Genomic DNA, 57,108 nt, shown 5'->3' on the forward strand with positions numbered 1-57,108 from the left:
ACCGACATCAACGACGAACCCATCGCTGCGGATGGCCTATACCGTTTGCAGGTGGATGCCGGGCTCGAACGGGTCTACCTGCTGCAACCCGGACTGTTCAACGGCACCGAACTGCTGGCCATGGCCGAAGCCGACTGGTCGGCACCGGGCGCGCTGTCCGCCGCCAAGCGCTTGATGCGCCAGGCATTGGCCGTGCATCTGGGCGGTCGTCCCCTCGTCAGTCGCGAGCTGTTTCGCAAGCCCTGATCTCGCCGTATGCTGTGCGCCGAATCTTTCCACTCAGGAGCGCATCCGTGACCACCAGCAATCGCATTCTTCTTGGCGTGAACATCGACCACGTCGCCACCCTGCGTCAGGCCCGTGGCACGCGCTATCCGGATCCGGTCAAGGCAGCGCTGGACGCGGAAGAGGCGGGCGCTGACGGCATCACCGTGCACCTGCGCGAAGACCGTCGGCACATTCAGGAGCGCGACGTGCTGCTGCTCAAGGACGTGCTGCAAACCCGCATGAACTTCGAAATGGGCGTCACCGAAGAAATGATGGCGTTCGCCGAGCGTATTCGTCCGGCGCACATCTGTCTTGTGCCGGAAACCCGTCAGGAATTGACCACCGAAGGCGGTCTGGATGTGGCGGGGCAGGAGGAGCGGATCCGGGCGGCGGTCGAGCGTCTGTCGAAGATCGGCAGCGAGGTATCGCTGTTCATCGACGCCGACGAGCGGCAGATCGCTGCGTCGAAGCGCGTCGGCGCACCGGCCATCGAGCTGCACACCGGACGTTACGCCGATGCCGAAACGCCTGCCGAAGTGGCTGAAGAACTCAAGCGTGTCGCGGACGGCGTGGCCTTCGGTCTGGCCCAGGGCCTGATCGTCAATGCCGGCCATGGCCTGCACTATCACAACGTCGAGGCGGTTGCCGCAATCAAGGGCATCAACGAGCTGAACATCGGTCACGCGCTGGTGGCGCACGCGTTGTTCGTAGGCTTCAAGTCTGCTGTCTCTGAAATGAAAGCGCTGATCCTGGCCGCCGCCAAGCACTAAGCCTCGACAAAGAAGCTGTGGGAGCGAGCCTGCTCGCGAAAGCGGTGTATCAGTCAACGATGATGTCGGCTGACACGACGCCTTCGCGAGCAGGCTCGCTCCCACATTTGTTTTGGGGTGTTTGTTACAACGGGGCGGGCTCTTGAGCCGGTTTCGATTTGTCGATCCCCGGCACATGCAGGTTGCCCTCGGCCACCTGATCGCCTTCAAGCTGCGGCTGGGTCACCCAGGTGAGGATGTCGTAGTAGCGACGGATGTTCGCCACGAAATGCACCGGTTCGCCGCCCCGGGCGTAGCCGTAGCGGGTCTTGCTGTACCACTGCTTCTGCGACAGGCGCGGCAGGATCTTTTTCACATCCAGCCACTTGTCCGGGTTCAACCCTTCCTTGGCCGCCAGTTTGCGTGCGTCATCCAGATGACCGCTGCCGACGTTGTAGGCCGCAAGAGCAAACCAGGTGCGATCCGGTTCCTGGATCGATTCGTCTAGCTGATCCTTCATGTAGGCCAGGTACTTGGCGCCACCCATGATGCTCTGCTTCGGATCGAGGCGGTTGGACACGCCCATGGCCTGGGCGGTGTTCTGGGTCAGCATCATCAGCCCGCGCACGCCGGTCTTCGACGTGACCGCCGGTTGCCACAGCGATTCCTGATAACCGATCGCCGCCAGCAGGCGCCAGTCGACTTTCTCTTTCTTGGCGTAGGCCTTGAAGTGCTGTTCGTATTTGGGCAGCCGCTGCTGCAAATGCTGGGCGAAGGTGGTGGCGCCCATGTAGCCGAGGACGTCGACGTGGCCGTAATAACGGTCTTTCAGACGTTGCAGGGTGCCGTTCTTCTGCACCTTGTCCAGATAACTGTTGATCTCGTTTAGCAGGCTGTTGTCTTCGCCGGCCGCCACGGCCCAGCTCTGGCTGCGCGCGTCGCCGAGGTCGAAGGCCACGCGGATATTGGTGAAGTACACCTGGTTCATCGCCACTTCGTTGGAATCGACCAGGGTCAGGTCGATCTGACCTTCATCGACCATACGCAGCAGGTCGACCACTTCAACGGCGTCGGACTCTTCGTATTGAATGCCAGGATATTTCTGTTTCAGCTCCGCCAGTTGTTCGGCGTGGGTGCTGCCCTTGAGCACCATGATCTTCTTGCCCACCAGATCGCCGGCGTCGGTGGGGCGTGACTGGCCGTTGCGATAGATGATCTGCGGGGTGACTTCGAGGTAGGAGCGGGAGAAGCGCACCTGCTTCTTGCGCTGTTCGCTGCTGACCAGGCCGGCGGCCGCCAGTACCGGGCCGTTCGGCTTGCCGACCTGATTGAACAGGTCGTCGAGGTTGTCGGCGGTCTCGATCTTCAGCTCGACCCCCAAATCGTCGGCGAAGCGCTTCACCAGCTCGTATTCGAAGCCGGTTTCACCGCTGCGATCCTGAAAGTAGGTGGCGGGGCTGTTTCGGGTGACCACCCGCAGCACGCCATCCTCCTTTACGCGCTCGAGTGTGTTGGGTTTATCAACACAGCCACTGAGCATCAGGAAGAGTCCGGTAGCGATCAGCCATTTGGCGTATCGCGGACGCAAAGCCGTTGGGGAAAACATGTGCGCAGTATACGCAAAGGACAACGGGCGCCATATCTCGACAGTCGAGGGGTTGTCTGCTAGGCATCACAAAACCGCGCGAAACCCCGCAGAAACGGGCCCGAAAGGCATTTTGTGACAGAAAAAATAACCCGCCTTGCAACACCCCATAAATTTGACCCTCAAGGCAGGAACACCACTCGACATCCGGGTGCAACCGTGCGTAGCGTTTCGGGTGATGTTGAGGGCGGTTTAGGCTAGAATGCACGGCCTCAAAGCACACCCCTTCCCGAGGCTGTCCCGAAGATGTTGATCCTGCGCGGCGCTCCTGCCCTTTCTGCCTTTCGCCACAGCAAACTCCTTGAGCAACTGAGCCAGAAGGTTCCAGCTGTCAGTGGCCTGTATGCTGAATTCGCTCACTTCGCCGAAGTCACCGGCGTCCTGACCGGCGACGAACAGCAGGTGCTTGCGCGCCTTCTGAAGTACGGTCCAAGCGTTCCGGTTCAAGAGCCGACCGGTCGTCTGTTCCTGGTGTTGCCACGTTTCGGCACCATCTCGCCATGGTCGAGCAAGGCCAGCGACATCGCCCGCAACTGCGGCCTGAGCAAGATCCAGCGTCTGGAGCGCGGTATCGCGTTCTATGTGGCCGGTCAGTTCAGCGAAACCGAAGCGCAGCAGATTGCCGATGTACTGCATGACCGCATGACGCAGATCGTTCTGGCCAACCTCGAGCAGGCCGCCGGTCTGTTCAGCCACGCCGAACCGAAGCCGCTGACCGCCATCGACATCCTCGGCGGCGGTCGCGCCGCGCTGGAAAAAGCCAACGTCGAATTGGGCCTGGCCCTGGCCGAAGACGAGATCGACTACCTGGTCAACGCCTTCAACGGTCTCAAGCGCAACCCGCATGACATCGAACTGATGATGTTCGCCCAGGCCAACTCCGAGCACTGCCGCCACAAGATCTTCAACGCCAGTTGGGATATTGACGGCGAGAGCCAGGAAAAAAGCCTGTTCGGCATGATCAAGAACACCTATCAGATGCACAGCGAAGGCGTGCTGTCCGCTTACAAGGACAACGCTTCGGTGATCGTCGGCAACGTCGCCGGCCGCTTCTTCCCGGATCCGGAAACCCGCCAGTACGGCGCGGTGCAGGAGCCGGTGCACATCCTGATGAAGGTCGAAACCCACAACCACCCGACCGCGATCGCTCCGTTCCCGGGCGCGTCCACCGGTTCCGGTGGCGAGATCCGCGACGAAGGTGCAACCGGTCGTGGCGCCAAACCGAAAGCCGGCCTGACCGGTTTCACCGTGTCGAACCTGCAGATCCCGGGCTTCGAACAGCCGTGGGAAGTGCCGTACGGCAAGCCTGAGCGCATCGTCAACGCGCTGGACATCATGATCGAAGGCCCGCTGGGCGGCGCCGCGTTCAACAACGAATTCGGCCGTCCGGCCCTGACCGGTTACTTCCGTACCTTCGAACAATCGATCACCACCCCGCACGGTGATGAAGTTCGCGGTTACCACAAGCCGATCATGCTCGCTGGCGGCATGGGCAACATCCGTGAAGAACACGTCAAGAAAGGCGAGATCGTTGTCGGCTCCAAGCTGATCGTGCTCGGCGGCCCGGCGATGTTGATCGGCCTGGGCGGCGGCGCTGCTTCCTCCATGGCCACCGGCACCAGCTCGGCGGATCTGGACTTCGCTTCCGTTCAGCGTGAAAACCCTGAAATGGAACGTCGCTGCCAGGAAGTCATCGACCGTTGCTGGCAGCTGGGCGACAAGAACCCGATCAGCTTCATCCACGACGTGGGTGCGGGCGGTCTGTCCAACGCCTTCCCGGAACTGGTCAACGACGGCGACCGCGGTGGCCGTTTCGAACTGCGCAACATTCCAAACGACGAGCCGGGCATGGCCCCGCACGAAATCTGGTCCAACGAATCCCAGGAACGTTACGTTCTGGCGGTCGGCCCGGCCGACTTCGAGCGCTTCAAGGCGATCTGCGAACGTGAGCGTTGCCCGTTCGCCGTTGTCGGTGAAGCCACCGCCGAGCCGCAACTGACCGTGACCGACAGCCACTTCGGCAACAACCCGGTGGACATGCCACTGGAAGTGTTGCTGGGCAAGGCACCGCGCATGCACCGTTCGGTGGTTCGCGAAGCCGAGCTGGGCGATGACTTCGATCCGTCGAACCTCGACATCGGCGAAAGCATCGAGCGCGTTCTGCATCACCCGGCCGTGGCGAGCAAAAGCTTCCTGATCACCATCGGCGACCGCACCATCACCGGCCTCGTGGCCCGTGACCAGATGGTCGGCCCTTGGCAGGTTCCAGTGGCCGACGTGGCCGTCACCGCCACCAGCTTCGACGTCTACACCGGTGAAGCGATGGCGATGGGCGAGCGCACTCCGCTGGCACTGCTGGATGCTCCGGCGTCGGGCCGCATGGCCATCGGCGAAACCCTGACCAACATTGCCGCTTCGCGCATCAACAAGCTCTCCGACATCAAACTGTCGGCGAACTGGATGTCCGCTGCCGGCCACCCGGGCGAAGACGCGCGTCTGTACGACACCGTGAAAGCGGTCGGCATGGAACTGTGCCCTGAGCTGGGCCTGACCATTCCGGTTGGCAAGGACTCGATGTCCATGGCCACCCGCTGGAACGACAACGGCGAAGACAAGACCGTCACCTCGCCGATGTCCCTGATCGTGACCGGTTTCGCGCCAGTGGCTGACATCCGTCAGACCCTGACTCCGGAACTGCGCATGGACAAGGGCACCACCGACCTGATCCTGATCGACCTCGGTCGCGGTCAGAACCGTATGGGCGCCTCGATCCTCGCCCAGGTTCACGGCAAGCTCGGCAAGCAGGCTCCGGACGTCGACGACGCCGAAGACCTGAAAGCGTTATTCGCCGTGATCCAGGGCCTCAACGCCGACGGTCATCTGCTGGCTTACCACGACCGTTCCGACGGTGGTCTGCTGACCACCGTGGTGGAAATGGCCTTTGCCGGTCACTGTGGCCTGAGCCTGAACCTGGACAGCGTTGCCGAAAGCTCCGCTGAAATCGCCGCCATCCTGTTCAACGAAGAACTGGGTGCCGTGATCCAGGTTCGCCAGGACGCCACCCCGGACATCCTCGCCCAATTCAGCGCGGCTGGTCTGGGCGACTGCGTCTCCGTGATCGGTCAGCCGATCAACAATGGCCAGATCAACATCACCTTCAACGGTGACACCGTGTTCGAAGGCCAGCGTCGTCTGCTGCAACGTCAGTGGGCCGAGACCAGCTACCAGATCCAGCGTCTGCGCGACAACGCCGACTGCGCCGAGCAAGAGTTCGATGCGCTGCTGGAAGAAGACAACCCGGGCCTGAGCGTCAAGCTGAGCTACGACGTCAACCAGGACATCGCCGCGCCTTACATCAAGAAAGGCATCCGCCCACAGGTTGCCGTGCTGCGTGAGCAGGGCGTCAACGGTCAGGTGGAAATGGCGGCTGCGTTCGACCGCGCCGGTTTCAACGCGATCGACGTGCACATGAGCGACATTCTGGCCGGCCGTGTCGACCTGAACGAGTTCAAGGGTCTGGTGGCCTGCGGTGGTTTCTCCTACGGCGACGTACTCGGCGCCGGTGAAGGCTGGGCCAAGTCCGCACTGTTCAACAGCCGTGCCCGCGATGCGTTCCAGGGCTTCTTCGAACGTAACGACAGCTTCACCCTCGGCGTGTGCAACGGTTGCCAGATGATGTCCAACCTGCACGAGCTGATCCCGGGCAGCGAGTTCTGGCCGCACTTCGTGCGCAACCGCTCCGAGCAGTTCGAAGCGCGCGTGGCGATGGTTCAGGTTCAGGAGTCGAACTCGATCTTCCTGCAGGGCATGGCCGGTTCGCGCATGCCGATCGCCATCGCTCACGGTGAAGGCCATGCCGAATTCGAAAGCGAAGAGGCACTGCTCGAAGCCGATCTGTCGGGTTGCGTGGCGATGCGTTTCGTCGACAACCACGGCAAGGTCACCGAAGCCTACCCGGCCAACCCGAACGGTTCGCCGCGCGGGATCACCGGCCTCACCAGCCGCGACGGTCGCGTGACGATCATGATGCCGCACCCGGAGCGTGTGTTCCGTGCCGTGCAGAACTCGTGGCGTTCGGAAGACTGGAACGAAGACGCACCTTGGATGCGTATGTTCCGTAATGCTCGTGTGTGGGTGAACTAAGCGTCGTGTACAAGCTCGGGTTTTTTGTTCCTGACAGTCATGTCGAGGTGGTCAAGGACGCTGTGTTCGCTGCCGGTGGTGGGCGGATCGGTGACTATGACCACTGTGCTTGGCAGGTGCTTGGCTCTGGTCAGTTTCGGCCTCTGGACGGGAGTCAGCCGTTCATTGGTCAGGCTGGGCAGGTCGAGCGGGTCGAGGAGTGGAAGGTTGAGCTTGTCGTTTGCGATGAGTTGATTCGCTCGGTAGTGGCGGCTCTTAAGTTGAGCCATCCCTACGAGACACCGGCTTATGAAGTTTGGCGGTTGGAGGATTTTTGATCTTCTGATCGCAGTTATGGAAAATCCGCTGAGAGTGATTTCAGCGGGTTTTTTGTTGTTTGGGGTTTGGGTTGGGTGAATATCCGTTTCTTCGGGTGCGGCGGCTTATGGTTCCGCCCTTACGGCGGGTCACTTTGGCAAACGCCCCAAAGTAACCAAAGGTCTGGTCCCCTGCGTTCGGCACCTCGCCTAGGCTCGGTGTTCCTTCGTTCCGGGATTCATCCGGGGGCATCGCCTACGGTTTGCTTCGCTGCACCTCCTCTCGATGCATGCGGCTGCGCCGCACGGTCGCTGCGCTCCCACCCCCGGATAAATCCCTCCACTCAGCCTTCCGATGGGGCCGGTACGTCAAAAGCCTTACTCGAGCTAACGCTCATCGTGTTGAGTGGTGGGGAGCGAAAGCTGAAGCAGGAGCAGGAGCAGGAGCAGAAGAAGGGGAGGAAGCAAAGGAAGCAAAGGAAGCAAAGGAAATAGAGGAAATAGAGGAAGCACGATTCGAGTTGCATGCATTTTATAACCCGAGTTCACCTCGGTATGTCACGTCGGCGTACCTCTCCCAAACAACGCGGTCAGTCCCCTCTCCCTCCGGGAGAGGGTTAGGGTGAGGGGAATTCTGCGACCGTACAAAGATGCATCGAATCCCCCCACCCATCGATTCAGAGGTCGCCCTAAACCTTGGCACTCACCTCACTCCGATTGACCAACCCCTCCAACGCCGCACTCAGACTCTGCGCCCGCTCACCTACCAGCAAGTGCCATACGCCATCCTCCAGCGCGCTCACACCCAGACATCCAAGTTCTTTCAATCGGCTTTCCGACAGCGCTTTGCCATCGGCCAGTTGCAGGCGGATGCGGCTCATGGCGATGCAGTCGAGTTGCAGCACGTTGTCGCTGCCGCCCAGGGCGCTCAGCCATTGCTGGGCTTGCGGTGCGGCTATAGCAACGGGCTCGTTGGTTTCGACGACTGTGACAGGAGCAGCCACTACGACTCGGCCCAATGCGGGCATCGCCAGGCGGATTTCGTCGGCAATGCTGTCGGCCATCGGCCCGACGACCACCTGCAGGCTGCCGCCCTTGCCCGGACGTACCACGGCCATTGCACCCAGTGCTTTCAAATCGGCATCGGAGGCTTTGTTGCGATCGACCATTTCCAGTCGCAGCCGCGTGGTGCACGCGCCGACGGTGACCAGATTCTCGGCACCTCCCAAGGCTTTGATGTACGCAGCGGCGCGCTCGTTTTCTGTCAGCACGGATTTCTCGGCAGCGGCCACGTCTTCACGTCCCGGGGTTTTCAGATTGAAACGGCGGATACAGAAGTCGAACACCGCGTAATAGATGACGGCATAAACCAGTCCCACCGGCACCACCAGCCAGCCGTTGGTGGAGCGTCCCCAGCCCAGCACCATGTCGATGAAACCACCGGAGAAGGTGAAGCCCAGATGAATGTTCAGCGCATTGGTGATCGCCATCGACAACCCGGTCAGCAACGCATGCACCAGATACAGCAGCGGCGCCAGAAACATGAAGGCAAATTCGATGGGCTCGGTCACCCCGGTCAAGAATGAGGTCAGGGCCATCGACAGGAAGATCCCGCCCATGACCTTACGGCGTTCCGGCAGGGCGTTGCGGTACATCGCCAGACACGCGGCCGGCAGGCCGAAGATCATCATCGGGAACATGCCGGTCATGAACTGGCCGCCCTTGGGATCGCCGGCGAAGTAGCGCGACAGATCTCCAGTGACCAGAGCGCCGGTGGTCGGGTCGGTGAAGTTGCCGAACACGAACCACGCCATGTTGTTGAGGATATGGTGCAGGCCGGTGACGATCAGCAGGCGGTTGAACACGCCAAACACGAAGGCGCCAAGGCTGCCGCTTTCCATCATCAAGGCGCCGAAGCTGTTGATGCCGTGCTGGATCGGCGGCCAGATGTAGCCGAACACCACGCCCAGACCGACCGCCGCGAACCCGGTGACGATCGGCACAAAACGCCGGCCACCGAAAAAGGCGAGGTACTCCGGCAGCTTGATGTCCTTGAAGCGGTTGTACAGCGCGCCGGCCATCAGGCCGCTGACGATCCCGGCGAGCATGCCCATGTTGATGCTGGCGTCGAGCACCTTGAGGGTGGAGATCATCACCAGATAACCGATCACCCCGGCGAGGCCGGCGGTGCCGTTGTTGTCACGGGCAAAACCGACGGCGATGCCGATGGCGAAGATCATCGCGAGGTTGGCGAAGATTACCTGACCGGCGTCGTGGATGATCGCGATGTTCAGCAGGTCAGTGTCGCCCAGGCGCAGCAGCAGGCCGGCGATCGGCAGGATCGCGATCGGCAGCATCAGCGCGCGGCCGAGGCGTTGCAGGCCTTCGATGAAGAGTTGGTACATGGCGTTTGTCCTTGTTGTTTTTGTTAGCGCAGAGGCCAATGTTGATGGCAGGCATGACGCACCGCGGCGGCGCTGCTCAGCTTGAGCAAGTCCCGGGCGAGGCGTTGGCATTCGGCTTCGTGCAGCTGGCGCACGCGGTCCTTGATTTCGCCGATCTGTACCGGGCTCACCGACAGTTCGGTCACGCCCAGGCCGATCAACACCGGCGTCGCCAGCGGATCCGAGGCGAGGGCGCCGCACACGCCGACCCAGCGTTTATGCACCGCCGCGCCTTCGCAGGTCATGGCGATCAGGCGCAGCAGCGCCGGGTGCAAGGCATCGACCCGCGCGGCAAGGCCGGCGTGGTCGCGGTCCATGGCCAGGGTGTATTGCGACAGGTCGTTGGTGCCGATGGACAGGAAGTCGGCGTGTTCGGCCAGTTGCTCGGCCTGCAACGCGGCGGCCGGGACTTCGATCATCACGCCGATTTCCGGACGTTGGTTGATGCCCAGTTCCAGACACAGCGCATCGATCCGTTGGCGGATGTGCAGCAGTTCGTCGACCTCGGTGACCATCGGCAGCAGGATCCGGCAACGCTGCAACGGGCTGACTTGCAGCAGCGCACGCAGTTGCTGATCGAGGATTTCCGGGCGGGCCTGGGCCAAGCGAATTCCGCGCAGGCCGAGCACCGGGTTGGCCTCCACCGGCAGCGGCAGGTAATCGAGTTGCTTGTCGCCACCGACGTCGATGGTGCGGATGATCACCGACTTGTCGCCCATGGCATCAATCACGGCTTGATAGGCAGCGCGTTGCTCTTCGACGTCCGGCGCAGTCTGGCGGTCGACGAACAGAAATTCGGTGCGCAACAGGCCGACGCCATCGGCGCCATTGGCAAACGCATCGGCCGCTTCATGGCTGGAGGCGACGTTGGCGACCACTTCGATGGATACGCCGTTGCGGGTTTCGGCCGGCAGATGGGCCTGGGCTTGCTGGGCGTCGCGCCGTTGTTGACGGTCGATTTGCGCCTGCTGCACTTCGGCCAGACGCTCGGCATTCGGCGTCAGCTCGAGGCGACCGCCGTCGGCGTCGAGGACCACCGACAGGCCTTGCGCTTGATCGAGCAGCGCCGAGCCCAGTGCGACCATGCACGGCAGGCCTTTGCCCCGAGCCAGAATCGCCACGTGGGAAGTCGCGCCACCTTCGGCCATGCACAAACCGGCGACGCCTTGCGCGCTCAGTTGCAGCAGGTCCGACGGCGTCAGTTCGTGGGCGGCGACGATGGCGCCGGCCGGTACGTCGTAATGCCAGGCTTCACCGAGCAGGGCACGCAGCACGCGTTGCTTGAGGTCACGCAGATCGTTGGCGCGCTCGGCCAGCAGCGGGCTGCCAGTGTTTTGCAGCACTTGGCATTGCGCGTCGATGGACTGGCTCCAGGCGTGGGTCGCCGCCGTGCCGGTTTCAATCGATTGCTGGGCGGCGTCGAGCAAGGCCGGGTCTTCCAGCAAGGCCAGGTGCGCGGCGAAGATCGCTTCTTCGTCGGCATTGCGCTGTTTTTTCGCCTGGACGAGGGTGCCGTCGATTTCGCTGCGAACCTGATTCAGCGCGGTGTCGAGAATCTGTAGTTGATGCTCGGGGTGATGATTGCCGGTGTCGGCCGGCAGGCTGATCGCGTTCAGACGAAACAGCGGCCCGCCCACCAGTCCCGGCGCGGCGCACACACCGTGCAACACGCCAGCCTCGGCCGAGCGATTGCGTGGAGCGGCGGCAACCGGTGCGGCAGCGTGATGGTCTTCGGGCAGTGCGGTGGCCAGCGCAGTGAGCAAGGCTTGCAGCGCAGCCTGTGCGTCCGGGCCCTGGCAACTGACCTGCACTTCGTCCTGCTCGCCAATCGCCAGGCCCATCAAGCCGATGAGGCTGTTGCACGATGCCGACTTGCCGGCGAAATGCAGCTGGGACTGGCTCTTGAACCCTTGCGCGGTCTGGCGGATCAACGCCGCCGGGCGCGCATGCAGACCGCCGCGATGGGCAACCTGCACGTGACCGAGAACTTCCGGGCCGCCGAGTTCTTCTGCATTCGCCGCTGTGCTGTGACGAGCGATGATGTGCAGCAGCGGCTCGCCGACCTTCACCGTTTTCAGGGTGATGGGGCGCGCCTGGAAATCCTGGCTGTTGGTCAGGATCAGCAGGCTGACCAGGCTTTTGCACTGGCGGCCGACCTTGTCCAGGTCATAGCGCAGCAGCGGCTGGCCATTGCTGACCCGCGCGCCTTCCTTGACCAGCATCGAGAAGCCTTCACCCTGCAACTCCACCGTGTCCAGACCGAGGTGCAGCAACAGCTCGGCGCCGTTGTCGGCGCGCACGGTCAGCGCATGGCCGGTGCGGGCGACGTGGATCACCACGCCGGCGCAGGGCGAATACAGGGTGTCGTTCAGCGGATCGATGGCAATGCCGTCGCCCATCGCGCCGCTGGCGAACACCGCGTCCGGAACGTTGGCGAGCGTGAGCACCGGGCCGCTGAGCGGGGCGCTTAAAGTCAGCTCTTTATTGTTGTTGTGCATGGCTCGGTCTCATCAGGAAAACGTTCGGTTCGGACTCAGTGCGTACGGGTGACTTTGCTCAGGTGTCGCGGCTGATCCGGGTCCATGCCACGGGCCACGGACAGACCGGCCGCCATCACGTAGAAACTCTGAATCGCGAGGATCGGATCGAGGGCCGGGTGCTCCGCACGGCTGAGGGTCAGGTCGCGCTCGCTGACGTCATCCGGTGCGGCCAGCAGCACGCGGGCGCCGCGCTGACGCATCTCGGCTGCCAGGCTCAGCAGACCGGCCTGTTCGGCGCCGCGCGGGGCGAACACCAGCAATGGGTAGTGTTCGTCGATCAGGGCCATCGGGCCGTGACGGACTTCGGCGCTGCTGAAGGCTTCGGCCTGGATCGCCGAGGTTTCCTTGAATTTCAGCGCGGCTTCCTGGGCGATGGCGAAACCGGCGCCACGGCCGATCACCATCAACCGCTCGCAATCGCGCAGGGCGTCGATGGCCAGGCTCCAGTCCTGTTGCGCGGCTTCGCGCAGGCCTTCGGGCAGGGCGTTGTGCGCCTCCAGCAATTCGGCGTCTTCTTTCCAGTGCGCGATCAGACGGGCGCTGGCGCTGAGGGTGGCGATGAAACTCTTGGTCGCGGCGACACTGCTTTCGGTGCCGGCCAGCAATGGCAGGCTGAATTCGCACGCAGCCTCCAGCGGCGAATCGGTGGCGTTGACCATCGACACACTGAGCGCGCCACGCTTGCGCAACAGGCGCAGGCTGTTGACCAGATCCGGGCTCTGGCCCGACTGGGAAAACGCGAACGCAACCTGACCGCTGACCTTCAAAGGCGCCTGTTGCATGGTCACCACCGACATCGGCAACGACGCCACCGGAACCCCCAGTTGCTGCATGGTCAGGTAGGCGAAGTAGCTCGCCGCATGGTCGGAGCTGCCACGGGCAACGGTCATCGCCACTTGCGGCGGTTGACGACGCAGGCGCCCGGCGATCTCGATCATTGGCGAGTCGAGCTGTTGCAGTTGGGCTTGCACGGCCTCGAATGAGGACAGCGCCTCCTCAAGCATTTTTGAAGTCAATGTCTTCTCCTTCGACCATGACGGCGGTCAGTGTGAGTGAGCGATCCAGCCGCACGCAGTCGGCCCAGGCGCCAGGTGCAAGGCGCCCGCGTTCGGTGATGCCGAGGTAGTCGGCGGGGAATTGCGAAAGACGTTGCGAGGCCTCGGCGATCGGCAGACCGATCTTCACCAGATTGCGCAGGGCCTGATCCATGGTCAGGGTGCTGCCCGCCAGGGTGCCATCGGGCAGGCGCACGCCGCCCAGGCATTTGGTGACGGTGTGGCTGCCGAGCTTGTACTCGCCATCGGGCATGCCGGCGGCGGCGGTCGAATCGGTGACGCAGTACAGGCACGGAATCGAGCGCAGAGCCACGCGGATCGCGCCGGGGTGCACGTGCAGCAAATCCGGAATCAGCTCGGCGAATGTGGCGTGGGCGAGGGCGGCGCCGACGATGCCCGGTTCGCGGTGATGCAGCGGACTCATGGCGTTGTACAAGTGGGTGAAACTGGTGGCGCCAGCCTCAAGGGCGGCGACGCCTTCTTCGTAACTGCCGAGGGTGTGGCCGATCTGCATGCGGATGCCACGGCTGCTGAGTTCACGAATCAAACCGTCATGGCCGGCGATTTCCGGGGCGATGGTGATCACCCGAATCGGCGCCAGTGCCAGATAGTCTTCGACCTCGGCCATCAACGCGGTGTGGGCAAAGTTCGGTTGTGCGCCGAGTTTGCCGGGATTGATGTAGGGGCCTTCGAGGTGAACGCCGAGAACCCGGGCGGCACCTTTCGGGCGCTGTTCACAGAACTCGCCGACTTCCTTGAGCACGCTGGAAATCTCGGCACTCGGCGCGGTCATCGTGGTGGCCAGCAGCGAGGTGGTGCCGAAGCGCACGTGGGTCTTGGTGATGGTCTCGAAGGCGCTGGCGCCCTCCATGATGTCCTTGCCGCCACCGCCGTGGACGTGCAGGTCGATGAAACCCGGCAGCAGATACGGCAAGTCATTGGTCGCCGGATCGCAAGGCTCGCCTTCGATCGACACGACTCTGCCGTGTTCGTGGATCAGCCGGCCGCGAATCCAGCCGTCAGCGGTGAGGATGTTGTCTTCAGACATTTCGCTTCTCTCGTTTGGCCTGGCTGCTGATCAGCGGCGCAGCTCTGCAACAAAGTCGTAGTAGTCGTTGCGGCAATAGGTGTCGGTGACTTCGATCGGCGTGTTGTCTTCCAGATAGCCGACCCGGGTCATCAGCAGCATCGCGGTGCCGGGGGCGATGCCGACCAGTGCGGCGAACTCGTCCGAGGCATTGATGGCCTGGATGTGCTGCAAGGCGCGCACGATCGGCTTGCCGATGCTGTCGAGGTGTTCGTAGAGGGAATCGCCCACCACCTGTGGCTTGGGCATGATCGAGGCGGGCAGGGTGCTCATCTCGATGGCCATCACGGTGTCGTCGGCCTTGCGCAGGCGTTTCATGCGCGCGACCTTGTCGTTCGGCGACAGGCCGAGGCGGATCAATTCTTCGTGGGTCGGCAGGGTGATTTCCCGCTCCAGCCATTGCGAGCTGGGCACGAAGCCCTTGAGGCGCAGCATCTCGCTGAAACCCGACAGACGCGACAGCGGTTGTTCAAGGCGTGGGGTGATGAAAGTGCCGGAACCTTGCAAGCGGCGGATCAAACCTTGATCGAGCAGGACTTCCAGCGCCTTGCGCGCGGTGACCCGGGAAATCCCCAGCATTTCGCTGAGACTGCGCTCCGACGGCATCGCCTGTTCGGCTTTCCACTGGCCGGCATGGATCGCCGCTTCCAGATTGCGTGCCAGTTGCAGGTACAGCGGCGTCGGCTGGGAGTCGTCGGGACGTAGGGCGTGGAGGTCGTTCATGTAAGGCTTTTCCGGCGCTGATATAGGATTGTTGTCGCTCGGTTGTCGGGCGAAAACTAATACCACTTGCATACCATGTCAACGCGTCGGAAATGCCTGTAGGCCTATGGGGTCGAGGGTTTCAAGGTGGGTGGTTTCAAGTGGTATTAGAGGTGGACTGTAAAACGCAAAAAATCGCAGTCTGCGGCCGTTCTGGCGGGTGAAAGTGGTATCACCGTTCAGGCCTGGCCGCAGGCTGCGATCTTTTGAATTTATTTTTTACGGGCGACCAATGGTCAGGAGAAAGGGCCGCTTCGCGGCCCGGAGGGAACAGGTGCCCTGGCTACGGAATCAGGGGCGGATTTCGATCATCGTGCCATCCGGCACCAGGTTCCAGACTTCGCGCATGTCGACGTTGCGCATGGCAATGCAGCCGTCGGTCCAGTCCAGGGTGTGGAACAGTTGTTCGGGATTGTCCTCGGAGTCCGGCGTGCCGTGGATCATGATCATTCCGCCAGGCTCGACGCCTTCGCGGCGGGCGCGGGCGGAGTCGCTGATGTTCGGGTAGGAGATGTGCATCGACAGGTTGAATTTGTCGCTGGTCTTGCGCCAGTCGATCCAATAGAAACCTTCCGGCGTGCGTTTGTCGCCTTCAATCAGTTTCGGGCCTTTTTTCGCGCCTTTGCCCAAGGAAATGCGATAGCTCTTGAGGGGCTTGCCGTCGGCGATCAACTGCAGTTGATGAGCCGATTTGAGCACCAGTACTTTTTCGATGAGCGGGGTGTTCGATGGCGTCACAGTGGTCACGAATGACGCTTGGGAGACGGTGACGAACGACAGGCAGAACAGGGCAAGCAACCAGCGCATTGAAACGATTCCCCAGAAATGAAGCAGATACTTTATTTATAGATAGTGTGCAGGCGCTGTCGCGGGCTGCGTAAGCCGGTTATCGGCCGGCCATCATCGAAATCAAGTGATGGCTGGTTGAGTGAGCGGCGGGATCGATTCGGAACGAACCGGATAGACCTCGACGCGCCGGTCAGCGAAGAAACATTCCAGGGTACGGCCCACCGTGCGGAAAGCCAGCTCGTCCCAGGGAATGTCGGCTTCGTCGAACAGTTGTACTTCCAGGCTTTCGGGGCCGGCGGCGAAGTCCAGATCTGCCAGCTCGGCGCGGAAAAACACATGCACCTGGCTGATGTGCGGCACGTCGATCAGGGTGTAGATGCTCAGGTTGCGTACCCGGGCGCAGGCTTCCTCGGCGGTTTCGCGGATGGCGGCCTGTTCGATGGTCTCGCCGTTCTCCATGAACCCGGCGGGCAGCGTCCAGTAACCGAGGCGTGGCTCGATGGCGCGGCGGCACAGCAGGACCTTGGTGCCCCAGGTCGGTACACAACCGGCCACGATATTGGGGTTCTGGTAGTGAATCGTCTGACAGCTGTCGCAGACGAATCGCAGCCGCGAGTCGCCTTCGGGAATGCGCTGGGTCACCGGGTTGCCGCACTGGCTGCAAAATTTCATGCTGGGGTTCCTGAATGCTGCGCCTATCTTGGCGTGCAGCGGTGTCAGTCGGCAAGTTGTCGTTTCGCGACATGACCCCCGTTCGGGGGGTTGGGCGGTCGCAATGATTGGTGCATGATGCAGGGTAAGGCACCGATCGAGAACACTTATGCTGGACGAGCTACTGCACCGGGTAAGCAATCACACGCCGCGCACGCTGGAGACCGACACGCGTTTCCCCGAGGCCGCTGTCCTGGTGCCGATTACTCGCAGTGACGAACCCGAACTTGTCCTCACCCTGCGGGCCAGCGGGCTTTCGACCCACGGCGGCGAAGTCGCCTTCCCGGGCGGGCGTCGGGATCCGGAAGACCCGGACCTGGTGTTTACCGCTCTGCGTGAAGCCGAAGAGGAAATCGGCCTGCCGCCGGGACTGGTTGAAGTGATCGGTCCGCTCAGCCCGCTGATTTCCCTGCATGGCATCAAGGTCACTCCGTATGTCGGGGTGATTCCCGATTTTGTCGAATACCAGGCCAATGATGCCGAGATCGCTGCGGTGTTCAGTGTGCCGCTGGAGTTCTTCCGCAAGGATCCGCGCGAGCACACCCACCGCATCGACTATCAGGGTCGCAGTTGGTACGTGCCGAGCTATCGTTACGGCGAATACAAGATCTGGGGACTGACGGCAATCATGATCGTCGAGTTGATCAACCTGCTCTATGACGCCAGAATCAGCCTGCATCAACCGCCCAAAAGCTTCATCAATACCTGAAGCCATCGTTCGAATGGCCAGCCACCGTGAGCCCTGAGGAAAACAAGATGAAATACCGCCTGGGCGACGCCCGTGTCGACACCCATCCGCAGAGCTGGGTCGCCCCCAACGCCGTGCTGGTGGGCAAGGTCAGACTGGAAGAGGGCGCCAACGTCTGGTTCAACGCCGTGTTGCGCGGTGACAACGAACTGATCCTGATCGGCAAGAACAGCAATGTGCAGGACGGCACCGTGATGCACACCGACATGGGCTATCCGCTGACCATCGGCACCGGCGTGACCATCGGCCACAACGCCATGCTCCACGGCTGCACGGTCGGCGACTACAGCCTGATCGGCATCAACGCGGTCATCCTCAACGGCGCGAAGATCGGCAAGAACTGCATCATCGGCGCCAATTCGCTGATCGGCGAAGGCAAGGAAATTCCTGACGGCTCGCTGGTGATGGGCTCGCCGGGCAAGGTGGTGCGCGAACTGACCGAGCCGCAGAAGAAGATGCTCGAAGCCAGTGCCGCGCACTATGTGCATAACTCCCAGCGCTATGCGCGCGATCTGGTCGAGCAGGAAGAATGACAACCCCGGAAAGACCTGTCGCCTCGCCGTGCGTGAGCATTTGCGCGCTGGACGAAGACGATATTTGCACCGGTTGCCAGCGCACGGTCGAGGAGATCACTCGCTGGAGCCGCATGACCAATGATGAACGCCGGGTTGTACTCGGGCTCTGCCATGAGCGGGCCAAGGCCAGTGGCCTGGTCTGGATGATCGGCAAAACGCCGGGGCAATAGCCGATTTGATTGGCGCCATCGAAGGGCTGAAGTAACCTGTGCGCCAAATTGACAGGTCACGCCCATGATTTTCCTCATCGCTTACATCAGCAGCGTCGTGCTGATCAACTTCGCCTTTTCCACTGCGCCGCACCTGGACATCATCTGGTCGGCCTGGGGCGGGCTGGTGTTCGTGCTGCGCGACATGGTGCAGACCCGTTTCGGTCATGGCGCGATCGTGGCGATGCTGGCGGCGCTGGTGCTGTCTTATGTCACGTCCGATCCGTCGATTGCGCTGGCCAGCGCCACGGCATTCGCGGTCTCGGAGTGCATCGACTGGCTGGTATTCACCATCACCAAGCGCCCGTTGCGCGACCGCTTGTGGATCAGTTCGGCGCTGAGCATTCCCCTCGATACTTTCATCTTCTTTGGCATGATCGACCTGCTGACGCCGCCGGTGCTCATCACCGCGCTGGCCTCGAAGTTCGCCGGTGTCACCGCCGTCTGGCTGATCATGGCCTGGCGCGAACGCAAACAGGCTATCGCCGGCTGAAGCCAAACCCTCAGGTTCATGTAAAATGCCGCGCTTTCTCCCCATGGAAAGCGCGTCTGGCGTTGCTTTCCTCGATGATCCGCTTCTTTGAGGACCTGAGATGACCCGTATCGGAACTCCATTGTCGCCGACCGCGACCCGCGTATTGCTGTGTGGCTGTGGTGAGTTGGGCAAGGAAGTGGTAATCGAGCTGCAGCGCCTGGGCGTTGAAGTGATCGCCGTTGACCGTTACGCCAATGCGCCGGCCATGCAGGTTGCCCATCGCAGCCACGTGATCAACATGCTCGACGGCGCCGCCCTGCGTGCCGTGATCGAAGCCGAGAAGCCGCACTTCATCGTGCCGGAAATCGAAGCCATCGCCACCGCCACTCTGGTCGAACTGGAAGCCGAAGGCTTCACCGTGATCCCGACCGCTCGCGCCGCGCAACTGACCATGAACCGCGAAGGCATCCGTCGTCTGGCTGCCGAAGAGCTGGACCTGCCGACTTCGCCGTACCACTTCGCCGACACCTTCGAGGATTACAGCAAGGCCGTTCAGGACCTCGGCTTTCCGTGCGTCGTAAAACCGGTGATGAGTTCGTCGGGCAAGGGCCAGAGCCTGCTGCGCAGCGCCGATGACGTGCAGAAAGCCTGGGATTACGCGCAAGAGGGTGGTCGCGCCGGCAAAGGTCGGGTGATCATCGAAGGCTTCATCGATTTCGACTACGAAATCACTCTGCTGACCGTGCGTCATGTCGGCGGCACGACTTTCTGTGCGCCAGTTGGCCACCGTCAGGAGAAGGGCGATTACCAGGAATCCTGGCAGCCACAGGCCATGAGCCCGGTGGCGCTGGCTGAATCCGAGCGCGTAGCCAAAGCCGTGACCGAAGCGTTGGGCGGTCGTGGCCTGTTCGGCGTCGAGCTGTTCATCAAAGGCGATCAGGTGTGGTTCAGCGAAGTGTCGCCGCGCCCGCACGACACCGGTCTGGTGACCCTGATTTCCCAGGACCTGTCGCAGTTCGCCCTGCACGCCCGGGCGATCCTCGGCCTGCCGGTGCCGCTGATCCGTCAGTTCGGCCCATCGGCTTCGGCGGTGATTCTGGTGGAAGGCCAGTCGACCCAGACCGCATTCGCCAACCTCGGCGCTGCACTGAGCGAGCCGGATACCGCGCTGCGTCTGTTTGGCAAGCCCGAAGTCAACGGCCAGCGCCGCATGGGTGTTGCACTGGCCCGTGACGAGTCGATTGAAGCTGCTCGTGCCAAAGCGACCCGTGCTTCCCAGGCTGTTGTTGTAGAGCTGTAATCACGCCATCTGATCGCTCCCGCCCGCGCGGGAGCGATCTTTGCGCTTACACCACCTGATTCAGGTCGTTATTGCGCGTCTCCTTCAGGCACAGCACAGCGATCAAGCTGAGCACCGCGGCCGCCGACACATACCCGCCGACGTAACTCAAACCGCCCATCGCCACCAGTTTCTGCGCGAAGAACGGCGCCGCCGAGGCCCCGACAATCCCGCCGAGGTTGTAGGCCGCCGATGCGCCGGTATACCGCACGTGCGTCGGGAACAGTTCCGGTAGCAGAGCGCCCATCGGGGCGAATGTCACGCCCATCAGGAACAGCTCGATGCACAGGAACAGGGCCACGCCCCAGGTCGATCCCTGAGTCAGCAACGGCTCCATCAGAAATCCGGAAAGAATCGCCAGCACACCGCCGACGATCAGCACCGGTTTGCGTCCGTAACGATCACTGGCCCATGCCGACAGCGGCGTCGCGGCCGCCATGAACAGCACCGCGAAGCACAGCAGTCCGAGGAAAGTCTCGCGGCTGTAACCCAATGTGGATACGCCATAGCTCAGGGAAAACACGGTCGAGATGTAGAACAGCGCGTAACACACCACCATGGCGGCGGCGCCCAGCAGCGTCGGTGCCCAGTATTGGCTGAACAGCTCGACCAGCGGCACTTTCACTCGTTCCTGGCGGGCAATGGCATTGGCGAACACCGGGGTTTCGTGAAGCTTGAGGCGCACGTACAGCCCGACCATCACCAGCACGGCACTGAGCAGGAACGGAATCCGCCAGCCCCAGCTGCGGAATTGATCGTCGCTCAGGCTCATGGCCAACGTCAGGAACAGACCGTTGGCAGCCAGAAAACCAATCGACGGGCCGAGTTGCGGGAACATGCCGAACCACGCCCGTTTGCCTTTCGGGGCGTTTTCGGTCGCCAGCAGCGCCGCACCACCCCACTCGCCCCCCAATCCCAGGCCCTGGCCGAAGCGCAGCACGCAGAGCAGGATCGGTGCCCAGGCGCCGATACTGTCATAACCCGGCAGCACGCCGATCAGCGTGGTGCAGACACCCATCAGCAGCAGTGAGGCCACCAGCGTGGATTTACGGCCGATGCGGTCGCCGAAGTGGCCGAACAGCGCCGAGCCCAGCGGTCGTGCGAGGAAGGCGATGCCGAAGGTCAGGAAGGCGGAGAGCATCTGCGCCGTGCCGGAGGTCTGCGGGAAGAACACCGGCCCGATCACCAGCGCGGCAGCGGTGGCGTAGACGTAGAAATCGTAGAACTCGATGGCCGTGCCGATGAAACTCGCCGTGGCCACGCGGGTGGCGGAGTTGGTCGGTTGGGCGGGCGAGGTGTCGCTGTAAGCGGTACTGGTCGTCATGCGGTGATCCCTGACAGTCATGAGCTCCGTTGGAGCGAATTATTATGGTCGAACACCCAGGGATGTGGGATGAGGCGCGATCGCTGCTTCAGGTAGGAACAGTCGTCGGTGTGATGCGGATATTGCCGATGAACCGGCCGGAACCAGTCGGGTGCGGGGTAAGCACGCGGTTCGGCGGGGCTTGGGTAAGCACCGCGATTATAGGAAGGTGGCTAACGATTGAACAAGGGGCTGCCTAGCGGACAGGGGCGAGCGCAGGGGCCGAGGAGGTGTGCCAGATCAGCACCTTGCTCACCCGGTTCTCTTCGGTCTCGAGAATCTCCAGCCGGTAGCGGCCGATCTTCAGGCAGACCGCGCTTTCCGGGATGGTTTCCAGCGCTTCGGTCACCAGGCCGTTGAGGGTCCGGGGGCCGTCGCTGGGCAGGTGCCAGCCCAGGCATTTGTTCAGTTCGCGGATCGACGCGGCGCCGTCGATCACCATGCGGCCATCGGCTTGTGGGTGGATGTGCGGGTTGTCGAGGCTGTGCTCGCTTTCGAATTCGCCGACGATCTCTTCGAGAATGTCTTCCAGGGTGACAATCCCCAGCACTTCGCCGTACTCGTCCACCACCATGCCCAGCCGCCGCTGCTGCTTGTGGAAGTTCAGCAGCTGCAGTTGCAGCGGGGTGCTTTCGGGAACGAAGTAGGGCTCGTAACTGGCCGCCAGCAAGGCTTCGCGGGTCAGGTTGCCATTGTCCAGCAAATGGCGGACCTGCCGGGTGTTGAGCACCGCCTCGACCTGATTGATATCGCTGTGAAACAGCGGCAGACGAGTACGACGGTTGTGGCGCAGTTGCTCGGTGATTTCTTCGATCGGATCGTCGAGGTTGATGCCGTCGACATCGCTGCGCGGCACCAGAATGTCGTTGACCGTGATGTTATCCAGCGCATGGATGCCCGAAACCGGGTGCGGGCGCACTGGATGATCGGGGTCATCATGACGCTCCGCCGGCACATCGTCTTCGCTCTGTTGCACCACCTGGGCCTTGCGGATGAACGGGCGCATCAGCAAACCACTGACGCGGCTGAGCAGCCAGGCAAGCGGGTAAACGACCTTCAGCGGTACCGCCAGCAGCGTATTGCCGAACGACAACACCGCATCCGGATAACGCTGGGCGAGGGCGCGGGGGAAATAGTCGGCAAAAACCAGCAGCAGGGCGCCGGCGCCAAGGCAAGCCGCCCAGGGGCCGTTTTCTTCACAGAGAAAGATTGCCAGCAGCGTGGCCAGAATAACGGCGAGGGCGCGGCACAGGGTATTGCAGAGGATCAGGCTGTCGAGCGGGAAGCTGAGCTTGGCCAGGGGCTTGTCGCTGGCGCGGGATGCGGTGCGTTGCGCGAGCAGGTGCTGTTGCGCCGCTTCGACGGCGGTAAACAGCCCTGACCAGAGAATCAGCAGGACAAATACCGCGAGCATCGGCCCTATGGGCAAACCGTCCATTTATGCCGCCCGTCAGATGTGCAGGATGTATTCACGGACCAGTTTGCTGCCGAAATACGCGAGCATCAGCAGGCAGAAACCGGCGAGGGTCCAGCGGATTGCCTTGTGTCCGCGCCAGCCGAGGCGGTTACGGCCCCACAGCAGGACGCTGAACACGATCCAGGCCAGGCAGGCCAGCAGGGTTTTATGCACCAGGTGCTGGGCAAACAGGTTCTCGACGAACAGCCAGCCGGAGATCAACGACAGCGACAGCAGCGTCCAGCCAGCCCAGAGGAAGCCGAACAGCAGGCTTTCCATGGTTTGCAGTGGCGGGAAGTTCTTGATCAGCCCGGACGGGTGCTTGTGCTTGAGCTGATGATCCTGCACCAGCAGCAACAAGGCCTGGAACACCGCGATGGTGAACATGCCGTAGGCGAGGATCGACAACAGGATGTGCGCGAGGATGCCCGGTTCTTCATCGATGATCTGCACCGTACCGGCCGGCGCGAACTGCGCCAGCAGCACCGTGATCGCACCCAGCGGGAACAGCAGCACCAGCAGGTTTTCCACCGGAATCCGCGAGCAGGCGAGCAGGGTCAGGGCAATGACCGCCGCAGCGATCAGGCTCGAAGCGCTGAAGAAATCCAGGCCCAGACCGATCGGCGTCAATAAATGCGTAAGCAGGCTGGCGCTGTGGGCCAGCACGGCGAGAACGCCGAGCGAGACCAGCAGGCGCTTGTTGGCCTTGGCGCCAGTGGCCAGGCGGGTGCCCTGATAGAGGGTCGCAGCGGCGTAGAGAAGGGCGGCGGCGAGGGTGGTCAGCAAACTCGGTGACAAGGGGAGCATAAATCCTGTTAGGCAAGCCCGAAAGGGGCTGAGTTTGGCATAGAACCGCCGTTGCACGAAAGACCGGCAAGCTGACAGCGAGGTGTCCGCCAGCCGCAGTCTTCGCTATAATCCGCGACCTGCCCACGCCGCAGGCTCGCCGAGCACATGTTGATTCCGGTCTGGGCCGCCATTATCCCGGTCTACACAGGGCCTGAAAGGATCGCGCAATGTTTGAAAACTTAACCGACCGTCTCTCGCAGACGCTGCGCCATGTCACCGGCAAGGCGAAGCTGACCGAGGACAATATCAAAGACACCCTGCGCGAAGTGCGCATGGCGTTGCTCGAGGCCGACGTCGCCCTGCCGGTGGTCAAGGACTTCGTCAATTCGGTCAAGGAGCGCGCTGTCGGCACCGAGGTGTCGCGCAGCCTGACGCCGGGCCAGGCGTTTGTGAAGATCGTCCAGGCCGAACTCGAAAGCCTGATGGGCGCGGCCAACGAAGACCTGAACCTGAGCGCCGTGCCGCCCGCCGTCATTCTGATGGCCGGTCTGCAGGGCGCGGGTAAAACCACCACCGCCGGCAAGCTGGCGCGCTTCCTTAAGGAGCGCAAGAAAAAGTCGGTCATGGTCGTGTCGGCGGACATCTACCGTCCTGCTGCTATTAAACAGCTGGAAACCCTGGCCAACGACATCGGCGTGACGTTCTTCCCGTCCGACCTGAGCCAGAAACCGGTCGACATCGCCAACGCAGCTATTAAAGAAGCAAAACTGAAATTCATCGACGTGGTCATCGTCGACACCGCCGGTCGTCTGCACATCGATGAAGAAATGATGGGCGAGATCAAGGCGCTGCATGCCGCGATCAATCCGGTTGAAACCCTGTTCGTGGTCGACGCCATGACCGGTCAGGACGCGGCCAACACGGCCAAGGCCTTCGGTGATGCGCTGCCGCTGACCGGTGTGATCCTGACCAAGGTCGACGGTGATGCCCGTGGCGGTGCCGCGCTGTCCGTTCGCGCGATCACCGGCAAGCCGATCAAGTTCATCGGTATGGGCGAGAAGAGCGAAGCGCTCGATCCGTTCCACCCTGAGCGTATCGCCTCGCGAATCCTCGGCATGGGCGACGTGCTCAGCCTGATCGAACAGGCTGAAGCGACCCTCGACAAGGACAAGGCCGACAAGCTTGCCAAGAAGCTGAAGAAGGGCAAGGGCTTCGACCTCGAAGACTTCCGTGATCAGCTGCAACAGATGAAGAACATGGGCGGCCTCGGCGGGCTCATGGACAAGCTGCCGAGCATCGGCGGTGTCAATCTCTCGCAAATGGGCAATGCCCAGAGCGCCGCAGAGAAGCAGTTCAAACAGATGGAAGCCATCATCAATTCCATGACCCCGGCCGAGCGCCGCGACCCTGAGCTGATCAGCGGTTCGCGCAAGCGTCGGATCGCCATGGGTTCCGGCACCCAGGTGCAGGACATCGGTCGCTTGATCAAGCAGCACAAGCAGATGCAGAAGATGATGAAGAAATTCTCCGCCAAGGGCGGAATGGCGAAAATGATGCGCGGCATGGGCGGTATGTTGCCCGGCGGCGGCATGCCAAAAATGTAAAGACTTCGCCGGTCGTCGCACCGGCGCAGACCCTGCAAGGACGCAGGATCAACAGCAAACCCGCACTCGGCGGGAGCTGACTGGCCGTTTTGAACGACGGCCCCATATGCAAATCTGCACGGCATGCCACGGGCGCCGGAAAAAGTCATTTGCAAAAGTCCGGATATTCCTTAGAATATGCGGCCTTTCGGGCACCCATGCCCGCTGTGCATTTAGATTTGCAGCACCGACTACAGGAACGATGTTCACATGCTAACAATCCGTCTTGCCCTTGGCGGCTCCAAAAAGCGCCCGTTTTACCACCTGACCGTAACCGACTCCCGCAACCCGCGTGACGGTTCCCACAAAGAACAGGTTGGCTTCTTCAACCCTGTTGCCCGTGGTCAGGAAATCCGTCTGTCCGTGAACCAAGAGCGCGTTGCCTACTGGCTGAGCGTTGGTGCACAGCCTTCTGAGCGTGTTGCTCAGTTGCTGAAGGAATCTGCCAAGGCTGCAGCCTGAGCAGTATGAGCGCGACGCCAGAAAAAGCTGATGACCTGATCGTTGTCGGCAAGATTTTTTCGGTTCACGGCGTTCGCGGCGAGGTGAAGGTCTTTTCCTTTACCGATCCGATTGAAAACCTGTTGGGCTATCGCAACTGGACGCTTCGGCGCGAAGGCATAGTGAAACAGGTCGAGCTGGTCAGCGGCCGATCCACTCAAAAGGATCTGGTTGTGAAGCTCAAAGGCCTCGACGATCGCGATGAAGCCCGTCTTCTGAGCGGTTACGAGATTTGCATCCCGCGAAGCCTTTTGCCCGACCTGACCGCCGACGAGTACTACTGGTACCAGTTGGAAGGTCTGAGCGTCATCAACCAGGACGAACAATTGTTCGGCAAGGTTGATCACCTGTTGGAGACCGGCGCGAACGATGTATTGGTGGTCAAGCCCTGCGTTGGCAGCCTGGATGATCGCGAGCGGTTGTTGCCCTATACGGAGCAATGCGTGCTGGCAATCGACCTGGAAGCAGGCGTGATGAGGGTGGAATGGGACGCGGACTTCTAAGCAATGGCCAGCCTGCGCGTAGACGTCATTACGCTGTTCCCCGAGATGTTCTCGGCCATCAGTGAGTACGGCATTACCAGTCGTGCGGTCAAACAGGGGCTCTTGCAGCTGACCTGTTGGAATCCGCGGGATTACACGACGGATCGACATCACACTGTGGACGATCGCCCGTTTGGCGGTGGTCCGGGCATGGTGATGAAGATCAAGCCCCTGGAAGATGCTCTGGTTCAGGCCAAGGCAGCAGCCGGGGAGGCGGCGAAGGTGATTTACCTGTCCCCCCAAGGCCGTCAACTGACTCAGTCGGCGGTACGCGAACTGGCGAAATCGGATGCATTGATCCTGATTGCCGGTCGCTATGAAGGCATTGACGAGCGCTTTATTGAGGCTCATGTCGATGAAGAGTGGTCGATTGGTGACTATGTGTTGTCTGGCGGCGAGCTGCCGGCCATGGTCATGATCGATGCGGTTACACGACTGCTGCCCGGAGCTTTAGGGCATGCGGATTCCGCTGAGGAAGATTCCTTTACGGATGGTCTGCTGGATTGCCCGCACTACACCCGACCTGAGGTGTATGCGGATCAGCGTGTTCCCGACGTGTTGCTGAGTGGCAATCACGCGCATATCCGGCGTTGGCGTTTACAGCAGTCCCTTGGTAGGACCTATGAACGACGCGCCGATCTTCTGGAAAGCCGCTCGCTTTCTGGAGAAGAGAAGAAGCTGCTCGAGGAATACATCCGCGAGCGGGACGATAGTTAACAACGTATCGATGGTAGATCAGACGATTTACCTTAGGAGCACAGCATGACCAACAAAATCATCCTTGCACTCGAAGCAGAGCAGATGACCAAAGAAATCCCTACCTTTGCCCCAGGCGACACCATCGTCGTTCAGGTGAAAGTGAAGGAAGGCGATCGTTCCCGTCTGCAAGCGTTCGAAGGCGTTGTCATCGCCAAGCGTAACCGCGGCGTGAACAGTGCGTTCACCGTTCGTAAAATCTCCAACGGTGTTGGCGTAGAACGTACTTTCCAGACCTACTCCCCGCAAATCGACAGCATGGCTGTCAAGCGTCGCGGTGACGTACGTAAAGCCAAGCTGTACTACCTGCGCGACCTGTCGGGTAAAGCAGCTCGCATCAAGGAAAAACTGGCTTAAGTCCAGCTTCCGATGCAGAAAAAAGCAGCCTACGGGCTGCTTTTTTGTTGCCCGCAATTTATCCACCGCATTTCTGTTTCAGGCCTGACCCATGACCCCTCGCGAGCAAGAAATCGAACGCCGCACCGAACTCTCGGTGACCCGCGTGACCAAGGCGGTGTTCCCGCCGACCACCAACCACCACAACACCCTGTTCGGCGGCACTGCGTTGGCCTGGATGGACGAAGTGTCGTTCATCACCGCCACCCGGTTTTGCCGTTTGCCGCTGGTGACAGTGTCGACCGATCGCATCGACTTCAATCACGCGATCCCGGCAGGTTCCATCGTCGAACTGGTTGGGCGGGTGATCAAGGTTGGCAACACCAGTCTCAAGGTCGAGGTGGAAGTGTTCGTTGAAAGCATGAGCTGTGACGGCCGTGAGAAAGCCATTCACGGGCAATTCAGCTTTGTTGCCATCGATGATGACAAGCGTCCGGTGCCGGTGCTGCCGGGTTTCGCGGCCTGATCCAGCACCGAGCCGCGGCATTCGCGGGCAAGCCCGCTCCCACGCGTTTTGTGTTGTACGCTGATGATGTGTTCGACATGGACACTGTGGGAGCGGGCTTGCCCGCGATTCGGTCTGTCAGGCGCTGACGCTCTCCGGCTGAATCAGCGCCACCAGCGTCCACCCCGGCCCCGGCTTTAGCACGGTTTCCGGCGTCACGACATGTACCCAGCCGCTGTCATCGCGCATGAACAGTAGCGTCGCGCGATTGCCATGCAGCGCACGGTAATTGTCCCAGCCAAACCCGCCCGTCAGCGTCGTGCTGTAAAGATCGGCACCTTGCCCCAGTTGACTGGCGAGTCTTGCGTAAGTCAGCGCCTCGCTCCCCAGTTGGTTGCCGCGATGTTCGAGGCTGGCACGGTGCTTGTCGCTGCGCCGGCTTTCCTGACCGCTGGCCAGCCCGAACAACCGCTGATGGCCAAAGTCATGACGAAAGCGCATGGCCGCCAGCGTATTGAGTTCGCCCGACGGTGACAGCGCCAGCAAATGCCCCAGTCCGACCAGGTCCAGATGCGCATCGGCGTGCTGCGAGGCCGGATTGCCAAAGTAGGTCGGCAAGCCATCCATGCGCGCCGCCCGGATGTTTTCCCAACTTGAATCTGTCAGCAGCACCCGGCTACCCAGCTGTTGCAGCGACTTGCCGAGCAGGCGCGCAGGCCCGTTCGCCCCGACGATAAGGAAGCCACTGGGCGCAGGCTCCGCCACCTTCAACAAACGCGCCAGTGGCCGGGCGGTTGCACTTTGCAGCACGACGGTGCCGATGATCACCGCGAAGGTCAGTGGCACCAGCAACAGCGCGCCTTCATGGCCCGCTTCATCCAGGCGAATCGCAAAGATCGCCGAGACCGCCGCCGCGACGATTCCGCGCGGGGCAATCCAGCACAATAGTGCACGCTCACGCCAGCTCAGACTCGAACCAGCGGTACTCAGCACCACGTTCAGCGGTCGGGCGATCAGTTGAATCACCAGCAACAGAATCAGCACCAGCGGCCCGAGACCGATCAACGCGTTCAGATCCAGTCGTGCCGCCAGCAGAATGAACAGCCCGGAAATCAGCAACACGCTGAGGTTTTCCTTGAAGTGCAGGATGTGCCGCACATCCACACCCTTCATGTTCGCCAGCCACATGCCCATCAGTGTCACCGCCAACAGCCCTGATTCGTGCATGGTCTGGTTGGCAGCGATGAATATCCCCAGCACCGCGGCGAGCGATGCCAGATTGTGCAAATACTCCGGCAGCCATTGGCGCCGGATGATCGTGCCGAGCAGCCAGCCACCGGCGATGCCAAACCCGCTGCCGCAGACAATCACCCCGCCGAAGGTCAGCAGGCTCTGTTCCAGGCCGTGGCCTTCGGCCCGGGCGATGATGAAGCTGTAGACCACCACCGCGAGCAGTGCGCCGATCGGGTCGATCACAATCCCTTCCCAGCGCAGGATATTGGCGATCGAAGCCTTCGGCCGCACCACGCGCAGCATCGGCACGATCACGGTCGGCCCGGTAACCAGGGTCAGGCTGCCGAACAGGATCGCCAACAGCCAGTCGAAACCCAGCAGCCAGTGCGTCGCGACCGCAATCACTACCCATGTCGAGAGCGCACCGATTGTGACCAGTCGATGCACGACGCTGCCGATCTCGCGCCATTCCGACAGGTGCAGGGTCAGGCTGCCTTCAAACAGAATCAGTGCCACCGCCAGCGACACCAATGGCATCAGCAACGGGCCGAACATTTCCTGTGGGTCGAGCCAGCCCAGCACGGGGCCCGCCAGAATGCCGGTCAGCAGCAGAAACAGAATCGCCGGCAGCTTCAGGCGCCAGGCGAGCCATTGGCAGCCCAGTGCGGCAGCGCCGATACCACCGAAAGCCAACAGAATTTGCTGCTCGTTCATTGAAGCTCCCTGTTCCTTGAAATAGCGGGCTATGAAAGACTAGCGGCCATTTCAACCGTTCACTCTTTATTTGCGCGCAGTGCCAAACCTGCGTGTCTTGAGCGCCCATGCCTGCCATCGACCACCCACTGATCGACCAGTTTCTCGACGCCCTCTGGCTGGAAAAAGGTCTCTCCGACAACACTCGCGACGCCTACCGCAGTGATCTCGCGCTGTTCAACGGCTGGTTGCAGGACAAAGGTCTCGAACTGGTCAATGCCGGTCGAGAACTGATCCTCGATCACCTGGCCTGGCGTCTGGAACAGAACTACAAACCTCGCTCTACGGCGCGATTTCTCTCCGGTGTGCGTGGCTTTTATCGCTATCTGCTGCGGGAAAAACTGATTTCGGTTGATCCGACTTTGCGCGTGGATATGCCGCAACTCGGTCGGCCGCTGCCCAAATCCCTGTCGGAAGCCGACGTCGAAGCGCTGCTGAAGGCGCCGGACTTGAGCGAAGCCATCGGCCAGCGCGATCGCGCCATGCTCGAAGTCTTGTATGCCTGCGGCCTGCGTGTCACCGAGCTGATCAGCCTGACGCTGGAACAGGTCAACCTGCGTCAGGGCGTGTTGCGGGTGATGGGCAAGGGCAGCAAGGAGCGGCTGGTGCCGATGGGCGAGGAGGCGATTGTCTGGGTCGAGCGCTACCTGCGTGACGGTCGCGGCGAGCTGCTCGGCGGTCGCCCGAGCGATGTGCTGTTTCCCAGTCAGCGCGGCGAGCAGATGACTCGCCAGACCTTCTGGCATCGAATCAAGCATCAGGCCAAGGTCGCCGGGATCGGCAAGTCACTGTCGCCGCACACCTTGCGTCACGCGTTTGCCACCCACCTGCTCAACCATGGCGCCGACTTGCGGGTGGTGCAGATGCTGTTGGGCCACAGCGACCTGTCGACCACGCAGATCTACACTCACGTCGCCCGGGCACGTTTGCAGGATCTGCATGCCAAACATCACCCGCGCGGCTGAGCGCCGTTTGTCTTGCGACAGGCGCATTCGGCCACGGGAGCCTTATGTGGTAGGCTTTGCCGGTTTGCACGATGGGCGGTTATGACCCGGTGTTCCGGCACGGGCGTTCTGATCGTTCCATTTGTCCGCCTTCAGGAGTTCTCATGCGTCTGACCCAGATTTTCGCCGCCGCAGCCATTGCGTTGGTCAGCACCTTTGCCGTCGCCGATGACGCGGCCGACAAAGCGATTCGCCAAAGCCTGGAAAACCTCCAGCTCGACGTGCCGGTCGATACCATCACCGCCAGTCCGCTGCCAGGCCTGTACGAAGTCAAGCTCAAGGGCAGTCGCGTGCTCTACGCCAGCGCCGACGGCCAGTACATCGTTCAGGGCTACATGTTCCAGCTCAAGGACGGCAAACCGGTCAACCTGACCGAGAAGACCGAGCGCCTGGGCATTTCCAAACTGATCAATGCGATCCCGGTAGCCGAGACCGTGGTTTACCCGGCCGTGGGTGAAACCAAGTCGCACATCACCGTTTTCACCGACACCACTTGCCCGTACTGCCACAAGCTGCACGCTGAAGTGCCCGAGCTGAACAAGCGCGGCATCGAAGTGCGTTACGTCGCGTTCCCGCGTCAGGGTCTGAATTCGCCGGGTGACGAACAGCTGCAAGCGGTGTGGTGCTCGAAAGACAAGAAAGCGGCCATGGACAAAATGGTCGATGGCAAGGAAATCAAGGCCGCCAAGTGCGATAACCCGGTTTCCAAACAGTTCGCCCTCGGTCAGTCGATCGGCGTGAATGGTACACCGGCCATCGTTTTGGCCGACGGACAAGTCATTCCGGGCTACCAGCCTGCGCCACAAGTCGCCAAACTGGCGCTGGGCGCGAAGTAATTCGCATCGTCACGCTCAGGCGTTGACGAGCGTGGTCCGGCGGCAGGATTGCCGGGCCATCAACAGAGAGCCGCGAACCTGCGGTTGTTTTCACGGCCGGCCTCGTGTCGGCCGTTTTATGGGGAGTTCACAGTGAAACCGGTCAAAGTAGGCATCTGTGGGTTAGGGACCGTCGGTGGCGGAACCTTCAACGTACTTCAGCGCAACGCCGAGGAAATTGCTCGTCGTGCCGGGCGTGGAATCGAAGTGGCACAAATTGCCATGCGCACGCCAAAGCCTCAGTTCCAGACGACCGGTATTGCGATTACCAACGATGTCTTCGAAGTGGCCACGAACCCTGAGATCGACATCGTCATAGAGCTGATGGGCGGCTACACCGTTGCCCGCGAGCTGGTACTCAAGGCCATCGAGAATGGCAAGCATGTGGTCACCGCGAACAAGGCTCTGATTGCCGTTCACGGTAATGAAATTTTCGCCAAGGCACGCGAGAAAGGCGTGATCGTGGCATTTGAAGCGGCGGTAGCCGGCGGCATTCCGGTGATCAAGGCGATCCGTGAAGGCCTGTCCGCCAACCGTATCAACTGGGTCGCCGGGATCATCAACGGCACCGGCAACTTCATCCTCACCGAAATGCGCGAGAAGGGGCGCACCTTCGAAGACGTGCTGGCCGAGGCGCAAGCGCTGGGTTACGCCGAAGCTGATCCGACTTTCGACGTCGAAGGCATCGACGCGGCGCACAAGCTGACGATCCTGGCGTCGATCGCATTCGGTGTTCCGCTGCAGTTCGACAAGGCTTACACCGAAGGCATCACCAAGCTGACCACCGCCGACGTGAATTACGCCGAAGCGCTGGGCTACCGCATCAAGCATCTGGGCGTGGCACGCAGCACCGCCGCCGGTATCGAGCTGCGCGTACACCCGACGCTGATACCGGCCGATCGCCTGATAGCCAACGTCAACGGTGTGATGAACGCGGTGATGGTCAACGGTGACGCTGCCGGTTCGACCCTGTTCTACGGCGCCGGCGCCGGCATGGAGCCGACCGCTTCGTCGGTGATCGCGGATCTGGTGGACGTGGTTCGCGCCATGACGTCCGACCCGGAAAACCGCGTGCCGCACCTGGCCTTCCAGCCCGACTCGCTGTCGGCCCATCCGATCCTGCCGATCGAAGCCTGCGAAAGCGCCTACTACCTGCGCATTCAGGCCAAGGACCATCCGGGCGTACTCGCTCAGGTGGCGAGCATCCTCTCGGAGCGCGGCATCAACATCGAGTCGATCATGCAGAAGGAAGTCGAGGAACACGACGGCCTGGTGCCGATGATCCTGCTGACCCACCGCGTGCTGGAACAGCACATCAACGACGCTATCGCCGCGCTCGAAGCGCTCGCGGGCGTGGTCGGTCCGGTTGTGCGGATCCGCGTCGAGCACTTGAACTAAGCCGATCTCCTTCACCGGTCCCGCCAGCGGGGCCGGTGTCGTGAACACTGTCCATTGGAGTCAGTCATGCGTTACATCAGTACCCGCGGCCAGGCACCGGCCCTGAATTTCGAAGACGTCCTGCTGGCCGGTCTCGCCACCGACGGCGGTCTGTACGTCCCGGAAAACCTGCCACGTTTCACCCAGGAAGAAATCGCTTCCTGGGCCGGCCTGCCGTATCACGAGCTGGCCTTCCGCGTCATGCGCCCGTTCGTCACCGGCAGCATTCCGGACGCCGATTTCAAAAAGATTCTTGAAGAAACCTACGGTGTGTTCGCCCACAACGCCGTTGCGCCGCTGCGTCAGCTGAACGGCAACGAATGGGTGCTGGAGCTGTTCCACGGCCCGACCCTGGCGTTCAAGGACTTCGCCCTGCAACTGCTCGGTCGCTTGCTCGACTACGTGCTGGAAAAGCGCGGCGAGCGCGTGGTGATCGTCGGCGCCACCTCCGGTGACACCGGTTCGGCCGCCATCGAAGGCTGCAAGCACTGCGAAAACGTCGACATCTTCATTCTGCACCCGCACAACCGCGTGTCCGAAGTGCAGCGTCGGCAGATGACCACCATCCTCGGTGAGAACATCCACAACATCGCCATCGAAGGCAACTTCGATGACTGCCAGGAAATGGTCAAGGCCAGCTTCGCCGACCAGAGCTTCCTCAAGGGCACCCGCTTGGTTGCAGTGAACTCGATCAACTGGGCGCGGATCATGGCTCAGATCGTTTACTACTTCCACGCGGCCCTGCAATTGGGCGGCCCGGCGCGTTCGGTGTCGTTCTCGGTGCCGACCGGCAACTTTGGCGACATCTTCGCCGGCTATCTGGCGCGCAACATGGGACTGCCGATCAACCAGCTGATCGTCGCCACCAACCGCAACGACATCCTGCACCGCTTCATGAGTGGCAACCAGTACGTCAAGGAAACCCTGCACGCCACGCTGTCGCCGTCGATGGACATCATGGTCTCGTCGAACTTCGAACGCCTGCTATTCGACCTGCACGGTCGCAACGGCGCGGCAATTGCCGGGCTGATGGATTCGTTCAAGCAGGGCGGCGGTTTCAGCGTCGAACAGGAACGCTGGACCGAAGCACGCAAACTGTTCGACTCGCTGGCCGTGGACGATGCGCAAACCTGCGAAACCATCGCCGAAGTCTACGAGCAGACCGGTGAAGTGCTGGATCCGCACACCGCCATTGGCGTGAAAGCCGCGCGCGAATGCCGTCGCAGCCTGGACATCCCGATGGTGATTCTGGGCACGGCGCATCCGGTCAAGTTCCCGGACGCGGTGGAGAAAGCCGGTGTAGGAAAAGCTCTCGAACTACCTGCACATCTTTCTGATTTGTTTGAGAGAGAAGAGCGCTGCACAGTGCTGCCGAATGAGCTGAAAGCCGTGCAAGCCTTTGTCAGTCAGCATGGCAACCGAGGCAAGCCCCTCTAAGCCCGCAAAGCTGTCACATTTTGAAGCCCGTCTCCTGACGGGCTTTCTTGTTTATGCATGCCACACTGCCCGGGTTTCACCCACGAAGGACGGGTGAGTCGATGACGAAGGATGTGGCAATGCGGTTTTTTTCAGGATTGAAACCGGCGCTGTGCTGGTTGTGTGTGTGGGCGATGTTCGGGGTGTCGCAGTGGACCGAAGCGGCCCATCTGGCGAGGCATTCCGATGGGGTGACAACCGTTCAGCCTATCGAGCTGGATGAGCATGAGCGACAGTGGATTCGAGATAACCCCAGAGTGACGGTCGCCTCGGTGCAGTACCCGTTGTATCTGTTTCAGGATGAACATGGTCATTGGAGCGGCTTGAACAACGATGTGCTCACGCATATCAGCGCCATGACCGGATTGCAGTTCGTCCATCAGGAGTCGTTTTCCACCGATCACATGCTGGAACGGCTTCAGAGTGGCGTGGCCGATATCAGCACGACCCTGGCGATGAACGACGAGCGCAAGGCATTCCTGGACTTCAGTCACGCGTTCGGCGGTGCTGGCTGGGTATTCGTCGGTCATTCGGGCGAACCGGCGATACAGTCGTTCGAAGCGCTGGCAAAGCGGGTATTGGTCCTGCCGGCCCGGCATGCGCTGGAGGACAGCATTCGACGTGACTACCCGTCGATCCAGATCCGCTCGGTGAAAACGTATGCCGAGGCGCGAGCGCTGGTCGAGAGTGGCGAGGCCTACGCCACCATCGAGAACGAGATCGGGGCTCAGCTGTTTCCCTCGGGCCTGCTCAAGGTCGGCGGTCTGGTGGAGGGCAAATGGGAGGCGGATCATCTGGCGGTACGCAAAGGGCTGCCTGAGCTTGTAAGCATCCTCAACAAGGCATTGGGCGCTTTCTCGGCGGCCGAACTGCGTGCCATGCGCCTGAAATGGCTGGATGGCATTGCTCCCGCTCCGGTTCCCTCGATCGGCTCGCTCCTGATCAAGTGGGGGTGTTGGGCGATGGGGGCGCTTGGGGTGTTCGGGCTATTGCCCTTGCTGTGGAACCGCCGTTTGGCGGCCGAGGTAAAGCAGCGACGGGCGGCTGAAAAGGATCTAAGTGATCAACTGGCTTTCCAACATGCATTGATCGATGCGATGCCCGATCCCGTATTCGTTCGCGATTTGCAGGGGCGGTTGATCATGTGCAATCGCAGTTATGAAGATGCGCTGTCGGTTCGGCTGGAACAGGTACAGGGCCGGATGCTGTTCGAGATCGATGCACTTCCGCAGGCCACGGCACTGATGCTGCACGAAGAATTCATGGCGCAGCTGGGCACTCGTAAAACACGTTTCAGCAAACGGCAGCTGGTGTTCAAGAGCGGCCCCCGTCAGATCTACCAATGGACGGTGCCGTTTTACAGTGCGGATGGAAAACTGCGTGGCCTGCTGGGTGGCTGGACGGACATCACCGAGCGGAGGAAGGAGAGCGGGTGTCAATGTCTGCATTAAAGATGGGAAAAGTCCTATAAACCGCGATTCCTTTTCTGATGGGAGGCTTAGGACGACTGCCCTAGAGTGACAGGCCACTGCGGCGTGAATCCGCGATTGCCGCTCCAGAGGTCGTCCCATGCGCTCGCTCAAGATCCTGATTCTAGAACCCAATCCGTTCCAGCTGATGGCGTTGCACCAGATGCTCAACGCCATCGGTATCTATGATGTGCTGACCGCGCCGTCGCTGGGTTCGGCAAAGCGGTCACTGGAACGTCGCGGAGCGGTCGACATTACCCTGTGCAATCCACAATTACAGAACGGGGACGGGGTGGCGCTGATCCGGCATCTGGCCGACCGGCAGGACGCGCGGGCGATGATTCTGCTGGGGGCCGTGGCACCCAGCCTGCTGCAAGAGCTGGAAACCTTGCTCGGCGAACACGGGATCACCTTGCTGGGCCGCCTGCACACGCCAGTGTCGGCGGTGTTGATGAGGAGTCTGCTGGACACCTACATGACAAGCCACCGGAATTGCGTGGACGCTTGAACCCCCATGGTTATTTTCCTGTCATCTTCACCCTGCATGCTCCGATAGGCCGGTGACGCTCCGGGAGAGGCCGGCGACAAGCAGAACTTTCCTCTCGGGCCGGTGGTCATTTACTGTGAACACGCCCCAGGCACTGTGTTTTCGGACTATTGAGTGGAGATCGAGATGGAAAGTATCAGTCTATTGCTCGGTGAGGCTCTGAGCCCGTATCAAGTGACGTTGACCCCTCGGGGTCGCCATGGCGAATGCCTGGTGACCTTGAAGAACGGCAGCGGCGCGATCGTGGTGGAGCGCGAATTCAATCAGGCGCAATTGAGCGACAAGCGTCAACTGACAGATGTGGTCGACGGTCTGCACCGTGACATCCTGATTGCCGAAGGCCGGCTGGAACCCTGTGTGATCGCCGCGTTGCGAAACGCAGCCCTCGACAAGCACCCGGCCCTCTGAAACTGATTTTTCATTTGTGGGAACCTTCCTGCATCCAGGTCGGTCAGACCCGGTAACAGCAGGAGCAAGCATTGTGCTCCGGTGCTTGTCGCTTGCTGCTACGGGTCTTTGATACAGGCCACGTTTAACCCCGAGTCGTCTCCCCACTTCTCGGGGTTTCTTTTTGCCCGGATTTCACTGCGCGGCTTGTCGCTGGAAGAAAATCCGCGCCTGTTCCAGATAATCCTGACGCCTTTCGGGGTCGAGCCAATCGGCGTAGAGCTGGTTGAGATGATCGTGGGGCAGGGTGCGCAACAGCTGATTGATCTCGGTGATCGCCTGGCGACCCGCCGTGGTGTCGGTGCAGCCGACATGGCCCGACAGGTACTTGCCCGTGCCGCGAATCGGGAAGAACAGCAGTTCGTCCTCGGTGATCTCGGCCTGGCGCGCCTGATAACGGATTTCCGGCCAGTAACCCAGCACCACCTGCAAACGTCCCAGGCGCTGCATCGACAGCAGGCTGCTGAGCGCATCGTTGCCGTAATGGGGCGTCAGCGCGCCGCTTGGTGCCTGATGCAGCAATGTATCGATGTACTCGCCATAACTGCGCTCGGCTACCACGCCGACTTTTCGCTCGCCGTTGGCCAGAAATGCCGACAGGTCGACTTCATCGTCGACCAGAAACGGCTCCAGCACTTCGCGATCTCTCTGACGCACCACCAGGCCATTGCTGACAGCGCGAAACGCGGGGATGGAGAAGGCGATCCATTGCGCCCGCTCCCTGTTCCAGATCAGCGAAGGATCGCAGGCGAAGGGATGTTCATGCAGCATTTGAGTGCCACGGGCGCGATTGACCCGCAGCAAGGTGTGTTCGTATTGCGGCATGCCGGCAATGAGCATTGGCATCAATTGATCGATAACGCCCTGGCCCTTTTTCGGACCCTCGAAGATCGTCAGTGGCGGCAGGTCGCGCAACAGCCAGATCAGCGTCGGTTTGGCCTGCGCCCACGCTGGCAGTACCATCAGGAACAGCAGGCCGAACAACCGCCAGGTCCACCAATGGTGGGCGCGGTTCGAGGCCGAGGGCATCAGGGGCTTCAGCTCAGATGGCTCCGTCTTCGCGCAGCCGGGCGATCTGCTTCTCGTCGTAGCCAAGATCGTGGAGTACCTGCGCATTGTGCTCACCGAGCTGCGGTCCGACCCATTCGGACGTGCCGGGTGTCTCAGAGAGTTTCGGCACGATGCCCGGCATCTTGAAAGGTTTGCCGTCCGGCAGTTTGGCGTGGAGGAACATTTCCCGGGCCAGGTACTGCGGATCGTTGAACATGTCTTCGGCGCTGAAGATCCGGCTGGCCGGGACTTCGGCCTGGTTCAGCAGATCCAGCACGGTTTGCAGCGGCAGCGACTTAACCCAGCGGTCGATCACCCCGTACAGCTCGTCACGACGGCTGTCGCGCCCGTCGTTGCTGGCCAGCGCCGGGTCATTGGCCAGATCTTCACGGCCGATGATCAGCATGAAACGCTTGAAAATCGCATCGCCGTTGGCGCCGATCTGCACGTGTTTGCCGTCGGCACTGGTGTGAATCGACGACGGGGTGATACCCGGCATGATGTTGCCGGTGCGCTCACGAATGAAGCCGAACACATCGAACTCCGGCACCATGCTTTCCATCATGGCGAAGATCGCTTCGTACAGCGCCACATCGACCACCTGGCCGAGGCCGCCGTTGACCTCGCGATGACGCAAGGCCATCAAGGCGCCGATCACGCCCCACAGGGCGGCAATCGAGTCGCCGATGGAAATTCCGGTGCGCACCGGCGGGCGGTCTTCGAAACCGGTGATGTAGCGCAGGCCGCCCATGGATTCGCCGACCGCACCGAAACCTGGCTGATCTTTCATTGGCCCGGTCTGGCCGAAACCGGACAGGCGCACCATCACCAGTTTCGGGTTCAGCGCGTGCAGGGTTTCCCAGCCCAGGCCGAGTTTTTCCAGCACGCCGGGGCGGAAGTTCTCGATCAGGATGTCGGCTTCACCCAGCAGTTTTTTCAGGATCGCCAGGCCATCGGGGTGTTTGAGGTTCAGCGTCAGGGACTTTTTGTTGCGCGCCTGGACGAACCACCACAACGAAGTCCCTTCATACAGCTTGCGCCATTTGCGCAACGGATCCCCGCCGTCCGGCGACTCGATCTTGATCACTTCGGCGCCGAACTCGCCGCAGATGCGCGAGGCAAACGGCCCGGCAATCAAAGTACCCAATTCAATGACTTTCAGACCGCTGAGCGGTTTGTTGGCGAACGGCATGCGAGATCCTGTAGGACAAGGCTGAGCAGATACAGCGTTTTAACATAGCCGGCTGTCAGTCGCGCAAGGTTGATCGCCATCAATTCGTGGATTGCCTACAGCATCGGTTAGACTTGCCGACTTTCCTCGTATCAAGAAGCCCGTTCATGGCCCAGCCGTCCACTACCTACAAATTCGAACTGAACCTCACCGACCTTGACCGCAGCGTCTACGAGAACGTGAAGCAGACCATCGCCCGCCATCCTTCGGAAACCGAAGAACGCATGACCGTGCGGCTGTTGGCCTACGCGCTCTGGTACAACGAGCAACTGTCGTTCGGGCGTGGTCTGTCGGACGTGGATGAACCTGCGCTGTGGGAAAAGAGCCTGGACGACCGCGTCCTGCACTGGATCGAAGTCGGCCAGCCGGATGCCGATCGCCTGACCTGGTGCTCGCGCCGCACCGAACGCACCAGCCTGCTGGCCTACGGCAGCCTGCGCGTCTGGGAAGGCAAGGTGATTCCGGCGATCAAAAACCTGAAGAACGTCAACATTGCCGCTGTTCCGCAGGAAGTGCTGGAAACCCTGGCCAAGGACATGCCCCGCGTCATCAAGTGGGACGTGATGATCAGCGAAGGCACGATCTTCGTCACCGACGACCGTGGCCAGCACGAAGTCCAGCTCAGCTGGCTGCAAGGCGAGCGCGGTTAAGTCCGCGCTACTCCCGAAAAATCCCACGTATCCAAGAGAAGCTCCTGTCACCCCATGCGTATCGATCCTCGCCCGTTGCCCGCCACTCTGCCGTTTCTCGGTGAACTGCCACCGCTACTGACCCGCCTGTACGCGGCGCGGGGCGTGCAGTCCGAGGCGGAGTTGGACAAGAGCCTGGCGCGGCTGATTCCGTTCCAGCAGCTCAAAGGGATCGATGCGGCGGTCGATCTGCTGGTGGCGGCGCTGGAGCAGCGTCAGCGGATCCTGATCGTTGGCGACTTCGACGCCGACGGCGCGACGGCCAGCACCGTGGGCGTGCTCGGTCTGCGCCTGCTGGGCGCGGCACACGTCGATTACCTGGTGCCAAACCGCTTCGAATACGGCTACGGCCTGACCCCGGAAATCGTCGAAGTTGCGATGACCCGCGAGCCACAACTGTTGATCACCGTCGACAACGGTATTTCCAGCGTTGAAGGTGTCGCGGCCGCGAAGCGCCATGGCCTGAAGGTTTTGATTACTGACCACCACTTGCCTGGCGACGAACTGCCGCAAGCCGATGCGCTGGTCAATCCGAATCAGCCCGGCTGCGAGTTCCCGAGCAAGGCGCTGGCCGGGGTCGGGGTGATTTTCTACGTGTTGATGGCCTTGCGCGCGCGCCTGCGCAGCCTCGGCTGGTACGAGAGCAAGCCACAACCGAACATCGGTGAACTGCTGGATCTGGTGGCGCTGGGCAGCGTTGCCGACGTGGTGCCGCTGGATGCCAACAACCGGATTCTGGTGCACCAGGGTCTGGAGCGAATTCGCGCCGGACGTGCGCGGCCGGGGATCAAGGCGATCCTGGAAGTGGCCAAGCGAGAGGCTTCGCGCATTACCTCTACCGATCTCGGTTTCATCGTCGGCCCGCGCCTGAACGCGGCGGGGCGTCTGGATGACATGAGCCTGGGCATCGAATGCCTGCTGACCCACGACCCTGCGCTGGCCCGGGAAATGGCCGCACAACTGGACGGCATGAATCAGGATCGCAAATCCATCGAGCAAGGCATGCAGCGTGAAGCGCTGGCCCAGCTCAAGGACTTGCCGGTCGAGTCGATGCCGTTCGGATTGTGCCTGTTTGATCCGGAATGGCATCAGGGTGTCATTGGTATTCTGGCGTCGCGGATGAAGGAGCGTTACTTCCGCCCGACCATCGCCTTCGCCGATGCCGGTGACGGTCTGCTCAAGGGCTCTGGGCGTTCGGTTCAGGGCTTTCATATTCGTGATGCGCTGAGCGTGGTCGCGGCGCAGCATCCGGATCTGATCGCCAAGTACGGCGGTCACGCGATGGCGGCAGGCCTGACTTTGCCGCAGGAGAATTTTCCGTTGTTCGCCGAGGCATTTGACGCCGAGGTGCGTAGACAGCTTCGCGAAGAAGACCTGACCGGGCGCCTGCTGTCGGACGGCACGCTGGCGGTCGAGGAGTTTCATCTGGAACTGGCTCGGGCCCTGCGTCACGCCGGGCCGTGGGGCCAGCATTTCCCTGAGCCGCTGTTTCATGGCGTGTTCCAGTTGGTCGAGCAGCGAGTGGTCGGCGAGCGGCACCTGAAAGTGGTGCTGAAAACCGAATGCGGCTCGGTGAAGCTGGATGGCATCGCCTTCGGCATCGATCGTGATATCTGGCCGAACCCGACAATCAAATGGGTCGAACTGGCGTACAAGCTCGATCTCAACGAGTTCCGCGGCAATGAAACCGTGCAACTGATGATTGCCCACATCGAACCGCGTTGACGCCTTCGCGAGCAAGCTCGCGCAGGCGGACTTACATACACAGAATTACTCTGAACCCTCCCTCATCCCCGGATGTCGACTAGGCTCTAAGCACTGCTTGATTGGCCTTGTGACGTCTTGTCGATTTTTTTGCCCGCGGGGGCGGGTGCTGCACCTTTTTCCTGTCACTCGTCGACTTTTCAAACAGAACCCTGGAGCCTGCCCACTGATTTGAGAGGTGCCCCATGAGTCTGCTGCTTGAACCCTTTACCCTTCGCCAACTGACCCTGCCCAACCGCATCGCTGTGTCGCCCATGTGCCAGTACTCCAGCGTCGATGGCCTGGCCAACGACTGGCATCTGGTGCACCTCGGCAGCCGTGCGGTGGGGGGCGCTGGCCTGGTATTCACCGAAGCCACGGCAATCACGGCCGACGGGCGGATCACCGCCGAAGACTTGGGCCTGTGGAACGACGAACAGATCGCACCGTTGCAACGCATCACCCGTTTCATCACCGCCCAAGGCGCAGTGGCCGGCATTCAACTGGCCCATGCTGGGCGCAAGGCCAGCACCCACCGGCCGTGGATCGGCAAGCACGGCAGCGTCAAACCGGAGGACGGTGGCTGGACGCCGGTCGGGCCTTCGCCGATTGCCTTCGACCCCCAACACACCCAACCGAAACAGCTGGATGAGAGTCAGATCGCCCAAGTCATTCAGGACTTCGTGGCCGCGGCCAAACGTGCGCTGACCGCCGGTTTCAGTGTGGTCGAGGTGCATGCGGCGCACGGTTATCTGCTGCACCAGTTTCTGTCGCCGCTGAGTAATCAGCGCCGCGACCAGTACGGTGGTTCGTTCGAAAATCGTATTCGTCTGGTGCTGCAAGTGACCGAAGCGGTGCGCGCCGTGTGGCCGGAAGAACTGCCGGTGTTTGTGCGCCTGTCGGCTACCGACTGGGTCGAGGACGGCTGGAACCCGGATGAAACCGTGGAGCTGGCGCGCCGCCTGAAAGCCTTGGGGGCTGATTTGATCGATGTCTCGTCGGGCGGCACGGCAGCCAACGCCGAAATCCCTGTGGGGCCGGGATATCAGACGCGCTTCGCCGAGCGGGTGCGCAAGGAGTCAGGCATCGCCACCGGGACCGTGGGAATGATTACCGAGCCGGCCCAGGCCGAGCACATCCTGCGAACCTGTCAGGCCGACATCATCTTCCTTGCCCGTGAGCTGCTGCGTGATCCGTACTGGCCGCTGCACGCCGACGATGACCTGGGCGGCCGCAAAGCGGTGTGGCCGGCGCAGTATCAACGTGCGACCCATCGTGATCAGCCGATTCATGAGTCTGATCTGCGGGATTGATCCGACCTGTCGCAGCGCCTATAAAACCCGCCATTGAAAAGGCGGGTTTTTTCTTGCCTATCGTTTGAAATGCAAAGGAATGGATCGCATGTTGATCGAACGAGAGTTGACGGAATCCGACTTGCCGCTGCTGGCGCTGATCGACCGCAGTGAACTGGTCGAGGAATGTTATCGCGTGGAAAACGGTGAGCTGGTTCTGTATCCGGCGCGTTTCGACATGCGCGGGTGGCCCGAAGGGGAGGCGGAGGAGAATGCGCGGGTATTGGAAAAATGCTGGCGCAGCGGCGGTTGGCTACACGGGATTTTCGATGGCGAGACACTGGTGGCAGCGGTGGTTGTGGATAACCGGGTTATTCACAATCAGGGTCTGAACATGCGGCAGTTGAAGTTTCTGCACATCAGCCGTGCCTGGCGTGGGCAGGGGCTTGGCGGGCGATTGTTTGCCCTGGCCTGCGCCCATGGTCGGAGGATCGGCGCCGAGGCGCTGTATGTCTCGGCGACCGAGTCGCGCAATACCGTGGAGTTCTATCAGCGTCAGGGTTGCCGGTTGGTTGATCACCCGGATCCTGAGTTGTTTGATCAAGAGCCCAAAGACATTCATCTGTATTGCCCACTGACCTGACGCAGTGCCTTCCATCCGATGTTGAATATTCTGACGCTTTCGCGAGCAAGCCCGCGCAGGCGCCTCAAAACATCAAGGATACTTGCGCTTGTCCGGCGCCGGCGGGAAGTACTGGTACAACCAGGTCTCGCTAAGCGTGCGATCGTTGGTGCGGATGAACAGCCGCAGTTCAACCGGCTCCACGCTGTCGTTGGTCGGGTACCAGTCGAACAGGATCCGGTAACCCTTGATGTCATCCAGCACCAGCACGCTGAAATCCTGCACCTTGCCGTTGGAGCAAGTCACCACCGGTTCGATCCCGGTGCCCTGCGGCAGGCGATCCAGGCCGCCACCGGTGAAGTCCACAGCAAAGCGACGGGCCCAGACCGGCGGGTAATGCTCGCCCGGAGCCCAGCCTTCGACGAAGCCTCCCATACCCGAACGGGTCGCATGCACCCGCGCCAGCGGCGTGCCGACCGGCGGCAGGGCGCTCCAGTAGAGCTTGTAGCCGTAGTTCAGCGAATCGCCGGCGGCTACCGGTTTCTTCGGCGTCCAGAACGCAACGATGTTGTCCAGGGTTTCGCCGGTTGTAGGAATTTCCAGCAGATCGATAGAGCCTTCGCCCCACGCGGTTGTAGGTTCTACCCACAGGCTCGGACGTTTGCTGTACCAGTCGACGGTGTCCTGATAGTTGGCGAATTCGTGGTCGGTCTGCACCAGACCGAACCCTTTCGGATCGGTGTCGGCGAAGGCGTTGAATTGCAGGGTCGCCGGGTTGTTCAGCGGGCGGCAGATCCACTCGCCGTTGCCGCGCCACATGGCCAGACGATCCGAGTCATGGATTTGCGGGTGAATGGTGTCGCACATTCGGCGCTCGTGGGTGCCGCAGCTGAACATGCTGGTCATCGGCGCGATGCCCAGTTGTTCGATGGCGGTGCGGGCATTGATGTGGGCGTCGACTTCCATTACCACGCGTTCGGCCTGGCAATCGATGTCGAAACGATAGGCACCGGTCGCGCTCGGCGAGTCGAGCAGGGCGTAGACCACAAAGCGGGTCGCGTTCTGATCCGGGGTTTCGAACCAGAACTTGGTGAAGTCGGGGAATTCTTCGCGTTTCTTGGCGTAGGTGTCGACGGCCAGGCCACGGGCGGAGAGGCCATATTGGCCAGTGGCATCCACCGCGCGGAAGTAGCTGGCGCCGAGGAACGACACCACGTCATGCCGGTCCAGTTCCGGCGCCTTGAACAGCTTGAAGCCGGCAAACCCCAGATCCCCCTTGAGCTGCTGGGTGTCGACCGAAGTGTTTTCATAGTTGAACAGCTGAGGGCGGAAATGCACCTCGCGGGCCGTGCGGGTCTTGGGATCGACGCTGTACATGCGCACCGGCTGACGGAAACCCATGCCGACGTGGAAGAACTGCACATCGAGCTGACCCTTGTTCTCCTTCCACAGCGAATGCTCGCCGTCGTAGCGGATCGCATTGAAGTTTTGCGGGGTCATGGTCGCCAGGGTCGGCGGCAGCACCTGTTTGGTGTCCTGATAGGCGTTGCCGGCCAGTTGCTTGGCCTGACGCTTCAGCGTTTCGAAGTCGAAGGCCTGGGCTTCACCGTCGGCGGCACCGCCAGAGGCGGCCCAGGCGCGTGCGGCGAGCAGGCCGGAGGCGGAAAGGCCGGTGTAAGCCGCAATGGCCATGGACGCTTTGAGCAAATTCCTGCGGTGCATAAATACAACCTGTCGTGGACAATCCCGCGCCGTTCCTGGCACGTACTGGATCAGAAATTACGGTTCGGACAAGCCTTCGGCCAAACGCTACGGACTAGTAACAGATGCCCGCTAGCTTAATCGGTTCGCCGATTTTGCAAAATTCATTGATGGCACGGCGACAGCGTCTCAATGAAACAAGACGTTACGGTTATTTATCTCACAGACTTTTCTGATTTATAGGGCATATCTGCTTTTTTCGACTAATTACTCTAAAAACAGCTTTTCAGCGCCGATTTAATTTCTATTCTATGGGCATCGCCGGTCACGACCCATCCGACCGGCAGGGCTCAAATCGCTGCTTAAAGGAGCAGGGCGATGCGGTTTTCGAGAAATTTCTGACGTACTGGAAAAGGACATCGTCCATGACAAAAGGACAAGGCATCACCGAAATGTTAGGCATCTTTCCCTGCCTCACCAACGTCCGGCGAAGACGCCGGCTCAGTCCTGACGAACTGAAACTGGTGGAGCGTTACCGGGAGTTGTCGGAGAGCGACCGGATTGCGATGCGGTATCTGGTGGATGCGATGAGGAGTGTTTCGCGGTTTTGAAACAGGAGGTTCACCGTGAAAGCCATTTGGCTTTCACGTTGGCCAGATCAATCAACTTACCCGCGTCAGCATCGGCGATGCCGACATGGATTGCGTGCAGATGCTCGGCAACCGCACATTGTTTGACGAATTTTTGCAGGTAGTCTTCAGCAAAATTCTCGTCGCTCGGGATGATTTCGAGAATGGGCGGAAGTACAGGGATGGCGTTGCACATCAGTTTGGAACTCGGTCAGAAATGGGTCGAGGTTGATGGTGAATATTGAAGGGGCGGGCTCTGGAGTCCGCCTCTTTTTCATTGGACCAAGTGAGGCCGTCAGCTACATGTCCCCGATACCTGATATGGCTGCTGACCGAGCACCAACTCCGGCATATCACGCCATTTCACCCAAGCCTGTTGTTGCCAGTGCAACAGCGGCACGGTGACGCCTGCCCAATGCACCGAGCTCAGGCTTGGGCAGTTTTCCGCTGTTGCTGAGCTGGTTTCCCGCAGGATGGGAATCACCTCATTGCTCAGCCATTGCCGAAGGTTGCGGTTTTCCGGGATGAAATGGTGGACGAGCAGCGCGTACGTGCCGGATTCGCTGACCATCGGGGTCTCGACAACATCGCCCTCCTTGCGCAGGCGGACGGTGCGGCGTTGGTCGGGGTCAAGTTTGAGCGTGACGCGTGGGTTCAAGGGATGGCCCATCATGCGGCCCAGATCTTGAGCGCAGAACCAGGCTTGATGATCAAGCAGGAGGGCGTGGAGGAAGCGGTTGTGGCGGGTGAAAACCGTAGGGATAAAGTGCGTCTGGGTCTCTGGTGAATTTGGCGCGTGCATAGTCAATTTCTACTCCATGTTGAAATGAGAGCCGCCACTAATCCTTCGACAGATTTGGGTGGCGAACCGTGCGGCGTTCGAAGTCGGAACATTCTCGATCAACATGGAAGCCGAGAGGCCCGCGCCACACGGTCCGCCATAACGCGAATCCGAAAGGCAAAAAAGCCTCGGTTTCTATGGAGGACGCAGTTGCGCCATGTTGATGATGTACCGGCTTCGACCCCGGGCCGCTGATTGGGTAGCGACGGGGTAAAGCCTATCGGTCAGGCGCTAGCGGCGCCAAGTCTACTCTGCCAACGCCATTCGTAGGAAAGGGGACTGAATGCTGAGGGTTCGGTCTGTAGGAAGCGAGTAACTGACGCTGAAAGAAATCAGCCCCGAAATTGTGATAAATCCGGGGCTGTTTTTCTTAGCGACTAACTTTCCAGGCATCCCCAGCCGGCGCCTTCCCATGGTCATACGGCTTGCCAATCCACATATAAACCAGCCCCAGCCCAATCACGATCGCCGTGCTCAGCACCATCGCGTAGTTGATGTACCACGCTGCATCCGGCGTGCGTGGCCAGGCCATGTTGATGATTGCGCCGACGCCATACACCAGCGCGCCGATGTTCACCGGCCAGCCCCACGCGCCGAGGGTGAATTTGCCGCTGGGTTTCCAGCCTTTGCTGCGGGCGTACAGGGCGGCGAGGACGATCATCTGGAATGCGAGGTAGATGCCGATGGCCGCGAAGCTGACGATGGTCGCCACGGCGTCTTGCAGGAAGAAGCCGAGGGCGATGATCAGGCCGGGCAGGACGCCGGACACGAACAGTGCGGCAACTGGAACCTGGGTCGTAGGAGAAATCTTTTTGAGCAGTCGGCTGCCGATGACCATTTCATCGCGAGCGTAGGAATACAGCAGACGACTCGCCGCAGCTTGCAAGCTGATGACGCAGGAGATGAAGGAAATCATCACCACGCCCATCACCACTTTCGAACCGACCGGGCCGAAGGCGTTGTTGAGGATGGTGGTGACCGGGTCCTTGTCGGTGCCGTTGATCACCGCTTGCATGTCCGGCACGGCGAGGATCAGCGCCAGGCAGGCGAACATCGCCGCGATGCCGCCGATGTAGATGGTCATGCGCATGGCCACCGGGATTTTCTTGCTCGGGTTCGGGGTTTCTTCGGCTACATCACCGCAGGCCTCGAAGCCGTAGTAGAGGAACATCCCCGCCAGCGACGCGGTGAGGAAGGCCGGCAGATAGGACCCGTCGACGCTGATGTCGAAAGTGTTGAACAGCACGCTGATCGGCTGGTGGCGCTCGAAAATCAGCAGGTACACGCCGACGATCACCGCGCCGACCAGTTCGCAGAGGAAACCGAACATGGCGATCCGCGCCAGCACTTTGGTGCCGCTGAGGTTCACCAGGGTGGCGAACAGGGTCAGCACCAGGGCGATGACGATGTTGGTGTTGTTGCTCGGCTCAAAACCCAGCATGGCCGCGAGGTACGGGCCGGCGCCGATCGCAACGGCGGCGATGGTCACGCACAGGGCGATGGAGTAGATCCAGCCGACCATCCATGCCCATTTCTTGCCGACCAGGCGACGTGCCCAAGGATAAACGCCACCGGAAATCGGGAACTGCGACACCACTTCGCCGAAGATCAGGCACACCAGCAATTGACCGCAACCGACCAGCAAGTAAGCCCAGAACATCGGTGGCCCGCCGGCGGCCAGGCACAGGCCGAACAAGGTATAAACCCCTACGACCGGTGACAGGTAAGTGAAGCCCAACGCGAAGTTTTCCCACAGGCTCATGCTGCGGTTGAAGTTGGAGGTGTAGCCCAGTTGGCGCAGTTGTTCGGCATCGCTGTCGGCAACGGCGGCTGAGAGATCGGGTGATGCACTCATGTGTGTTTGCTCCGTGAAATCGGCAGATTTCGGATGGCCGAAGCCGTGGCGGGGCTTGGTGAGCGCCGCCCGGATCGGTAGTTATTGTTTTGAATGCCTGGTAGTGCGGATGACCGGTTTCTGCCTTGAAGCCGGGGGTATGCTTTTAGTGTTTGAACATCACATGCCGAACCGTGGTGTAGTCCTCCAGCCCGTACATGGACATGTCCTTGCCGTAGCCGGACAGTTTCTGACCGCCGTGGGGCATTTCGCTGACGAGCATGAAGTGCGTATTCACCCAAGTGCAGCCGTACTGCAACCGCGCAGACAGTCGATGCGCACGTCCGACATCCGCCGTCCACACCGAGGACGCCAGGCCGTAGTCCGAATCGTTGGCCCATTCCAACGCCTGAGCCTCATCGGTGAATTTGGTCACCGACACCACCGGCCCGAACACTTCGCGACGGACGATTTCGTCGTCCTGCTGGGCGTCGGCCAGCACCGTCGGCTCGAAGAAGAAACCACTGCCTTCGACAGCCTTGCCGCCAGTGATCAAGCGAATGTGCGGTTGCGCCACCGCGCGCTCGACAAACCCGGCCACGCGGTCGCGATGTTGCGCGGTGATCAGCGGCCCCAGCTCGGTCGACGGATCATCCTGCAAACCGTACTTGATGCTGCTCACCGCTGCGCCAAGCTTCTCGACGAACTTGTCGTAAATACCTTGCTGGGCGTAGATCCGGCACGCGGCGGTGCAATCCTGGCCGGCGTTGTAGAAGCCGAAGGTGCGAATACCTTCGACCGCCGCATCAATGTCGGCGTCGTCGAAGATGATCACCGGGGCCTTGCCGCCCAGTTCCATGTGCATGCGTTTGACGCTGTCGGCGGTGCTGGAAATGATGTTCGAACCGGTGGCGATGGAGCCGGTCAGCGACACCATGCGCACTTTCGGATGGGTCACCAGCGGACTGCCCACGCTCGGTCCACGCCCGAACACCAGATTGAGTACACCGGCCGGAAAAATATCCGACGCCAGTTCGGCCAGACGCAACGCGGTCAGCGGGGTTTGTTCCGACGGCTTGAGCACCACGGTATTACCGGCGGCGAGGGCCGGGGCGATTTTCCAGGCGACCATCATCAGCGGGTAGTTCCACGGCGCGATGGAGGCGATCACGCCCACCGGGTCACGGCGGATCATCGAGGTGTGGCCGGGCAGGTATTCGCCACCGGCCGTACCACTCATGCAACGGCTGGCACCGGCGAAGAAACGGAACACGTCGGCAATCGCCGGGATCTCGTCGTTCAGCGCAGCGCTGTAGGGTTTGCCGCAGTTGTCCGATTCCAGTTTGGCCAACTCTTCGCCGTGGGCTTCGATGGCGTCGGCGAGTTTGAGCAGCAGCAGCGAACGGTCTTTCGGCGTGGTCTGCGACCATTCGGCGAAGGCACTGTCCGCAGCGCGGACGGCGGCATCGACCTGGGCTTCGGTGGCCTCGTTGATTTCCACCAGCACTTCACCGCGTGCCGGGTTGAGCACCGGTTGCGCGGGGCCTTCGCCGTTGACCAGTTGGCCGTTGATCAAGAATTTGGTTTGCATGTTGTTGTCCTCTTTCTACTGCAAATTCAGGGTGGGAAGGGTCAGGAAATTCATTTGCCGCCGCTGCCGGCCACGCTCTCGCCACCCCGGGTCAGGTAGTAGGCGCCGAGGATCGGCAGCATGGTCACCAGCATCACGAGCATCGCCACGACGTTGGTCACCGGCACGTCCCGTGGGCGGCTCAACTGGTTGAGCAACCACAGCGGCAAGGTGCGTTCATGGCCGGCGGTGAAGGTGGTGACGATGATTTCGTCGAACGACAGCGCAAACGCCAGCATGCCGCCGGCGAGCAACGCCGAGCCGAGGTTCGGCAGGATGATGTAGCGGAAGGTCTGCCAGCCGTCGGCGCCGAGATCCATCGACGCCTCGATCAGGCTGTGTGAGGTGCGGCGCAGACGGGCGATGACGTTGTTGTAGACGATCACCACGCAGAAGGTCGCGTGGCCGACGATGATGGTGAACATCCCCGGCTCGATCCCCAGCGTCTTGAAGGTCGCCAGCAGCGCGATCCCGGTGATGATCCCCGGCAATGCAATCGGCAGGATCAGCATCAGCGAAATGCCCTGTTTGCCGAAGAAGTCCCGGCGGTACAGCGCCGCCGAAGCGAGGGTGCCGAGCACCATCGCAATCAGCGTGGCAATGGCTGCGATCTGCAACGACAGCTTGATCGCTTCCAGCACGTCCGGCCGGGAAAACGCCACGCTGAACCAGTGCAGCGTGAAGCCTTTCGGTGGAAAGCTGAACGCCGCGTCTTCGGTGTTGAAGGCGTAGAGGAAGATGATCAGGATCGGGAAGTGCAGGAACACCAACCCGCCCCAGGCTGCGATACGCAAGCCTATTGAAGCCTTTTCAGAGTGCATCGAAGGCCCCCAGACGTTTGACGATGGACAGGTAGATGGCGATCAGCACGATCGGCACCAGCGTGAACGCCGCAGCCATCGGCATGTTGCCGATTGCACCCTGTTGCGCGTAAACCATGCTGCCGACGAAGTAGCCCGGCGGGCCCACCAGTTGCGGCACGATGAAGTCGCCCAACGTCAGCGAAAAGGTGAAGATCGAACCGGCCGCGATGCCGGGCACCGACAGCGGCAGAATCACCTGCATGAAGGTCTGTCGCGGCTTGGCCCCGAGGTCGGCGGAGGCTTGCAGCAACGACGGCGGCAAGCGTTCCAGCGAGGCCTGGATCGGCAGAATCATGAACGGCAGCCAGATGTAGACGAACACCATGAACCGGCCCAGATGCGAGGTCGACAGGGTGCTGCCGCCGACCCCGGGAATCCCCAGAATGAACTGCAGAACCGGCTCCAGCCCCAGGTGCTGAACGAACCACTGCGCGACGCCGCCCTTGGCCAGCAGCAGCGTCCAGGCGTAGGCCTTGACGATGTAACTGGCCCACATCGGCATCATCACCGCGATGTAGAAAAACGCCTTGGTCTTGCCGGTGGTGTAGCGCGCCATGTAGTAGGCAATCGGGAACGCGACGATGGCGCTGGCGATCGACACCACGACGGCCATGCTCAGGGTGCGCAGAATGATGTCGAAGTTCGACGGCTGGAACAGCGCGGCGAAGTTGGCCAGGGTCAGGTCCGGAGTGACCGCCATGGTGAAGTCGTCGAAGGTGTAGAAACCTTGCCACAGCAGCATCAGCAGCGAGCCGAGGTAGATCGCGCCGAACCACAGCAGCGGTGGCACCAGCAGCATCGACAGGTACAGGTTCGGCTTGCGATAGAGCAGGTTGGAAAACCTGCGCAACGGCGCCGATTGCGGGAGGGCGAGGGCGGTCATGTCACACCCCGCTCGCAACGGTGTCGTGCAGCGCAATCATCGCTTCCCGCGCCCAGCGCGCGCTGATGCGCTGACCGGTCTGGTGCTGCGCGCTGCTGTCGATCCACTGATTGTTGGCCTGGCTGATGCTCAGGGTCTGGCCGTTTTCCAGGGTCAGTTCATAGCGCGTGGCGCTGCCCTGATACTGGATGTCATGCAGCAGGCCGCTGACCTCAATCTCGTGGCTGGCCAAGGGGCCTTCTGCGAAGCGCACGTGTTCCGGGCGGATCGAGAACGGCTGCGGATGGCCGCTGAGCTGGCGCGCCAGATCGCCACGAATCACGTTCGAAGTGCCGACGAATTCGGCGACGAACGTCGTGGTCGGTTTCATGTACAGATTGCGCGGGGTGTCGACCTGCTCGATGCGGCCCTTGTTGAACACGGCCACGCGGTCGGACATCGACAGCGCTTCGGTCTGATCGTGAGTGACGAATATGAAAGTGATGCCGAGCTGGCGTTGCAGCTTCTTCAGTTCGCTCTGCATCTGTTCGCGCAGCTTCAGGTCGAGAGCGCCCAACGGCTCGTCGAGCAACAGCACGCGCGGGCGATTGACCAGCGCGCGGGCGAGGGCGACACGCTGGCGCTGACCGCCGGACAACTGCACCGGTTTACGCGCGCCGTAGCCGCCGAGGGCGACCATGTCCAACGCTTCTTCGGCGCGCTTGTGGCGTTCGGTCTTGTTCACGCCTTTGACCTTCAGGCCGTAGGCGACGTTGTCCAGCACGTTCATGTGCGGGAACAGCGCGTAATCCTGAAACACCGTGTTGACGTCGCGTTGATAGGGCGGCAGGCCGGCGGCTTCGGCACCGTGAATGCGGATCGAGCCCGCGCTCGGTTGCTCGAACCCGGCGATCAGGCGCAGGCACGTGGTCTTGCCCGAACCGGAGGGGCCGAGCATGGAAAAGAACTCGCCGTCCTGGATATCGATGGACACCCGGTCAACGGCCTTCACCTCGCCGAACTGCCGGGAAACGTTGGTGAACTGGACTGCAAGCGTCATGGTGCGGTGCTCCGAAAAGGCGAAGGCCGTCGCAGCGGCCCTGCCTGGACTTCTGAAAAAACTGGATCGTTTGGCGGTGTATGCGATGGTTTTTGGCTAACTCATCTGGTCGATACGCCGCGATCTGCTTTTAGCTCCCTCTCCCTCCGGGAGAGGGCGGGGGGTGAGGGCAGCTATTTCAGCCATTGCTCCAATTTCAAAAGCAAAGTCAAAAGCTACCCCCTCATCGGCACGCCGCCCGCCCAGCCCTCTCCCCCAGGGAGGCGAGGGGAAAGGGAGCCGATCGCGTGATTTTCGAGAACTATCTACCGCCCATAATCGCAATGTAGTCCTGCGTCCACCGGCTATACGGCACAAACTTCCCACCCTCAGCCTGCGGTGTTTTCCAGAAAGCGATCTTGTCGAACTGATCGAACCCGTTGGTTTTGCACCCCTCGGCACCCAGCAGTTCACTACCCTGGCAAGCCGCCGGAACCGCCGGCAACGAACCGAACCACGCCGCCACATCACCCTGGACTTTCGGCTGCAGCGACCAGTCCATCCACTTGTAGGCGCAGTTCGGGTGTTTGGCCTCGGCGTGCAGCATCGTGGTGTCGGCCCAGCCGGTGGCGCCTTCTTTCGGCACGGTCGAAGCGATCGGCTGTTTCTCGTTGATCAGGCCGTTGACCTGATACGGCCAGGCGCTGGACGCGACCACGCCTTCGTTCTTGAAGTCGCTCATCTGCACCGTGGTGTCGTGCCAGTAGCGGTGGATCAGCTTCTGCTGAGCGCGCAACAGTTCCAGCACAGCCTTGTACTGATCTTCGGTGAGCTGGTACGGATCCTTGATCCCCAGCTCAGGCTTGGTGGATTTCAGGTACAGCGCCGCGTCGGCGATGTAGATCGGGCCGTCGTAGGCCTGCACGCGGCCCTTGTTCGGCTTGCCGTCGGGCAGGTTCTGCGCGTCGAACACCACGTTCCAGCTGGTCGGCGCGGTCTTGAAGACGTTGGTGTTGTACATCAGCACGTTCGGGCCCCACTGATACGGGGTGCCGTAGGTCTGATTGTTGACCACGTACCACGGCGCGTCTTTCAGGCGCGGGTCGAGGGATTTCCAGTTCGGGATCAACGCGGTGTTGATCGGCTGCACACGCTTGCCGACGATCAAGCGCAACGAGGCATCGCCCGACGCGGTCACCAGGTCGTAACCGCCCTTGGCCATCAGGCTGACCATTTCGTCAGAGGTGGCGGCGGTTTTCACATTGACCTTGCAGCCGGTTTCCTTCTCGAAACCGGTCACCCAGTCGTAGGCCTTGTCGCTTTCACCGCGTTCGATGTAGCCGGGCCAGGCGACGATGTCCAGCTGGCCTTCGCCGGCGCCGACGGCTTTCAGCGGCTCGGCGGCCTGCAGGCTGGCGCTGGCCAGCAAGGCCATGGTGATTGCACTGAGCAGTGCGGTCTTGTGCACGAACATGGTGAACCCTCTTCTTTAAATTATGGTCGGGGCAGTTGTGAACGCGGTGAAGCATGCCGTGGTCGGCTTGTTATTAGCGTAGTCAGAGATGCTGGCCGTGGCGGGCCATGATGTGCCGCACCACGCTGTAGTCCTGTAGCGAATCGCTGGATAAGTCTTTGCCGTAACCGGAGCGTTTCAACCCGCCGTGGGGCATTTCGCTGACCAGCATGAAATGGCTGTTGATCCAGGTGCAGCCGTATTGCAGCCGCGCGGCGACCTGCATCGCCTTGTCCAGGTTCTGGGTCCAGACCGATGAGGCGAGGCCGTATTCCGAGTCGTTGGCCCAGTCCACCGCTTGCGCCAGTTCGTCGAAACGGGTCACGGTCACCACCGGGCCGAACACTTCGCGCTGGACGATTTCATCGCTCTGTTTGCAACCGGCCAGCAGGGTTGGCTGATAGAAGAACCCGGCGCCGGAATGCACTGCCGCGCCGGTTACCCGCTCGATGTGTGGCTGACCGAGGGCGCGCTCGACGAAACTGGCCACGCGGTCGCGCTGACGGGTGCTGATCAGCGGGCCGATTTCGTTGTCGGCATCGCGTTTGCCGGCAAAGCGCAGGCTGCTGACCGCCGCGCCAAGTTCGGCCACCAACTTGTCGTGAATCCCGGCCTGGGCGTAGATCCGGCACGCGGCGGTGCAATCCTGCCCGGCGTTGTAATAGCCATAAGTGCGCACGCCTTCGACCACCGCTTTCAGATCCGCATCGTTACAAACGATCACCGGCGCCTTGCCACCGAGTTCGAGGTGCGTGCGTTTCAGGGTCTTGGCGGCGGCCTGGAGGATTTTCTGGCCGGTGACGATATCGCCGGTCAGCGACACCATCCGCACTTTCGGGTGGCCAACCAAGTGACTGCCGACCCCTTCGCCGCCACCGCAGACGATGTTGATTACCCCGCGCGGCAGGATCTCGGCCAGTGCCGGGGCCAATGCCAGAATCGACAGCGGCGTGTGCTCGGATGGCTTGAACACCAGCGTATTGCCGGCGGCGAGAGCCGGGGCGATCTTCCACGCGGCCATCATGATCGGGTAGTTCCACGGCGCAATCGAGGCGACGACGCCAATGGGATCGCGGCGCACCATGCTGGTGTAGCCCGGCACGTATTCGCCGCTGAGCTGGCCGGTCTGGCAGCGCACGGCGCCGGCGAAGAAGCGGAATACATCGACGGTGGCGGTCAAGTCGTCTTGCCGCGCCAGATGCAAAGGCTTGCCGCAGTTCAAGGCTTCGAGGCGGGCGAGGTGATCGGCGTGCTTTTCGACGGCGTTGGCGATTTCCAGCAGCAGGTTCGAGCGTTGTTGCGGGGTGGTGCGCGACCACTCGGCAAAGGCGCGGTGGGCGGCGAGGATGGCGGCTTCGACTTGCTCGGTGCTGGCCTCGGCGATCTGGGTCAGGACTTCGCCGGTGGCCGGGTTGAGGATCGGTTCGACAAAACCCTGGCCGGCGACCAGTTCGCCGTCGATCAGCAACGCGGTGTGCATGTGGGTCTGCGCGCCAGCCATTTTCCGTGATCTCTTTTCTTGTATGGCCATGTTGCTCCCTGTTCCGGGAGCCGACCGTCTTATCGATGCAGCAAGACTAGTGCGCGGCTCCGGGGTCGACAAATTCTAAATACTGAAGGTGGCATTCGATTAAATAGATGGCTTGCGTCCGCCGTGCGGCTGTTCGCGGGCCACGGTCAGGAAAGGATCGACCAGCGCGGGGCGGGCGGTGCCGCGACGCCAGGCCAGACCGACGTCGAGTGTCTGGTTGAGGTCGGCAATCGGTCGGGCTTCGATGATGTCGCCTTCGAGCGACCATGGGCGATACGTCATGTCCGGCTGGATCGAAACACCGAGGCCCGCCGCTACCAGGCTTCGCACTGCCTCGGTGGACGCGGTTCTGAGGGTGATTTTTGGTTGCAGTCCGGCGCCACGCCACAGACGTTGGGCGTTGCGATCCATCTCGTCGACGTTCAGTTGAATCAACGGCTCCCGGGCGACATCGGCGAGGTTGATGCTGTCGTGTTCCAGCAGCGGGTGCTGGGCCGGCAGCCACAAACGGTGCGGCGAGTGGGTCAGCACTTCGGTCTGCAAGGCATGGCGGTCTTCGAGGTTGGAGAGGATCAGCACACCGACATCGATCTCGCCGCTGACCAGCAAATGCTCGATGTACGGCCGCTCGTCCTCCATCACCCGGATCTCGACATTGGGGTAGGCGCGCTGGAAACGGGTGAGCAAATCCGCCAGGTAATAACCGGCCACCAGACTGGTCACCCCGACGATCAACTGCCCGGCGACCTGATCGGTGCTTTGTTGCAGGCTGCGTTTGGCATTGTCCACGGTGGCCAGAATCAGGTGCGCCTGGCGCAGGAACTGGTGGCCCTGATGGGTCAGCGTCATGCCCTTGGCGTGGCGATTGAACAGACTGACGCCGATTTCTTCCTCCAGTTGCTGGATGGCCAGGGTCAGGGTCGATTGGGAAATGAACGCGGTTTGCGCAGCGGCGGAGATCGAGCCGGTCTCGGCCACGGCGATGAAATGGCGGATCTGACGCAAGGTCATCATGGAAGGTTTACCCGGTGGGCGGTTTTTATAGATTGCCTCGAGTGTATATCTATTTTCG

General features: G+C 61.3%; 52 protein-coding genes (1 of these 52 cut by a window edge). 27 read left to right on the forward strand and 25 right to left on the reverse strand.

The genetic code is table 11. The features are described from left to right. Positions 1–246 carry the 3' end of a DNA repair protein RecO gene (gene recO / locus PDR5_RS05075; protein WP_039769514.1) on the forward strand. Its footprint begins 444 nt before the window's first position, so the window shows 246 of its 690 coding nt (coding positions 445–690); its start codon lies beyond the left edge, outside the window; the stop codon is at positions 244–246. 47 nt (positions 247–293) lie between these two features. Then, positions 294–1,037 (forward strand): pyridoxine 5'-phosphate synthase, encoded by a 744-nt coding sequence (gene pdxJ, locus PDR5_RS05080; RefSeq protein WP_064593587.1) that lies wholly within the window; start codon positions 294–296, stop codon positions 1,035–1,037. A gap of 124 nt (positions 1,038–1,161) precedes the next feature. Here the strand turns inward: pdxJ and mltF are convergent, their stop codons facing one another. Then, entirely contained in the window at positions 1,162–2,622 is a 1,461-nt protein-coding gene (gene mltF / locus PDR5_RS05085) for a membrane-bound lytic murein transglycosylase MltF (RefSeq protein WP_011332593.1), read from the reverse strand. Between the two features lie 285 nt (positions 2,623–2,907). Here mltF and purL point away from each other — a divergent pair, with 285 nt between their 5' ends. Further along, a complete protein-coding gene (purL, locus tag PDR5_RS05090) occupies positions 2,908–6,804 on the forward strand; it encodes a phosphoribosylformylglycinamidine synthase (protein WP_064593589.1) in 3,897 nt (1,298 codons plus the stop codon). A 5-nt stretch (positions 6,805–6,809) separates the two neighbouring features. Continuing rightward, positions 6,810–7,121 (forward strand): Nif3-like dinuclear metal center hexameric protein, encoded by a 312-nt coding sequence (locus PDR5_RS05095; protein WP_064593592.1) that lies wholly within the window; start codon positions 6,810–6,812, stop codon positions 7,119–7,121. A 668-nt stretch (positions 7,122–7,789) separates the two neighbouring features. Here the strand turns inward: PDR5_RS05095 and nagE are convergent. The 7 genes from nagE to PDR5_RS05130 all read right to left on the reverse strand — a co-directional run bounded on the left by nagE (position 7,790) and on the right by PDR5_RS05130 (position 16,449). After that, entirely contained in the window at positions 7,790–9,505 is a 1,716-nt protein-coding gene (gene nagE, locus PDR5_RS05100; RefSeq protein ID WP_064593595.1) for an N-acetylglucosamine-specific PTS transporter subunit IIBC, read from the reverse strand. Positions 9,506–9,528: 23 nt separating this feature from the next. Further along, a complete protein-coding gene (ptsP, locus tag PDR5_RS05105) occupies positions 9,529–12,042 on the reverse strand; it encodes a phosphoenolpyruvate--protein phosphotransferase (protein ID WP_064593598.1) in 2,514 nt (837 codons plus the stop codon). 35 nt (positions 12,043–12,077) lie between these two features. Then, positions 12,078–13,088, reverse strand: a complete 1,011-nt coding sequence (locus PDR5_RS05110) for an SIS domain-containing protein (protein ID WP_064593601.1) — start codon at positions 13,086–13,088, stop codon at positions 12,078–12,080. Next, positions 13,081–14,187 (reverse strand): N-acetylglucosamine-6-phosphate deacetylase, encoded by a 1,107-nt coding sequence (gene nagA, locus PDR5_RS05115; protein ID WP_064593604.1) that lies wholly within the window; start codon positions 14,185–14,187, stop codon positions 13,081–13,083. Before nagA ends, PDR5_RS05110 begins: the two co-directional genes overlap by 8 nt. 30 nt (positions 14,188–14,217) lie before the next feature. Then, on the reverse strand, positions 14,218–14,949 hold the full coding sequence (locus PDR5_RS05120) for a GntR family transcriptional regulator (RefSeq protein ID WP_064593607.1): 732 nt from the start codon (positions 14,947–14,949) through the stop codon (positions 14,218–14,220). 330 nt (positions 14,950–15,279) lie between these two features. Next, on the reverse strand, positions 15,280–15,795 hold the full coding sequence (locus PDR5_RS05125) for a L,D-transpeptidase family protein (protein WP_007954614.1): 516 nt from the start codon (positions 15,793–15,795) through the stop codon (positions 15,280–15,282). Between the two features lie 102 nt (positions 15,796–15,897). Continuing rightward, positions 15,898–16,449 carry an NUDIX hydrolase gene (locus PDR5_RS05130; protein WP_064593610.1) on the reverse strand — a complete coding sequence of 184 codons (552 nt, stop codon included), beginning with the start codon at positions 16,447–16,449 and terminating at the stop codon, positions 15,898–15,900. A gap of 148 nt (positions 16,450–16,597) precedes the next feature. On the opposite strand from PDR5_RS05130, the gene PDR5_RS05135 reads away from it, so the two are divergent. The 5 genes from PDR5_RS05135 (at position 16,598) to purT (ending at position 19,795) form a co-directional block, all read left to right on the forward strand. Further along, positions 16,598–17,197 carry a CoA pyrophosphatase gene (locus tag PDR5_RS05135; RefSeq protein ID WP_039769535.1) on the forward strand — a complete coding sequence of 200 codons (600 nt, stop codon included), beginning with the start codon at positions 16,598–16,600 and terminating at the stop codon, positions 17,195–17,197. A gap of 47 nt (positions 17,198–17,244) precedes the next feature. Then, positions 17,245–17,769, forward strand: coding sequence for a gamma carbonic anhydrase family protein (locus PDR5_RS05140; protein ID WP_025112181.1), 525 nt, complete (start codon positions 17,245–17,247; stop codon positions 17,767–17,769). Beyond that, positions 17,766–17,981, forward strand: coding sequence for a DUF1289 domain-containing protein (locus PDR5_RS05145; RefSeq protein ID WP_007954618.1), 216 nt, complete (start codon positions 17,766–17,768; stop codon positions 17,979–17,981). Before PDR5_RS05140 ends, PDR5_RS05145 begins: the two co-directional genes overlap by 4 nt. Positions 17,982–18,045: 64 nt before the next feature. Then, a complete protein-coding gene (locus PDR5_RS05150) occupies positions 18,046–18,513 on the forward strand; it encodes a hypothetical protein (RefSeq protein ID WP_064593613.1) in 468 nt (155 codons plus the stop codon). A gap of 100 nt (positions 18,514–18,613) precedes the next feature. Then, the gene (gene purT, locus PDR5_RS05155) at positions 18,614–19,795 is read left to right on the forward strand and encodes a formate-dependent phosphoribosylglycinamide formyltransferase (RefSeq protein WP_039769540.1); all 1,182 of its coding nucleotides are present in this window, start codon (positions 18,614–18,616) and stop codon (positions 19,793–19,795) included. 46 nt (positions 19,796–19,841) lie between these two features. On the opposite strand, the gene PDR5_RS05160 is transcribed toward purT, so the two are convergent. The 3 genes from PDR5_RS05160 to PDR5_RS05175 form a co-directional block, all read right to left on the reverse strand. After that, on the reverse strand, positions 19,842–21,158 hold the full coding sequence (locus PDR5_RS05160; RefSeq protein ID WP_064593616.1) for an MFS transporter: 1,317 nt from the start codon (positions 21,156–21,158) through the stop codon (positions 19,842–19,844). Between the two features lie 235 nt (positions 21,159–21,393). Beyond that, a complete protein-coding gene (locus PDR5_RS05170; protein ID WP_064593622.1) occupies positions 21,394–22,635 on the reverse strand; it encodes a transporter associated domain-containing protein in 1,242 nt (413 codons plus the stop codon). 12 nt (positions 22,636–22,647) lie between these two features. Next, complete coding sequence (locus PDR5_RS05175; protein WP_039769548.1) at positions 22,648–23,460, reverse strand: cytochrome C assembly family protein; 813 nt, start codon at positions 23,458–23,460, stop codon at positions 22,648–22,650. A gap of 209 nt (positions 23,461–23,669) precedes the next feature. On the opposite strand from PDR5_RS05175, the gene ffh reads away from it, so the two are divergent. The 6 genes from ffh to PDR5_RS05205 all read left to right on the forward strand — a co-directional run bounded on the left by ffh (position 23,670) and on the right by PDR5_RS05205 (position 27,746). After that, on the forward strand, positions 23,670–25,046 hold the full coding sequence (gene ffh, locus PDR5_RS05180) for a signal recognition particle protein (RefSeq protein WP_064593624.1): 1,377 nt from the start codon (positions 23,670–23,672) through the stop codon (positions 25,044–25,046). Positions 25,047–25,295: 249 nt separating this feature from the next. Continuing rightward, positions 25,296–25,547, forward strand: coding sequence for a 30S ribosomal protein S16 (rpsP, locus tag PDR5_RS05185; protein ID WP_003185073.1), 252 nt, complete (start codon positions 25,296–25,298; stop codon positions 25,545–25,547). A gap of 5 nt (positions 25,548–25,552) precedes the next feature. Continuing rightward, positions 25,553–26,089 carry a ribosome maturation factor RimM gene (gene rimM, locus PDR5_RS05190; protein ID WP_064593627.1) on the forward strand — a complete coding sequence of 179 codons (537 nt, stop codon included), beginning with the start codon at positions 25,553–25,555 and terminating at the stop codon, positions 26,087–26,089. Positions 26,090–26,092: 3 nt separating this feature from the next. Next, entirely contained in the window at positions 26,093–26,845 is a 753-nt protein-coding gene (gene trmD, locus PDR5_RS05195) for a tRNA (guanosine(37)-N1)-methyltransferase TrmD (RefSeq protein ID WP_003221981.1), read from the forward strand. A gap of 45 nt (positions 26,846–26,890) precedes the next feature. Next, positions 26,891–27,241: a 50S ribosomal protein L19 gene (rplS, locus tag PDR5_RS05200; protein WP_003175895.1), complete on the forward strand. Its 351-nt coding sequence runs from the start codon at positions 26,891–26,893 to the stop codon at positions 27,239–27,241. 91 nt (positions 27,242–27,332) lie between these two features. Further along, positions 27,333–27,746 carry an acyl-CoA thioesterase gene (locus tag PDR5_RS05205; RefSeq protein ID WP_011332614.1) on the forward strand — a complete coding sequence of 138 codons (414 nt, stop codon included), beginning with the start codon at positions 27,333–27,335 and terminating at the stop codon, positions 27,744–27,746. A 117-nt stretch (positions 27,747–27,863) separates the two neighbouring features. Here PDR5_RS05205 and PDR5_RS05210 read toward each other — a convergent pair whose 3' ends face one another. After that, positions 27,864–29,672, reverse strand: coding sequence for a cation:proton antiporter (locus tag PDR5_RS05210; protein ID WP_064593630.1), 1,809 nt, complete (start codon positions 29,670–29,672; stop codon positions 27,864–27,866). A 107-nt stretch (positions 29,673–29,779) separates the two neighbouring features. On the opposite strand from PDR5_RS05210, the gene xerD reads away from it, so the two are divergent. From xerD to PDR5_RS05245, 7 genes are all read left to right on the forward strand, one after another. Next, a complete protein-coding gene (gene xerD / locus PDR5_RS05215) occupies positions 29,780–30,676 on the forward strand; it encodes a site-specific tyrosine recombinase XerD (protein WP_039769558.1) in 897 nt (298 codons plus the stop codon). A 143-nt stretch (positions 30,677–30,819) separates the two neighbouring features. Next, positions 30,820–31,551, forward strand: coding sequence for a bifunctional protein-disulfide isomerase/oxidoreductase DsbC (dsbC, locus tag PDR5_RS05220; protein WP_039769559.1), 732 nt, complete (start codon positions 30,820–30,822; stop codon positions 31,549–31,551). A gap of 132 nt (positions 31,552–31,683) precedes the next feature. Beyond that, positions 31,684–32,988: a homoserine dehydrogenase gene (locus PDR5_RS05225; protein ID WP_011332618.1), complete on the forward strand. Its 1,305-nt coding sequence runs from the start codon at positions 31,684–31,686 to the stop codon at positions 32,986–32,988. A 66-nt stretch (positions 32,989–33,054) separates the two neighbouring features. After that, positions 33,055–34,464, forward strand: a complete 1,410-nt coding sequence (gene thrC, locus PDR5_RS05230) for a threonine synthase (protein WP_064382412.1) — start codon at positions 33,055–33,057, stop codon at positions 34,462–34,464. 119 nt (positions 34,465–34,583) lie between these two features. Beyond that, complete coding sequence (locus tag PDR5_RS05235; RefSeq protein WP_064593633.1) at positions 34,584–35,954, forward strand: transporter substrate-binding domain-containing protein; 1,371 nt, start codon at positions 34,584–34,586, stop codon at positions 35,952–35,954. 118 nt (positions 35,955–36,072) lie between these two features. Further along, positions 36,073–36,480, forward strand: a complete 408-nt coding sequence (locus tag PDR5_RS05240) for a response regulator (protein WP_064593635.1) — start codon at positions 36,073–36,075, stop codon at positions 36,478–36,480. A gap of 165 nt (positions 36,481–36,645) precedes the next feature. Next, complete coding sequence (locus tag PDR5_RS05245) at positions 36,646–36,927, forward strand: DUF3509 domain-containing protein (RefSeq protein WP_064382409.1); 282 nt, start codon at positions 36,646–36,648, stop codon at positions 36,925–36,927. 174 nt (positions 36,928–37,101) lie between these two features. On the opposite strand, the gene PDR5_RS05250 is transcribed toward PDR5_RS05245, so the two are convergent. Together PDR5_RS05250 and PDR5_RS05255 are read right to left on the reverse strand one after the other, a co-directional pair. Beyond that, complete coding sequence (locus PDR5_RS05250) at positions 37,102–37,995, reverse strand: TIGR02285 family protein (RefSeq protein ID WP_064593638.1); 894 nt, start codon at positions 37,993–37,995, stop codon at positions 37,102–37,104. Between the two features lie 13 nt (positions 37,996–38,008). Continuing rightward, complete coding sequence (locus PDR5_RS05255; protein WP_064593641.1) at positions 38,009–39,208, reverse strand: CaiB/BaiF CoA transferase family protein; 1,200 nt, start codon at positions 39,206–39,208, stop codon at positions 38,009–38,011. A gap of 146 nt (positions 39,209–39,354) precedes the next feature. On the opposite strand from PDR5_RS05255, the gene PDR5_RS05260 reads away from it, so the two are divergent. From PDR5_RS05260 to PDR5_RS05275, 4 genes are all read left to right on the forward strand, one after another. Further along, positions 39,355–39,897 (forward strand): YaeQ family protein, encoded by a 543-nt coding sequence (locus tag PDR5_RS05260; RefSeq protein ID WP_064593644.1) that lies wholly within the window; start codon positions 39,355–39,357, stop codon positions 39,895–39,897. A gap of 54 nt (positions 39,898–39,951) precedes the next feature. Continuing rightward, positions 39,952–41,661, forward strand: a complete 1,710-nt coding sequence (recJ, locus tag PDR5_RS05265; protein ID WP_064593647.1) for a single-stranded-DNA-specific exonuclease RecJ — start codon at positions 39,952–39,954, stop codon at positions 41,659–41,661. A 224-nt stretch (positions 41,662–41,885) separates the two neighbouring features. Then, a complete protein-coding gene (locus PDR5_RS05270) occupies positions 41,886–42,992 on the forward strand; it encodes an NADH:flavin oxidoreductase/NADH oxidase (protein WP_064593650.1) in 1,107 nt (368 codons plus the stop codon). 88 nt (positions 42,993–43,080) lie between these two features. Continuing rightward, positions 43,081–43,614, forward strand: coding sequence for a GNAT family N-acetyltransferase (locus PDR5_RS05275; RefSeq protein WP_064593652.1), 534 nt, complete (start codon positions 43,081–43,083; stop codon positions 43,612–43,614). Positions 43,615–43,686: 72 nt separating this feature from the next. On the opposite strand, the gene PDR5_RS05280 is transcribed toward PDR5_RS05275, so the two are convergent. Then, the gene (locus PDR5_RS05280; RefSeq protein ID WP_064593655.1) at positions 43,687–45,315 is read right to left on the reverse strand and encodes a glucan biosynthesis protein D; all 1,629 of its coding nucleotides are present in this window, start codon (positions 45,313–45,315) and stop codon (positions 43,687–43,689) included. A gap of 404 nt (positions 45,316–45,719) precedes the next feature. On the opposite strand from PDR5_RS05280, the gene PDR5_RS05285 reads away from it, so the two are divergent. After that, positions 45,720–45,905 (forward strand): hypothetical protein, encoded by a 186-nt coding sequence (locus tag PDR5_RS05285; RefSeq protein WP_007954656.1) that lies wholly within the window; start codon positions 45,720–45,722, stop codon positions 45,903–45,905. Between the two features lie 10 nt (positions 45,906–45,915). On the opposite strand, the gene PDR5_RS05290 is transcribed toward PDR5_RS05285, so the two are convergent. The 10 genes from PDR5_RS05290 to PDR5_RS05335 form a co-directional block, all read right to left on the reverse strand. Next, positions 45,916–46,119: a hypothetical protein gene (locus PDR5_RS05290; RefSeq protein WP_064593659.1), complete on the reverse strand. Its 204-nt coding sequence runs from the start codon at positions 46,117–46,119 to the stop codon at positions 45,916–45,918. Between the two features lie 99 nt (positions 46,120–46,218). After that, on the reverse strand, positions 46,219–46,725 hold the full coding sequence (locus PDR5_RS29095; RefSeq protein ID WP_082934358.1) for a BRO-N domain-containing protein: 507 nt from the start codon (positions 46,723–46,725) through the stop codon (positions 46,219–46,221). A gap of 409 nt (positions 46,726–47,134) precedes the next feature. Then, positions 47,135–48,619, reverse strand: coding sequence for an APC family permease (locus PDR5_RS05300; RefSeq protein WP_064593664.1), 1,485 nt, complete (start codon positions 48,617–48,619; stop codon positions 47,135–47,137). 145 nt (positions 48,620–48,764) lie between these two features. Then, positions 48,765–50,189, reverse strand: a complete 1,425-nt coding sequence (locus PDR5_RS05305) for a gamma-aminobutyraldehyde dehydrogenase (RefSeq protein WP_064593666.1) — start codon at positions 50,187–50,189, stop codon at positions 48,765–48,767. 50 nt (positions 50,190–50,239) lie between these two features. Further along, the gene (locus PDR5_RS05310) at positions 50,240–51,049 is read right to left on the reverse strand and encodes an ABC transporter permease (protein WP_007954663.1); all 810 of its coding nucleotides are present in this window, start codon (positions 51,047–51,049) and stop codon (positions 50,240–50,242) included. After that, a complete protein-coding gene (locus tag PDR5_RS05315) occupies positions 51,039–51,974 on the reverse strand; it encodes an ABC transporter permease (protein ID WP_039769593.1) in 936 nt (311 codons plus the stop codon). Before PDR5_RS05315 ends, PDR5_RS05310 begins: the two co-directional genes overlap by 11 nt. 1 nt (position 51,975) lies before the next feature. Next, a complete protein-coding gene (locus PDR5_RS05320) occupies positions 51,976–53,013 on the reverse strand; it encodes an ABC transporter ATP-binding protein (RefSeq protein ID WP_064593669.1) in 1,038 nt (345 codons plus the stop codon). Between the two features lie 301 nt (positions 53,014–53,314). Continuing rightward, positions 53,315–54,466 (reverse strand): putative ABC transporter substrate-binding protein YdcS, encoded by a 1,152-nt coding sequence (gene ydcS / locus PDR5_RS05325; protein WP_064593672.1) that lies wholly within the window; start codon positions 54,464–54,466, stop codon positions 53,315–53,317. Between the two features lie 82 nt (positions 54,467–54,548). Then, positions 54,549–56,036, reverse strand: coding sequence for a gamma-aminobutyraldehyde dehydrogenase (locus PDR5_RS05330; protein ID WP_064593679.1), 1,488 nt, complete (start codon positions 56,034–56,036; stop codon positions 54,549–54,551). A gap of 99 nt (positions 56,037–56,135) precedes the next feature. Next, a complete protein-coding gene (locus tag PDR5_RS05335) occupies positions 56,136–57,050 on the reverse strand; it encodes a LysR family transcriptional regulator (protein ID WP_007954670.1) in 915 nt (304 codons plus the stop codon). Positions 57,051–57,108: the final 58 nt, after the last annotated feature.

This window comes from Pseudomonas sp. DR 5-09, from assembly GCF_001655595.1.
Classification (GTDB): domain Bacteria; phylum Pseudomonadota; class Gammaproteobacteria; order Pseudomonadales; family Pseudomonadaceae; genus Aquipseudomonas; species Aquipseudomonas pharyngis.

Coding starts and splice junctions, on each gene's coding strand:
- PDR5_RS05335 (WP_007954670.1), bottom strand. CDS start 57,050: ATGATGACCTTGCGTCAGATCCGCCATTTCATCGCCGTGGCCGAGACC.
- PDR5_RS05330 (WP_064593679.1), bottom strand. CDS start 56,036: ATGGCCATACAAGAAAAGAGATCACGGAAAATGGCTGGCGCGCAGACC.
- rplS (WP_003175895.1), top strand. CDS start 26,891: ATGACCAACAAAATCATCCTTGCACTCGAAGCAGAGCAGATGACCAAA.
- PDR5_RS05170 (WP_064593622.1), bottom strand. CDS start 22,635: ATGGACGGTTTGCCCATAGGGCCGATGCTCGCGGTATTTGTCCTGCTG.
- PDR5_RS05315 (WP_039769593.1), bottom strand. CDS start 51,974: ATGACCGCCCTCGCCCTCCCGCAATCGGCGCCGTTGCGCAGGTTTTCC.
- PDR5_RS05285 (WP_007954656.1), top strand. CDS start 45,720: ATGACAAAAGGACAAGGCATCACCGAAATGTTAGGCATCTTTCCCTGC.
- rimM (WP_064593627.1), top strand. CDS start 25,553: ATGAGCGCGACGCCAGAAAAAGCTGATGACCTGATCGTTGTCGGCAAG.
- PDR5_RS05260 (WP_064593644.1), top strand. CDS start 39,355: ATGGCCCAGCCGTCCACTACCTACAAATTCGAACTGAACCTCACCGAC.
- rpsP (WP_003185073.1), top strand. CDS start 25,296: ATGCTAACAATCCGTCTTGCCCTTGGCGGCTCCAAAAAGCGCCCGTTT.
- thrC (WP_064382412.1), top strand. CDS start 33,055: ATGCGTTACATCAGTACCCGCGGCCAGGCACCGGCCCTGAATTTCGAA.
- dsbC (WP_039769559.1), top strand. CDS start 30,820: ATGCGTCTGACCCAGATTTTCGCCGCCGCAGCCATTGCGTTGGTCAGC.
- purL (WP_064593589.1), top strand. CDS start 2,908: ATGTTGATCCTGCGCGGCGCTCCTGCCCTTTCTGCCTTTCGCCACAGC.
- PDR5_RS05125 (WP_007954614.1), bottom strand. CDS start 15,795: ATGCGCTGGTTGCTTGCCCTGTTCTGCCTGTCGTTCGTCACCGTCTCC.
- ffh (WP_064593624.1), top strand. CDS start 23,670: ATGTTTGAAAACTTAACCGACCGTCTCTCGCAGACGCTGCGCCATGTC.
- PDR5_RS05240 (WP_064593635.1), top strand. CDS start 36,073: ATGCGCTCGCTCAAGATCCTGATTCTAGAACCCAATCCGTTCCAGCTG.
- PDR5_RS05130 (WP_064593610.1), bottom strand. CDS start 16,449: ATGAAATTTTGCAGCCAGTGCGGCAACCCGGTGACCCAGCGCATTCCC.
- PDR5_RS05305 (WP_064593666.1), bottom strand. CDS start 50,189: ATGCAAACCAAATTCTTGATCAACGGCCAACTGGTCAACGGCGAAGGC.
- PDR5_RS05120 (WP_064593607.1), bottom strand. CDS start 14,949: ATGAACGACCTCCACGCCCTACGTCCCGACGACTCCCAGCCGACGCCG.
- PDR5_RS05160 (WP_064593616.1), bottom strand. CDS start 21,158: ATGACGACCAGTACCGCTTACAGCGACACCTCGCCCGCCCAACCGACC.
- PDR5_RS05275 (WP_064593652.1), top strand. CDS start 43,081: ATGTTGATCGAACGAGAGTTGACGGAATCCGACTTGCCGCTGCTGGCG.
- PDR5_RS05290 (WP_064593659.1), bottom strand. CDS start 46,119: ATGTGCAACGCCATCCCTGTACTTCCGCCCATTCTCGAAATCATCCCG.
- xerD (WP_039769558.1), top strand. CDS start 29,780: ATGCCTGCCATCGACCACCCACTGATCGACCAGTTTCTCGACGCCCTC.
- PDR5_RS05310 (WP_007954663.1), bottom strand. CDS start 51,049: ATGCACTCTGAAAAGGCTTCAATAGGCTTGCGTATCGCAGCCTGGGGC.
- PDR5_RS05270 (WP_064593650.1), top strand. CDS start 41,886: ATGAGTCTGCTGCTTGAACCCTTTACCCTTCGCCAACTGACCCTGCCC.
- trmD (WP_003221981.1), top strand. CDS start 26,093: ATGGCCAGCCTGCGCGTAGACGTCATTACGCTGTTCCCCGAGATGTTC.
- PDR5_RS05145 (WP_007954618.1), top strand. CDS start 17,766: ATGACAACCCCGGAAAGACCTGTCGCCTCGCCGTGCGTGAGCATTTGC.
- PDR5_RS05135 (WP_039769535.1), top strand. CDS start 16,598: ATGCTGGACGAGCTACTGCACCGGGTAAGCAATCACACGCCGCGCACG.
- PDR5_RS05280 (WP_064593655.1), bottom strand. CDS start 45,315: ATGCACCGCAGGAATTTGCTCAAAGCGTCCATGGCCATTGCGGCTTAC.
- recJ (WP_064593647.1), top strand. CDS start 39,952: ATGCGTATCGATCCTCGCCCGTTGCCCGCCACTCTGCCGTTTCTCGGT.
- ydcS (WP_064593672.1), bottom strand. CDS start 54,466: ATGTTCGTGCACAAGACCGCACTGCTCAGTGCAATCACCATGGCCTTG.
- PDR5_RS05245 (WP_064382409.1), top strand. CDS start 36,646: ATGGAAAGTATCAGTCTATTGCTCGGTGAGGCTCTGAGCCCGTATCAA.
- nagA (WP_064593604.1), bottom strand. CDS start 14,187: ATGTCTGAAGACAACATCCTCACCGCTGACGGCTGGATTCGCGGCCGG.
- PDR5_RS05150 (WP_064593613.1), top strand. CDS start 18,046: ATGATTTTCCTCATCGCTTACATCAGCAGCGTCGTGCTGATCAACTTC.
- PDR5_RS05210 (WP_064593630.1), bottom strand. CDS start 29,672: ATGAACGAGCAGCAAATTCTGTTGGCTTTCGGTGGTATCGGCGCTGCC.
- nagE (WP_064593595.1), bottom strand. CDS start 9,505: ATGTACCAACTCTTCATCGAAGGCCTGCAACGCCTCGGCCGCGCGCTG.
- PDR5_RS05175 (WP_039769548.1), bottom strand. CDS start 23,460: ATGCTCCCCTTGTCACCGAGTTTGCTGACCACCCTCGCCGCCGCCCTT.
- mltF (WP_011332593.1), bottom strand. CDS start 2,622: ATGTTTTCCCCAACGGCTTTGCGTCCGCGATACGCCAAATGGCTGATC.
- purT (WP_039769540.1), top strand. CDS start 18,614: ATGACCCGTATCGGAACTCCATTGTCGCCGACCGCGACCCGCGTATTG.
- PDR5_RS05205 (WP_011332614.1), top strand. CDS start 27,333: ATGACCCCTCGCGAGCAAGAAATCGAACGCCGCACCGAACTCTCGGTG.
- PDR5_RS05140 (WP_025112181.1), top strand. CDS start 17,245: ATGAAATACCGCCTGGGCGACGCCCGTGTCGACACCCATCCGCAGAGC.
- PDR5_RS05235 (WP_064593633.1), top strand. CDS start 34,584: ATGCGGTTTTTTTCAGGATTGAAACCGGCGCTGTGCTGGTTGTGTGTG.
- PDR5_RS29095 (WP_082934358.1), bottom strand. CDS start 46,725: ATGCACGCGCCAAATTCACCAGAGACCCAGACGCACTTTATCCCTACG.
- PDR5_RS05255 (WP_064593641.1), bottom strand. CDS start 39,208: ATGCCGTTCGCCAACAAACCGCTCAGCGGTCTGAAAGTCATTGAATTG.
- PDR5_RS05320 (WP_064593669.1), bottom strand. CDS start 53,013: ATGACGCTTGCAGTCCAGTTCACCAACGTTTCCCGGCAGTTCGGCGAG.
- PDR5_RS05300 (WP_064593664.1), bottom strand. CDS start 48,619: ATGAGTGCATCACCCGATCTCTCAGCCGCCGTTGCCGACAGCGATGCC.
- ptsP (WP_064593598.1), bottom strand. CDS start 12,042: ATGCACAACAACAATAAAGAGCTGACTTTAAGCGCCCCGCTCAGCGGC.
- PDR5_RS05110 (WP_064593601.1), bottom strand. CDS start 13,088: ATGCTTGAGGAGGCGCTGTCCTCATTCGAGGCCGTGCAAGCCCAACTG.
- PDR5_RS05250 (WP_064593638.1), bottom strand. CDS start 37,995: ATGCCCTCGGCCTCGAACCGCGCCCACCATTGGTGGACCTGGCGGTTG.